The organism is Streptomyces sp. CA-210063 (genome assembly GCF_024612015.1).
Lineage (GTDB): Bacteria > Actinomycetota > Actinomycetes > Streptomycetales > Streptomycetaceae > Streptomyces.
The window spans coordinates 10,451,610-10,509,280 of the sequence record NZ_CP102512.1 but is presented as its reverse complement, the minus strand read 5'-3'; the positions used below and the strand labels follow the sequence as shown (position 1 = coordinate 10,509,280).

Below are 57,671 nucleotides of genomic sequence, written 5' to 3'. Positions count from 1 at the left end.
GGCGAGGCCCTGCACACGTGGGCGTTTTCCGACGACCCCGACGACCGCCGGGTCCTGCGCGAGGGGACCGCCCGCTCGGGCGCCGTCGTCCTCGGCCGCCACCTCTTCGACGTTGTCGACGGGCCGAAAGGCTGGGACGACACGTCCGGGTACGGCGCCGGCGAGGTCGGCAAGCCCGCGTTCGTCGTCGTGACGAGTTCGCCGCCAGAGTCGGTGCGGACAACCAACCTCGACTGGACGTTCGTCACCACCGGTCTGCCCGACGCCGTCACCGCCGCGCGCGAGCGAGCCGAGGCGGCGTCGTCGGACAGCGGCAAGGACCTCGACGTCATCCTCATGGGCGGCGGCGCCACGGTCGGCTCCGCGCTCGACGCCGGGCTGGTCGACGCGCTGACGCTGCACCTCGCGCCCATCGTGCTGGGCGCCGGGACACCACTGTTCACCGGAGCAGCGCCGCGCACGCTGGTGCAGCGGAGCGTGATCTCGACATCGACCGCGACGCACCTGACCTACGACGTCGTCCGGTGATCCGATGACCACTGTCAACGCCCATGGGATCGTCTTGGGCATCGAGTCGTTCGGTGACGACGACGCGCCACTCGTCCTGCTCGCGGGCGGGACGACGATGCTCTCCTGGCCCGACGCGCTGTGCGAGCGCCTCGCCGCCGGCGGGCGCCGTGTGGTGCGCTACGACCTGCGCGACAGCGGAGAGTCGACGACGACGGATCCGGAGGAGCCCGCCTACACCCTGCGCGGCCTCGCCGCCGACGCGGCGGCCCTTGCTGACGCGCTCGGCGGGGGGCCCGCGCACCTCGCGGGGATCGGCGTCGGCGGGATGGTCGCCCAGGTGGCCGTGCTCGACCATCCGGGCGCGTTCTCGGCGCTCACCCTGGTCGGCACCCGCGCGGTTGCCCCTGGCCCGCCCGACGATGACCTCCCCGACCATGACCAGGCGACGATGAGCCGGCTGTTCGCGCGTCCGATGCCCGATTGGACCGACCGCGAGGCGGTTGCGGAGTTCGCCGCCGCCGGCGCGGAGGTCCTCGGCGACGACCCCGTCGCCGCGCGCGCAATCGCTGCGCGCATCTGGGACCGCACGCCCGGCACCGCACCCCCGGTCCAGATGGCCAACCAGATGGGCATGGTGTTTTCCAGACTCGACTGCAAACCCCGCTGGCGCGAGCGCCTGCCCGAGATCGAGGTCCCCACGCTCGTCGTCCACGGCCGCCGCGACCGGTTCTTCCCCGTCGGCAACGGCGAGGCGATCGCGCGCGAGATCCCCGGGGCACGGCTGCTCGTCCTCAAGGAGGCCGCCACTGCGATCCCCGAGGCGGCGGTCGGCGAGGTCACCGAGGCGATGCTCACGCTCGGATAAGGACGGCGGGTGCCGCCCGGGTCTGGCCTCCACGCAACAGTGGACATCGGAGGCTCGATCCGGCAGCGCGCGACGAGCATTCATATCGCACAGGGAGGTCACGTGTCCGACCGCACGGTGCCCGGAACCTCTCCCATTCCAGCTGGGCGCATACGGTCGCTTCGGCGGCGGGGCCGGCCGGGCTGCACAGGACGGGGAAAGCGTCGTGGACGCGGTCGGCGGTGTCCGGCTGGAGCAGCGTGTAGGCGTAGAGGGTGGCGGCGTCGAACCCTCAAGGGCTTGGCCCCATGGGATCGGGCCGTCGGACAGAACCGGCTGGTCGACGCGCGCCGACAGCTCCGCCCGGTAGGCGGTGCCGTCGTCGAAGGCGTCGTGGACGGATGAGGCCGGCGAGCTCCTGGTCGACCATGCCGGGCAGCTCACCGCCGTGCGGCGGCGCGGACGCCATCACCCGCAGCCCCGGCGCCGGTGGCGGCCGGGAGCGGGCCCCGGCCGCCGATCGGCCCGCGCGATCGGCGTCATCATCACCAGCCGACCGGCAGCTGGTCGTGGATCGCCCACCGGCGGTTCAGCGAGGCTGCTGCGAGCCAGGTGATGTCTCGCCTTCCGGCCCGGCGGCCCCGGCTCCACTCACACGGCCGGGGACATGCGACAGCATCACCGCTGTCTGCCAGCGAAGGGAGGCGATCGCCTCGGCCAGCTGCTCGCGCAGGCACACACCCGTATCTGACCCGGCTGCCGCCACAGTCCAGCCCGGGCCGTCCGTCTGGCCCTGACCACGCGTCTCTGGATCTCTCAAGGGAGCCGGTCCGTAACGGCAATCACCACAGCAGCCGCAACAAGCACCGCTGAGTAGGTGACCATCACGGCCCGGCTCCACCCGCCGTCACGCCTGAGGCCGATGTTCATGTCGTCCCGCTCGGGCTGGGAGCCAGTAAGCCCGAGCGGCGGGGTGTACGGCGCAGCGTCGTCAACGTGAGGATTCACGCCCGGACCAACGCGTGATCAAGACTTTCGACACAGCACAACCGCCGTCATCACCCTTTCAGCCCCACGCGAGATCAGGGGCTGACTCGGAAGGGGATGACGCATTCCCTCCCGTCTGTTGCGATGCACCCAGCAGGGACAGCAGGCGAGCGGGGGTGAAAGCGTCCCAGCAATGCATGGGCGTCGGACGCGAACAGGCCCAGCCTCCCGGCGATCTCGCTCCGGGCCCCACAAGATGGTCATCGGCTGCCCAACCGCGGAAAGCCCGGCGGACAGCCGATTCCCTCTGCGCGGCCCTCTGGCCGGCCGCCTGACCCCCACAACCAGGGAGCACCCCCATGACAGTGATGACGGACGCGCTCGTACCAGCGTTGGAGGATGCCCGCGAGGCGCATGAGGCGGTCGTCGACCGGTTCAGGGCGGATGCGACGATCACGCCGCCCGGCCCCTACCGGCAGATGCTCGAGCGCCAGGTGGACGACGTCCAGGACAGCCTTCAGCGCATCGAGCACCACGTGCGCGAGCTGCGGCCCCGCAGCGGGCTTGTCGGGGACACGGTGGACATCGCTCGGGTCATCTCCCGCAGCGCCGTGCGCACCGCCATGCTGCCGCTGACCATCGGATCCACGCTCGTGAGTGAGATGCTGCACGGCCGGTGGCCGAACGACGAGCGGCGGCTGCTGAGGAATGCCAAGGACGAGTACACAGTCACCGCCCGAGCGCTGGCGGCCTGCCGGGCCGGCCAGAGCATCGCCGAAGAGGCCCATGACGAGGCCACCGCCGACCTGCTCGCCGCACTGCGCCGCCAGGACGAGGAACTACTCGAAAGACTGGAGGACAGCGTCGCCCAGAACGCGCGGGCCGTGGCGGCCGCGGCCAACGGCGTCGCCCAGGAGAACGGGAACGGCTGGACCGACACGGCCGCGCGCGCCGTGCGGACCGCGGCCGACCGGGTGCAGGACGTCGCCCAGAACAGCGGCCGGCGGGCCAGGGACGCGGCCGAGGGTGCCTTGCGGGAGATGCCCGACGCGACCCGCATGGCCGAAGACGTCCAGGGAGCGGTGACCCGGGAAGAGGAGTTGCCGATCACCCGCTTCAGCCAGCTCAGCGTCGACGACATCAAGCGGCAGCTGCGCTCACTGTCCCAGTCGGATCTGACGGTCATCGAGGGATACGAACGCACCCACGCCAACCGGCCCGGAGTCCTGGACTCCATCGAGCAGCTGCGCGGCAGCGAACCCTGGGACGGCTACGACATCATGAACTCCGACAAGATCATCGCCCAGCTGCAGAACGTCCCCTCCAGCGTCGCCCGCCAGGTCCTGGAGTACGAGCGGCGCCACAACCAGCGCCAGGAGATCATCTCCGCCGCCGAAACCCGCACCGCCCTGTGAACCGAACAGGCGGGCATCTGCCGCTGAACGAATGAAAGCAGGACAGCTCCGGGCGCTCCTCGCGCCCGGGTACGGAAATTCGTGAGCAGCCCTGGAGCTGACCTGACCGGCTCCAGGGCTGCGGCCGACCTAGGGCACTTTGACGCTCAGCACACCTTCGCTCAGCTTCGCCTCGACGCTCTCGGCGTTGAGCTCACCGGGCAGGACGGCGCGGTACTCGAACCGGCCGCTGCGCCGCGTGCCGCGGCGCAGCACGCCGGTGCGCTCGCGTTCCTTGAAATCACCGCTGATGACCAGTTCCCGGTCGGTCATCTCGATGGTGATGTCGTCGCGCTTGACGCCGGGAACGTCGACTTCGGTCTCGTAGGCGTCGTCGGTTTCGCAGATGTCGGCCAGCGGGGCGAGGGCAGTGCCCGCGGTGACTCCGCCGACGGTGGACTCCAGGAGGTTCCCCAGGCGGCCGAAGATGTCGTCGAACTCCGCGAGCGGGTCCGCGGTGAAGCTGGGGAACCACGCCGCTCGGGGAGTCTGCTCGGGTTGCGGCGTACAGGAAGAGTCATCACAGCTCCCACCCTTCTGATATACGAGTCATTTATCCCCGCGGCGGCATCCGCTGCCCCGATATGCATATGTCCGCAGCCTTGAGATGCGGCGGGCGCCGACGGCTGCGACCGTATGGGTGAAGGGGGATGGTCCGAACGGGCGAGGCCGGAGGCGAGCACCATGGTCATGGCGCATCCTTCGCTCCTGCGGGAACTGGTCGAACGGTGTGAGACGCTCAGGCGGCGCTTGGCGTCCGGAGGTAGCGCAGAGACCGCGCGCCAACTGAAGGACGCGACATACACGTTGTGCGTCGTCACGCGTACTCGCCAGCTGGATACGGCGCTGTATGTGGCCCGCCGGCAGCTGGCCGACGCCATGGCACGCCGACAGCCCCACCACTGATCACGCACGGGCGACGGCCGGGCCCCGGCCGCGCTCGCCACCGTCATCGACTCCCAGTCCGTCCGCGCGGCTGAGACCGTCGGGAAGGACTCGCGCGGGACGACGGCGCAAAAAACAACGGCCGCAAGCGGCATCTGATCGTCGACACCAAGGGCTGCCCCTGTTCATCATGGTCACCCCGGCCGACATGACCGACCGCGAAGCCTCGAAGCCTCGAAGGAAGTCCTGTTCCAATTGCGGCTGACGCACCCCGAAATGACGATCGTCTGGGCTGACTCCGCCACCGCCGGATAGCTCGTGACCCGGGCGAAGACTCCTCTCGACCGGACTCAAGACCATTAGCCGCCCGAAGGGCGCCACCAGGTTCGCCGTCCTGCCCCGTCGCTGGCTGGCAGAACGCTCCCTGGCCTGGATCATGCACGCCCGCCGTCACGCCCGGGACTACGAGAGGCTCATCCAGCCGTCGGAATCGCTGATCACTGGGCGGCGATCACGCTCATGACCAGGCGCACCACCCACCGAATCTCGCGCAGGAACGAAACAGCCCGCCTCCCGCGAGGCCCAACCGGACTGATCCTTCTCACGTTCACGGTCGGCGACGCCGCCCGGACCGACCCTCGGTCAACTCCCACGGCTACAGACCCACCCGGCCTGCCGACTTGGTAACGGTTCACACGGTGCGCATCCGAGTAACGGTTCACACGGTGCGCATCCGAGCCGGCCGCCCAGACGGAATTCCCTCGGCCCCGGCCCTCTGCGCTGAATGACCACCGTCAGCAGTGATAACCGTCAGGACACTCCGCGAGCAGCACGCCGAAGACCCAGAAGAAGAGCAGCGGCACGCTGGTCACCACCCCCATGATGACGAAACGCCCGCGAGCCCTACGCCGGCGTGCGACCAGCGCCACTAGGAACCCCGCAACCGGCGCTGCCACCGCACTGGTCACCGCAGTCAGCGCGAACATGAGGCCGAACTCGTCCCGCACCACCGGAAACCCCAGCCTGTGGGCGATCGGGGGAGTCACCAGGATGAGAGGCGCGGCCACCCACCACCATGACAACACCGTGATCGCCCGATCCACCGCCGAAGGCGTTCGCTCACCCGGCGGCACATCACTGAAACGTCGGTCCGGAGTGGCACTGACAGATGGCATGTCCAAATCATAGGCAACAGCCACGCTTATGCCTGCGGTCCTTCTCCCTGTTGCCCGCGACGAGTTGCACCGGCAGCGACGGGGCCAGGGAGGCGAGGTAGGGGAACGTCCAGGTGCTGACGGCCGGCCAGTCCGAGGCCGTCCCGCGGAAGACTGCCGGAGTCCCGTGGCGCAGGTGGGGCGCGGGAGCACCCGTGGCCTCCGGCAGTGGTCGGAAGTCGGAGGTCTCTGTCACTTCTTCCAGGGCCTTCGGGTCGTCCACACCCCGCGTGCCGCCGTCGGCGTCGCGGGCGCGCTCGTCGTCCGGGCCGGGGCCGGGGAACGCGCGAGCCGGTTCCGCGGGTGTTCGTCGCGAGCTCGCGCAATGCCTTCCCGTGGGGGCATGAAAGCTGCCGCAGAATACCGGGAAATCCTGGTGCGGCCGGAGAAGGTAACCGGGATCACACGCGATCCGCGCCCGGAGTGAATAAGGGATTTCGAACACAGACCAGAGATGAACACCCGGTGTGAACTTTCCATCGAAAACGCCGGAGTACTTGCCCGAACGGACGGTCGGTCTGGAGTATTTCGCTGCACGCAGATCCGGTTTACAGGAGAGCAGGGGGTGCCCGTGTCCAGCCCGCACAAAATGGCGCAGAGCCGTGTCACAGAGGAATCGGATTCCGTCGCAGGTTCCGTCGAGGTCCGCTTTCTGCGGCAGAGTGACGTCGAGGCGCTCATCAGGCTGGAACAGGCGAAGTGGGAGCAGGACCAGGCAGCCGGTCGCGCAGAGCTGGCCGCCCGCATCCAGGCGTATCCGCGCTTGAGCATAGGGGCGTTCGAGCCGGCGGGCGGAGCGGCACTGGCCTCGCTGTTCATGAAACCGATCACGACCGCGCAGTTGCGCTCAGCTGTCACCTGGGCCGACTGCGCCCGGGTGGAGACCCCTGCTGCGAAAGTCACCGGATCCCTTTTCGGAATCAGCCTGAGCAGTGTCGACGCGGATGCGGTGACCGCCATGTTCGAGTTCTTCTGGCCGCACGCTCTCAAGCACGGATGGCGGGACATCTATCTCGGATCCCCGATGCCCGGTCTGCGGACCTGGAAACGCGCCAACCCAGACACGCCGGCGGACGTGTATATGCGCGAAAGACGTCACAACCTCCCCCGGGACCCCCAGCTACGGTATTACCACGGCAAGGGATTCAAGGAAATCGTTTCCTGCCGGCCCGGATATTTTCCGCACGCCGCGTCACTCGATCACGGGGCCGTACTCCGCGGGCACATACCGTTGTCCGCCGGTGCCCCGCTCTGGCGCTTTGTGCCACTGTCATGGCTGAAGCAGATGCGGCGACTCCTTTTCCGGCTGGTGTGACCGGCATGAGCAGCGAACACACCGTCGTCATCGGAGCGGGCGTGGCCGGGCTGCTGACGGCAGCGGTGATGGGGGCCGCCGGCCGCCCGGTCGTCGTCCTCGAACAGGACCAGAACCGCGGGGGTCCCGTCCCACGCGGCGGTGTCCCTCAGGGCCGTCAGCCGCATGTGCTGCTGCATCGCGGGCTGTGCGTGATCGAAGAGCTGCTTCCCGGACTGCGCGCGCAGTTGGTCGCCGCCGGCGGGGTACCGCTGGACACGGGCGACCTGGCGTGGCTCGGCGAACACGGATGGGCGCCGTTCGGCACACCCGCGTACGAACTGGTCTCCGCCACCCGCCCGTTGGTCGAGCACCTGATCAGGCGGCGGGTGGCGGAGTTGCCCGGAGTGGAGCTGCGCGGCAATGCTCGGGTGCGCGGCCTGAGCCGTATCGACACCGCGCCTGGCGGCAGCTGGCTCGTCGACTGCTTCGACGCCCCGCCCGTCAGAGCCGGCCTCGTCGTCGACGCCTCCGGGCGCAGCTCCCGACTGCCCGACTGGCTGGCGCGGTGGGGAATCGAGGAGCCTGCGACCACCGTCGTCGACGCCGGATTCGGCTACGCGGGACGGGTCTACGCCGCGCCGCCCGACCACCTCGGCCGGGTGGCGGGCATCGTCATGCTGCCGGTTCCCGGCGCATCAACCGGCGGGGTGGCGCTGCCCGTCGAGGACGGGCGCTGGCTGGTGGCGGCGGTGGGCGCCGGAAACCACCGGCCGCCCCGCGACCCGGCCGGTTTCGACGCCTTCCTGACCCGGCTGCGGGACCCGGCGCTGGCCGACTTCACCCGCAGCGCACGCGCACTCGGCGACATCACGGTCCACCGCCGCACCCACAACGTGCGCCGCCACTACGACCGCCTGCCGCACTGGCCGGACGGACTCCTGGCCGTGGGAGACGCTCTGTGTGCCTTCAACCCGGTCTACGGCCAGGGCATCACCGTTGCCGCGACCCAGGCACTGCTCCTGCGGCAGACGCTCGCCGCGGGCGCCCGGCCGGGATGGGAGCGGAGACTGATGCACCGCCTGCACCGGGCCGCGGCTCTCCCCTGGGCCATCGCGACCGGCGAGGACCTGCGCCACACCGGCGACAAACCCGCCTCCGGCGTCGACGCACTGTTCGGCCGCTGGTCGGGGGAGGTGGACCGGCTCGCCGTACACGGCAACCTGCGCGCCCAGCGCGCTCTGGACCGGGTCTACCACCTCGTCGGCTCGCCGGCAGACCTGCTCCACCCGGCGCTGCTCGCCGCCGCCGTCCGGGGACGCCTCCTCGGCCTGCCCGCCCCGGTACCCCGACCGCCCCTCACCACCCCGCCGTGATGTCCCGGGGGCAAGTGGCTCGGGCCGGGTCTCGGAGGCTGCTTCGGCATCCGCGCCGACCGGATTCCTCGGCGAGCGCCTTGAGGCCGCGCAAGGTGGCCTCAAGGTCGGTTCGGAGCTCGGCGAGCCGGAAGGCATGGGGCTCAGGCGGGCTCCCGGTCAGTGCGGTTTCGCTCCTCAACTGTCGAAGTCGACCGTGAGCGTGTCGGAGACGGCGAAGGTCTGGCAGGTGAGGACGTAGCCCTCGGAGACCTCGGCGGGTTCGAGGGCGTAATTGCGGCGCATGTCGGCCCGGCCGTGGGTGACGAGGGCTCGGCAGGTGCCGCAGACGCCGCCCTTGCAGGCGAACGGCAGGTCGGGGCGGGCCTGTTGGGCGCCGTCGAGGATGCTGCGGTGGCTCGGGGCGGAGTACGTGGTGGCCCGGCCGTCGAGGACCACGGTGACCTCGCTCGTCGGGCCCGCGGAGGTGACGTCGTCGCGTTCGGCCGTGGGCGGCGCGGGTGGCTCCTCGTCCGCGTGGAACAGCTCCAGGTGGACGCGGTCGGCCGGTACGCCGAGGCCGGAGAGGATCGTGCGGGCGTCGCGGACCATGCCGTGCGGGCCGCACAGCCACCAGTGGTCGACACCGCTGACGTCGACGAGGGCGTCGAGCAGCGCGGTGAGCCGGTCGGTGTCGAGGCGGCCGGAGAGCAGTTCCGCTTCGCGCGGCTCGCGGGACAGGACGTGGGCGAGCTGGAAGCGGGCCGGGTACTGGTCTTTCAGGTCGGCGAGTTCGTCGGCGAACATCACGGTGTCGGTGCGGCGGTTGCCGTACAGGAGGGTGACGCATGCGGCGTCGTCCGCGCCGAGGAGGGACGCGGCGATGGACAGCATCGGTGTGATGCCGGATCCGGCGGCGACGAGCACATGGTGGCCGAGGGGACCGGCATCGGTGGGATCGGGGGTGAAGGCCCCGGCCGGGCCCATGACCTCCAGGGTGTCCCCGGGGCGTACGCCGTGGACGAGCCACGAGGAGAACAGCCCGCCCGGTACGACGCGGACGCCGATGCGGAGCGGTGTCCCGGCCGGTGAGCAGATGGAGTAGGAGCGGCGCTCGTCGCGGCCGTCGATCTCGCGGCGCAGGGTGAGGCACTGGCCGGGGAGGAAGACGAACTCCTCGGCCAGCCGGTCGGGGAGGTCGAAGGTGAGGGCGGCGGCGTCGGCGCACAGCGGCTCGACGGCGGCGACGCGCAGGGCGTGGAAGGCCGGACGGCGGCGGACCTGTACGGCGGCGGGAGGTGCGGAGTTGGTCATCAGAGGTCCTTGACGTGCTCGAACGGCTCCAGACAGGCGCGGCAGCGCCGCAGTGCCGTGCAGGCGGTGGCGGCGAAGCGGGAGATCTCCTCGGTGTCGGCCGAGGTGCAGCGCGGGCAGGGTACGGCGGTCGGGGCGAGGGTCAGAGTCAGCCGGACCCGCCCCGGTTCGGACTCCGGGGTCCGCCGGGGTCCGGGCGGTGCGATGCCGTACTCCGCGAGCTTGCGGCGGCCTTCGTCGGTGATCCGGTCCGTGCTCCACGGCGGGTCGAGCACCGTCACCACCCGGACGGCGGGAAAGCCCGCGGCGCGCAGCCGGGTGGCGACCTCGGCGCGCATCTCGGCCAGGGCGGGGCAGCCCGAATAGGTCGGGGTGAGTCGCGCGACGACAGTGCCGTCCTGTTCCACCTCGATGCCGCGGAGCACGCCGAGGTCGGAGAGCGTCAGCATCGGCAGTTCCGGGTCGGGGACCAAGGAGGCGATGTGCCGGGCGCGTTCCGTCTGTTCCGCGTGATGTTCGGAACGCTCCGTCGCGGTCACCATGCCGCGTCCGGGTGTGCGCGGGCGACGCTCTGCAGTTCGGCGAGGAGGGGTGCCAGGTGCTCGGTGTGGTCCGCGTTCCGGCCGGAGCCCGGGACGGAGGACGACGACATGAACATGGACGCGGGACCGAGCGGCATGACCTCGGCCGGGCCGAGTCCCGCTGCCACGAACACGTCGGCGAGCCACAGCCGGGTCCGGTCGGCGACAACGGCGGAGGCCGCGCCGAGGCGTTCCGCGGCCCGGTCGGTCAGCAGCTCGTTCAGCCACGGGGCGATGCCGTGCAGGGCGGATTCCAGGCGGGCGCGGGACTCGGCGGTCCCGTCGCCGAGCCGTACGGTCCACCCGGCGGCGTAGTGACGGTGATAGGCCAGCTCCTTGACGCTCTTCGCCGCGATGCCGGCCAGCACCGGGTCGGGTGCGGCGGTCAGTTCCTCGAACAGGGCGAGCCGCCAGGTGGACAGCACCAGCAACCGGGCGACGGTGAACGCGAAGTCTCCGCCCGGCAGTTCGGCGAGTCGTACGTTGCGGCAGTCGGCCGGATCACGGAAGTAGGCGTACGCGTCCTCGCCGCGCCCCGTGCCGTCGGCGCGGCCGGTCCTGGCGTACAGCAGACGCGCCTGGCCGAGCAGGTCCAGACCGATGTTGGCCAGCGCCAGTTCCTCCTCCAGCTCCGGGGCGCGGGTGCACCACTCGGCCAGCCGCTGGGCGGACACCAGGGCGTCGTCACCCAGCGCCAGGCAGCAGGCGGCCAGGTCACCGGCGTCGACGCCGTCCGGTACCGCCTGGTCCACGCCGTGCAGCGGGTCGGTGAAGCCGGTGCCGAATGCCCACCGCGTGTCGTCGTGATCGACGTACAGGTCCTCGTCGCTCATGCGCTGCTCCTGGATGTGAGGGATTAGATGTGAGGGACGTCGTCGGGGATGTCGTAGAAGGTGGGGTGCCGGTAGACCTTGTCGGCGCTCGGCGCGAAGAAGGGGTCCTTCTCACCGGGGGTGGACGCGGCGATGGTGTCCGAGCGCACGGCCCAGATACTGACGCCCTCGTTGCGCCGGGTGTACAGGTCCCGGGCGTGGGTGAGAGCCATGGCGTCGTCGGCCGCGCGCAGGGAGCCGACGTGGACGTGGTTGAGGCCGCGCTTGCCGCGGACGAACACCTCGTACAGCGGCCAGTCACCCCTGGTCGATCCGCTCATGCCACCGCTCCTTCACGCGCGCGTGCTGCCTGCTTGGCCGCGTGGGCGGCGGCCGCCTCGCGCACCCAGGCGCCTTCCTCGTGTGCGGCCCGGCGTCGCGCGATCCGTTGGGCGTTGCACGGCCCGTCACCGGAGATCACGCGCTTGAGCTCGTCCCAGTCGGGAGCGCCGAAGTCGTGGTGCCCGCGTTCCTCGTTCCAGCGCAGCTCGGGGTCGGGCAGGGTGACACCCAGCTTCTCGGCCTGCGGAACGGTCATGTCGACGAACCGCTGCCGCAGTTCGTCGTTGGTGTGCCGCTTGATCCTCCAGGCCATGGACTGGGCCGAGTTGGGCGAGTTGTCGTCCGGCGGGCCGAACATCATCAGCGACGGCCACCACCAGCGGTCCACCGCGTCCTGCACCATGGCCCGCTGTTCGACGGTGCCGCGCATCATGGTCAGCAGCAGTTCGTATCCCTGCCGCTGGTGGAAGGACTCCTCCTTGCAGACGCGCACCATGGCGCGTCCGTACGGGCCGTACGAACTCCTGCACAGGGGCACCTGGTTGCAGATCGCGGCGCCGTCCACGAACCAGCCGATCACCCCGACGTCGGCGAAGGTGCGGGTCGGGTAGTTGAAGATCGACGAGTACTTCTGCCGGCCCTCGATCAACCGCTCGGTCAGGTCCGAGCGGTCCGCGCCCAGGGTCTCGGCCGCCGAGTACAGATACAGCCCGTGCCCGGCCTCGTCCTGCACCTTGGCGAAGAGGATCGCCTTGCGGCGCAGCGACGGCGCACGCGTGATCCACTCGCCCTCCGGCTGCATACCGATGATCTCCGAGTGCGCGTGCTGGGCGATCTGCCGGACGAGCGTCTTGCGGTAGCCGTCCGGCATCCAGTCCCGGGGCTCGATCCGCTGGTCGCGGGCAATGGTGTCCTCGAAGGCGGACTCGGGGCTCCGGGGCTCCGGGGGTGCGGTGGCGGCGGGGGTGTTCATGGTGTGCGTGTCCCGTCGTATTCGGTGGGTGAATGGGTCAGGTGGGGGTGAGTGCGTCAGTGGCCGCGGAAGGCGGGGCTGCGGCGTTCGAGGAAGGCCGCGACGGCCTCGTGGTGGTCCTCGGTGGCACCGAGCCGCCGCTGGATCACGGCCTCGCGTTCCAGCGCCGCCGGCAGGGGCGTGGTGGCAGCGGACCGCAGCAGTGCCTTGGTCTCCCGGTGGGCGGCGGTGGGTCCGTCGGCCAGGGAACGGGCGAGGGCCAGCCCTTCGGCCGTGGCCGAGCCGTCCGGTACGACGCGGTGTACCAGGCCCCACTGTTCTGCGTCCCGCGCGGAGAACTGGTCGCCCAGGAGCATGAGTCCCGCGCTCCGTGAGGGGCCGAGCTGGCGGGTGAGGGCGCGGGCGACGCCGGAGTCGGAGGTCAGGCCGATGCCGGTGAAGGCGGTCGCGAAGCGAGCACTTTCACCGGCGACCCGCACGTCGGCGCAGAGGGCGATGCCGAGCCCAGCCCCGACGCAGGCTCCCTCGACGGCCACGACGAGCGGGACCGGCAGCGCGTGCAGCTCCTTGATCAGCGGGTTGTAGTCGTTGGGTATGTTCGCGAAGGCCGCGGCGGGCGCGGTCTTCAGCAGCCGGGCGTGCTCCTTGAGGTCCTGGCCGACGCAGAAGTGCCTGCCGCGGGCCGTGATCAGGGCCGCTCGCACGCCGCGCGCGGTGGCCGTGGTCAGGCGCCGTGCCGCCATGAGGAGGGCGCTGCGCAGGTGCGTGTCGAGGGTGTTGCCGCTCGCGGGTCCACGCAGCTCGATGACGGCCACGGCGTCGGTGACGTCGTATGCCACCCCGTACGGGGCGGAGTACCCGCCCGCCTGAGTCTCGGTGGCCGCCCCGTCGGTCACTGCCATGAGTGGAACCCCTGACCGGTCTTGCGGCCCAGCTCGCCGCGGGCGACCTTCTCCCGCAGCAGCCCGGGCGGGGCGAACCGCTCCCCGAGCGTCGCGTGCAGGTGTTCGGCGATGGCCAGCCGCACGTCGAGACCCACCAGGTCGGTCAGGCGCAGCGGCCCCATCGGGTGTCGGTAGCCCAGGCGCATGGCCGTGTCGATGGCCTCCGGGTCGGCGACCCCCTCCTCGACCATGCGGATCGCCTCCAGACCGAGGGCGAGGCCGAGGCGGCTGCTGGCGAACCCGGGCGAGTCCTGGACCACGACCTCCTGTTTGCCGAGGGCGTGCGTCCAGCCGACCGCCGCTGTGAGGGTCTGCCCTGTGGTGTCGGGAGCGAGGACCAGTTCGACCAGTGCGGAGACGGGGACGGGGTTGAAGAAGTGCATGCCCAGGAAGCGTCCGGGGTGCTTCAGGGCCGCCGCGAGTTCGGTGACCGGCAGGGAGCTGGTGTTGGTGGCGAGCACGCACCGCTCCCCCACGGCCTGTTCGGCGGCGCCGAGCAGCCGGGCCTTGAGCTTGGCGTCCTCGGGTACCGCCTCGACGACCAGATCGGCGTCGTGGGGCAGTTCGGCGATCGCGGTCACGGCGGTGACCCGGTCCGGGTCGCCGTCAGCCACCGGGTCGCTGAGTCCCCCGCGCTCGGCGGCGCGCCGCAGCCCGGTGGCGATCCGGTCCAGGGCGGCGGCCGCGGCCGCGCCGTTGTGCTCCACGACGACCACCGACGACCCGGCGGCCGCGAACGACTGGGCGATCCCGGCGCCCATCCGGCCGCCGCCGATCACCCCCACGACGGCGGGTGGTGCTGATGCCGAGGTCATGCCCGGCCTCCGTTCTTCTCGTTCTTCTCCAGGAAGCGCGTCGTGCGCTCCTCCTTGTCGCCGCCTTCGAACAGCACGGCCTGGGCGAGGTCGTCGGCCACCGGGTGGGCGCCCGGGGCATCCGTGACGAGCTTGGTGAGCTGCAGGGCGAGCGCGGAGAAGCGGGCCATGCGGTCGAGCAGGGCGTGCGCCTCGGCGGTCAGCCGGTCGGCCGGTACGACGTCCATGACCAGGCCGCAGGCGAGCGCGGCAGGCGCGTCGAGGTTCCGTCCGGCGAGCAGGACCTGCTTGGCCACCGACTCGCCGACCAGCTCTCCCAGCCGCCAGCACGCGCCGGCGGCGGCCAGGATGCCCAGGCCCGGTTCGGGGTTGCCGAAGACCGCGCCCGGTCCGGCGATCCGGATGTCGCAGGCGTATGCCAGCTCGGCGCCGCCGCCGAGCGCCCAGCCGTCCACGGCGGCCACGGTGGGCATGGGCAGCCTGCGCACGCGCTCGAACAGGCGGCTGTTGATGCCCTGAAGCGCCTCGTCGCGGCCGCGCCGCCGCAGTTCGGCGATGTCGGCACCGCCGGCGAAGACCCCGCCGTGGCCGGTGAGCAGCAGCAGTTTGGGGTCGCGCTCCAAGTCCTCGCACACGCGGTGCAGTTCGGCGATCATGCGGCCGCTGATGGCGTTGCGGGCCTCGGGCCGGTGCAGAGTGACGACGATCCGGTCCGCGTGCTCCTCGACCAGCAAGGTGTCGTACGACGTACTTGTGGGCGTGCTCATGGCCGCTCCACGAGCATCGCCACGCCCTGTCCGACGCCGACGCACAGGGTCGCCAGTCCCCGGCGGGCGTCCTCGCGTTCCATGCGGCCGAGCAGGGTGAGCAGGATGCGGGCGCCGGAGCAGCCCAGCGGGTGGCCGAGGGCGATGGCGCCGCCGTCGGCGTTGACGCGGTCCGCGTCGAGCTTCAGCCGGCGGACGACCGCCAACGCCTGAGCGGCGAAGGCCTCGTTCAGCTCGACCGCGTCCAGGTCACCGGCCGTCCATCCGGCCCGGTCCAGCGCCTTGACGGTGGCCGGAACAGGACCGAGCCCCATCAGGTGGGGCTCGACCCCGGCCGAGGCGGCGGTGACGACACGGGCCCGGGGAGTGAGCCCGTACCGCTCGACCGCCGCCCCGCTCGCCACCACCAGGGCCGCGGCCCCGTCGGACAGCGGCGAGGAATTGCCCGCGGTGACGATTCCGTCGGCGCGGAAGACGGTGCGCAGTCCGCCCAGCCTCTCCAACGAGGTGGACGGCCGGGGCCCCTCGTCCTGGGTGACCTCGCCGTCCTTCACCGGCACCGGGACGATCTCTTTCGCGAAGCGGCCCGCCTGCTGGGCGGCGAGCGCCCGCCGGTGGCTGCGCAGCGCGAAGGCGTCCGCGTCGAGGCGGGTGATGCCGTCCAGAGCGGCGACCTCCTCCGCCGTCTCGCCCATCGACAGGGTGGTCGTGGCGGGGAAGCGGGGGTTGGTGAAGCGCCAGCCGATGGAGGTGTCGTGCACCTGGCCGGGCCGGGCCCAGGGCGTGCCGGGCTTGGCCATCACCCAAGGGGCGCGGGTCATCGACTCCACTCCGCCCGCCACGACCAGGTCGGCCTCCCCCGCCCGTATCGCCTGGGCGGCCGAGGCGACGGCCGTCAGCCCGGAGGCGCAGAGCCGGTTGACGGTGTAGCCGGGCACGGTGTGCGGCAGTCCGGCCAGCAGTACCGCCATCCGGGCCACGTCCCGGTTGTCCTCGCCGGCCTGGTTGGCGGCGCCGAGGATCACCTCGTCCACGGCGTCGGCCGGGACCCCGGAGCGCCGTATCGCCTCCCCGACGACGAGGGCGGCCAGGTCGTCGGGGCGTACGGACGCCAGGGCGCCGCCGTAACGGCCCTGCGGGGTGCGGGCCCCGTCGATCAGATAGACCTCGTCAGGCATCGGTGTTCTCCTCGGCGAGCGCGGACGCGGGTGCGTGGCGGCGGGACTGGACGACCGAGAAGCGGCCGGTGACGAACGCCGGGTCGGTGAGGGCGGCGTTGGCGGCGGGGTTGGCCGCGGTGCCGTGGAAGTCGCTGAAGGCGGCGGACTGGTTGACGAAGACGCCGCCGGTCAGGTTCTCCGACAGGTGCACGCCCGCCTCCAACGCGGTCGCCCGTGCCGCCTCCAGTACGCCCTCGTGGGTCGCGTACACGGAGGCGGTCAGGGCGCCGTGCCGCCGCACGGTGTCGTGCAGAAGCCGCAGGCTGTGTGCGGTGGAGTCGGTGCCGATGACGAAGGAGACCGGCCCGAACCACTCACTGGTGTACGTCTTCTCGTCGGCCTCGGCGTCGAGCCGGGCCACCAGCGGGGTGCGGACCACCGCCTCCGGGGGGTCGGGGTGAGCCAGTTCGCGGGAGGGGTGGGCGGTGCGGTCCAGTGCCGCCGCCTCCGCCAGGCGCCCCAGCACCCCGGGGTTCACGATCGCGCCGAGGGTGGCGGCGGCGCGGGCCGGGTCGCCGAGCACCTTGTCCAGGGCGGCGCCCAGGTCGGTGGCGAACTCGTCGGCCGTACGCGGCCCTTGATCGGTCGGGAAGCCGTCGCGGGGGACGAGGATGTTCTGCGGAGTGGTGCACATCTGGCCGCTGTAGAGGGAGAGCGAGAACGCCAGGTTGCGCAGGAGCCCCGCGTAGTCGTCCGTGGAGTCGACGACGACGGTGTTGAGCCCGGACTTCTCCGTGTGCACGACGGCCTGGCGGGCGTTGGCCTCCAGCCAGTCGCCGAACTCGCTGGAGCCGGTGAAGTCCACGATGCGTACGTCGGGGTGGGTGGCCAGGGCGGGCGCGGTGCGCTCGCCGTCGCGCTCGGCGGCGAGCAGCACCACGTCCGGGTCGAATCCGGCCTCCGCCAGGACCTCGCGGGCGATGCGCACGGTGATCGCCAGCGGCAGTACGGCCCGCCGGTGCGGCTTGACCACCACCGGGTTGCCGGTGACCAGGCTCGCGAAGAGCCCCGGATAGCCGTTCCAGGTGGGGAAGGTGTTGCAGGCGATCAGCACCGCCACTCCGCGTCCGACAGGGGTGAAGGTCTTGTCCATGACGAGTGGGCCGCCCCTGCGTCGCGGCTTGCTCCAGCGGGCGGTGGCCGGATGGCGCCGCTGCTCCTGCCAGGCGTACGCGACCGCTTCGAGCCCGCGGTCCTGGGCGTGCGGGCTGCCTGCCTGGAAGGCCATACCGAAGGGCTGGCCGGTGGTGTGCTGGACGGCGTGCGCGATCTCGAAGCTCGCCGCGTTCAGCCGGGCCAGGATTTCGGCCGCGACGCCGGCCCGGGTGTCCGGGCTCGCGGCGCGCCACGCCACGGCGGCTGCCTTGGCCGTCGCGACCGCGACCTCGGGCACCAGGTGGGGGTAGCTGATGCCGAGGGGAAAGCCGTAGGGGGAGACCTCGGCGGCGGGGACGGTACCGGTCGTGGGGTGCCCTTCGAGGGGGAAGGGACGGCCGAGGCGGCCGCGGAAGGCGGCCTCGCCCAGCTCGGGTGCCCCGGCTCCGTACGCGGAGGTGCTGGGGGTTTCCGGGTACGGCGTCCAATAGCCGCGGTCGGCGGCACGCTCCACCGCCTGGTGGAGAAGATCCGTATGGCGTACGAAGAAGTCGGGGTGTGGGTCAGTGGACACGAGGGGCTCCTGGCCGAACGTTCGGTAGGTCGGTGGGTGCGGAGCACCCAGGCGGACGAAAGGAAGTTGAGGGGCCGGATCAGATGTCGGCGAGCAGGATCACCGGACGCTCCACGCAGTCGGCCACATAGCGCAGGAAGCCGCCGGCCACACCGCCGTCGCACACCCTGTGGTCGAAGCTGAGGGAGAGCTGCATGACCTTGCGCACTGCGAGCGCGCCGTCCACCACCCAGGGTTTGTCGACGATGCGGCCCGCGCCGAGCAGGGCGGCCTCCGGGTGGTTGATGATGGGCGTGGATCCGTCCACGCCGAACACGCCGTAGTTGTTGAGGGTGAAGGTCCCGCCGGTCAGACGGTCGGGCGGCAGGCTCCCGTTGCGGGCGAGATCGGTCAACCGGGTGAGTTCGGCGGCCAGTTGTACGGTCGTCATGTGCTGGGCGTCGCGGACGACGGGGACGACCAGGCCGCGTTCCGTCTGGGCGGCGAAGCCGAGGTGCACCTCGCTGAAGCGGACGATCTCGCGCCGCTCGGTGTCCACCGTGGAGTTCAGTTCCGGGTAGCGGCTGAGTCCGGCGACGCAGATGCGGGCCAGCAGGGCCAACAGCCCGATGCGGCGGCCGGGTTCGGCAGCCTCCAGTGCCTTCTTGGCCTGGAGCAGGCCGGTCGCGTCCACGTCGACCCAGGTGGTGGCGTCGGGGATCTCGGTGCGGCTGCGGGAGAGCTTGTTCGCGATGGCACCCCGTATTCCGCGCAGCGGGATGCGCTCGGGACCGTCGGGTGACCTTGGCGCCTCCGGCGCGGGCGCCTGCTGAGCCGTGGCGTCCGCCGTGACGCCGGGGCCGGTGGCCGCCTGCGGGGCCAGCGCGATGGCCTGCTCCACGTCCCGTCTCAGGACGACGCCGGCGGGACCGGACGGCGCCAGACCGGCGAGGTCGACACCGTGGTCCCGGGCCATCCTCCGAACGAGGGGGGAGATCACCCGGGGTGCGTGTGACGGTCCTGCCGGGGCAGGGGCCGGGGCCGGGGCCGGGTGCCCGTCGTGCGCCGGTGTTCCGGCGCCGATCTGGGCCTCGGCATCGGCAGCCGCGGCACCGGTGCTTGAGGTGCTCGCGCCCCCGGTCGCCTCGCCCGGGGCCACCGCGGCGGCGCGCCGACGGCGGCGGCGTGAAGTCGCCGGGCCGTGGCCGGTGCCGTAGCCGATCAGGACGTTGCCGGAACCGGCCTGTTCCTCCTCCCTATAACGCTCCGCGGCCGCGTCGACCGACACCGGCCCGCCCGGCGCCGTACCGGAGGTGCCATCGGCCGTACCGGCCCCCGGCGCCCCGGGGCGAGGTCCGCCACCGGACCCGACGGCGCCCCCGACACGCCCGGCCCCCTCGGAGGCTGCGACGCCGCCGGAGGCCGGCGCCCCCACCGTGATCAGCGGCTCCCCCACCGCCAGGGCCGTGCCCGCCTCCGCGTGCAGCCGCAGCACGGTGCCCGCGTACGGGACCGGTACCTCGACCGCGGCCTTGGCGGTCTCGACCTCGACCACGATCTGGTCGATCGTCACCGTGTCGCCGACCGCGACCTTCCACTCGATGATCTCTGCCTCGGCCAGTCCTTCGCCGAGGTCGGGCAACCGGAACAGCTGCTCCTGGAGCGTTGCGGTGGTCATGCGACCGCTCCCCTCAGGAGGTGCCGGGTGTCCGGCTCGTCGGCGAGTTGGAGGCGGTCGACGGCGTCGAGGATCCGGTCGACGCCGGGCAGGTGCGCGTGCTCCAGCTTCGGCGGCGGATACGGGATGTCGAAGCCTGCGACCCTCAGGACGGGTGCGGCCAGCGAGTGGAAGCAGCGTTCCTGCACGCGTGCGGCGATCTCCGCCCCGACACCCGCGAAGCCCTGGGCCTCCTGGACGACCAGACAGCGCCCGGTCCGGCGTACGGATGCCGTGACCGTCTCGTCGTCGAAGGGCACCAGGGTCCGCAGGTCGACGACCTCGAGTTCGATGCCCTCGGCCGCGGCGGCTTCCGCGGCGGCCAGGGCCACCGGAACCGACGGCCCGTACGCGACGACCGTGGCGTCACGGCCCTCTCGCCGGACCGCCGCCCGCCCGAACGGCAGAGCGGCGCGCCGCTCCAGGTCGGTGTCCTCCCGCGACCAGTACAGCTTCTTGGGCTCCAGGAAGACCACCGGGTCGGGGTCGGCCACGGCGTCGCGCAGCAGCCAGTACGCGTCCTCGGCCGTCGCCGGGGTGACGACCTTGAGTCCCGGCGTGTGCGCGTAGTACGCCTCGCTGGAGTCGCAGTGGTGCTCGACTCCGCCGATGCCGCCCGCGTACGGGATGCGGATCACCATCGGTAGCGTGAGCCGCCCCCGGGTGCGGTTGCGCAGCTTGGCGACGTGCGAGGCGATCTGCTCGAAGGCGGGGTACGCGAAGGCGTCGAACTGCATCTCCACCACGGGCCGGAAGCCGCCCATCGCCATGCCGACGGCCAGTCCGACGATTCCGGCCTCGGCCAGCGGGGTGTCGAAGCAGCGCTGCTCGCCGAAGTCGCGGGTCAGTCCGTCGGTGATCCGGAAGACGCCGCCGAGGGGGCCGACGTCCTCGCCGAAGACGAGTACGCGCTCGTCCTCGCGCAGCGCGTCGCGCAGAGCGGTGTTCAGCGCCTGCGCCATCGTGACCTTGGCCATGGCCGTCAGTCCTCCTGAGTCTGAAGCGTGGTGGGTTCGTCGGCTTCGGCGAGATCGGCCAGCTCGGCGGCCAACAGGGCGCGCTGTTCGCGCAGTTGCGGGGTCGGCTCGGCGTAGACGTGGTCGAACAGCTCCAGCGGGTCGGCGACGGTGTCCGCGTTCATGCCCGCGCGCAGGTCGGCTGCCCGGGTCTCCGCCTCCTCCCGCACCGCCGCGACGTCCTCGTCGGTGAGCGCGCCGCGCGCCCGCAGGTGTGCCTCCAGTCGGCTGAGCGGGTCGGCGGCGCTCCACCGCTCGACCTCCTCGTCGTCCCGGTAGCGGGTCGCGTCGTCGGCGTTCGTGTGCGCGTCCATCCGGTAGGTGTGCGCCTCGACCAGGAAGGGACCGTGCCCGGCGCGGGCGTGCTCGACGGCCGCGGTCAGCACCGCCAGCACGGCGACCAGGTCGTTGCCGTCGACCTGCTCGGAGCGCACCCCGTAGCCGACACCCTTGTACGCGAGGGCGGGCGCCGCGGTCTGCCGGGCCAACGGCACGGAGATCGCGTACTTGTTGTTCTGGACGAAGAAGACGACCGGCGCGCGGAAGACGGCCGCGAAGTTCAGCGCCTCGTGGAAGTCGCCCTCGCTGGTGGCGCCGTCCCCGACAAGGGCCATCGCCACACCGTCCCCGCCCTTGCGGCGCAGCGACTCCGCCATGCCTGTGGCGTGCAGCACCTGGGTGGCCAGCGGCGTGCACTGGGGTGCGACGCGGGTGGCGGCCGCGTCGTAGCCGCAGTGCCAGTCGCCGCGCAGCAGCGTCAGTACCTCGAGGGGGTCGATGCCGCGGGTGACCAGGGCCATGGAGTCCCGGTAGGTCGGGAAGAGCCAGTCGTCCGGGCGCAGGGCGAGTACGGCGCCGATCTGGCATGCCTCCTGACCTCGGCTGGACGGGTAGACAGCGAGCCGCCCCTGCTTGGTGAGCGCGGTCGCCTGGGTGTCGAACCGGCGTCCCAGGACCATCCGCCGGTAGGCGTCGCGCAGGGTCTCGACCGGGGGCTCGGTGTATCCGGCCGGCGGCCTGGCCACCGGGGTGCCGTCCTCGGCCACGAACCGCACCGGCGTGAGGGACGGCAGGAGGACCTGGACCGTCTGTCGGAGGCTCTTCACGGACATGGAGGGCACTCACTTTCTCTGGACACTTGACAGGAGAATGGTCGCCATAACGGAATATGTGTTCAACACTTCGGCTGAACCAGCGATGAACTGCCAATCTGAGCGCACCGGGAGGGCAATGTGTCCGAGGAAACCTCACCGCCGGGGTCGGTACCCGGACGAACTGCCGTTCCGCTCGACGACATCGACCGGCAGATCCTGGCCCGGCTGCTCAGGGACGGCCGGGTGTCGGTCCGGGCACTCGCGGAGGACGTGCACATCTCACGCGCCAACGCGTACACGCGCATCGGCAGGCTGGTGGCGGAGGAGGTCATCACGGGCTTCACCGCGCAGCTCAACCCGCAGCGGGCGGGCCTGGGCACGAGCGCGTACGTGACGTTGACCATCGAGCAGAACGCCTGGCGTGACATCTCGCGCGAGCTGCGCGACATGCCGTACGTCGAGCATGTCGTCCTCGTCACCGGCGACTTCGACGTCCTGGTGCTGGTCCGCGCACCGGACAACCTGGCGCTGCGCCGCCTCGTGCTGGAGAGCATCCAGGCGGTGCCAGGCGTGCGCGCGACCCGCACCTGGCTGGTCTTCGACGAGGTGCGGGGACGCGGCGCCGACTGGACCGCCTGACCGGCCGGCCGGAGCCCGGGGAAGCAGTTCGGCCCCGGCCTCCGGCTCGGCGACGCGGCTCGGGCACAGCCACGCGGCTCGGGCACGGCCGCCGGGCCCGCTCAGACGTCGAGCAGTTCGATGGAGGAGCCGGCGTCCGGCACCGTAACGCGAGCCGGCTCCGCCATCGGGGCCAGGGCAGGGATCGCAACCGGGACCGGGGCCTGCCCCGCAGCCGGAGCCGGGGCAGCCGTGACCGCATGCCGCCGGGACCGCACCACACGGAACCGCCCCGTGACGAAGTGGGCGCCCGTGGCGGGCAGGTCCGCGCCGGCCGAAGAGGGGTCGGCGGGGAAGTCGCCCGCGAGGTTCTGCACGAGATGCACCCCGGCGTCCAGGGCAGCCGTCTCAGCGACCGCCAGCACCAGCGGGTCGGTCGAGTGCACCGCGGCATACAGCGCGCCGCGGCGGCCCACGGTGCCACGGAACAGCGCCAGACTGTGCGAGGTCGAGTCGGTGCCCACCAGGAACGAGACCGGCCCCGGCCACTCCCGGGCGTAGATCCGCCCGTCCCGTGCCCCCAGCCGCACGAGCAGCGGGCTGCGCAGATCGGCGCCGGGACGGTCCGGATGGCTCAGGGGCCGGGACGGGTGCAGCACCGCGCCGTACCGCGCGGCCTGCGCCAGTCCCGCCCGCGCCTCCTCACTGGCGATCGCGCCCAGCAGCCGCGCCACCCGTGCCGGATGCCCGAGCAACCGGTCCACGGCCTCGCCGAGGTCGGCGCCGAAGTCCCTGAGGCTCTTGCGTCCCTCGTCGGTCGCGATGCCCGTCGTCGGCACCAGGATGTTCTGCGGCGTCGTGCGGACCGTGCCGCTGCACAGGCACAGGGAGTGGGCGAGGCCGCGCATCAGACCCCGGTAGTCCTCGGTGGAGTCGACGACCACGGTGTTCAGACCGGTGCGCTCGGCGAACACGGTGGCCTGGCGCGCGTGTTGCTCCAGCCAGTCGGCGAACCGCGCCGAGCCGGTGAAGTCGACGATGCGCACCGCCGGGTCGGTGGCCAGCCTCTGATGCAGTCGCAGTCGCTCCCCCGGCTCCGCCACGGCCAGGGACACGATGTCCGGGGTGTGACCGGCCTCCGCCAGCACCTGCCGCGCGACACGCACGGTGATCGCCAGCGGCAGCACGGAGCGCGGATGCGGGGCCACGATCACGGGATTTCCGGTCACCAGGCTGGCGAACAGGCCCGGACAGCCGTTCCAGAGCGGATAGTCGGGGCAGCCGATGAGCAGCGACACCCCGCGCGGCACCAGGGTGCACGTGCCCCGCATCGCCGACGACAGCCCCCTCGGTGAGGCGCTCTCCCAGCGCAGGTCCGCAGGGACGCGCGCCGACTCGGCAAAGGCATGGGCCACGGCCTCCAGCGCGCGGTCCTGAGCGCGCGGCCCGGCGGCCCGGAACGCCGCCTCCGGAGGCTGGCCGGTGGTGTGCTGCACGGCGAGGGCCAGCTCATGGCTGCGGGTGTTCAGCCGGCGCAGTATCTCCACGGCCAGCCCGGCGCGTTGGTACAGCCCGGCGGCACGCCATCCGGCCGTCGCCCGCCCGGCCGCCGCCACCAGCGCCGCGGGGTCGCAGCGCGGGTAGCCGATGCCCATGCCTTGCGTGCCCATGCCTTGCGTGCCTATGCCGTACGGGGAGGACTCGGTGGCCACCCGGCCGAGTTCTCCGGGTTGGTCGAGGTCGAAGGGCCGTCCCAGCAGGGAACCGAAGACCTTGCCCGCCGTTCGGGTCGATCGCATGCCCGCGTCGGCGGCATCCTGTCCGGTCGCCTCGGTGAAGGGCCGGCGGCATTCACCGGCCGCGAGGGCCCGTACGACTTCCTGGAGCAGCTCGCGATGCCGCTCATAGGGACTGGGGCGCATGGCCTTCAGCCTCTCCAGCTCGCCGCGAGCGCGAGCAGGGCGTCGTTCTCCTCCGGCAGTCCGATCGTCACCCGCACGCCTTCGCCGAGGAACGGGCGGACCACGACTTTCCCGTCGAGGCAGTGCACGGCGAGGTCCGCGCTGTCGTCCGCCAGCGGCAGCCACACGAAGTTGGCCTGGGAGTCCGGGACTTCGAAGCCGAGCGCGCGCAACCGCAGGGTGACGCGCTCCCGTTCGGTGACCGTGAGCGCCGCACGTCGGGCGACTTCCGCGCGTTCCCCGAGGGCGACGACGGCCGCCTCCTGGGCAAGGGCGCTGACGCTGAACGGCACCTGGGTCTTGCGCACATGGGCGGCGATCTCCCGCGGCGCCACGCAGTAGCCGACGCGCAGTCCCGCCAGGCCGTACGCCTTGGAGAAGGTCCGCAGCACCACCACGTTCGGCCGGTCGCCGAGCAGGCCGAGGGCGTCGGGGACCAGCACCGGATCGGCGTACTCCCGGTATGCCTCGTCGACGACGATCAGCACATTCCCCGGAACGCGGTCCGTGAAATCGCGCAACGCCCGCTCGCCGACCGCGGTGGAGGTGGGGTTGTTGGGGTTGCAGACGAAGACCAGCCGGGTCCGGTCGGTGATCGCCGCGGCCATGGCGTCGAGGTCCAGCGTGTGGTCACGCAGCGGGACCTTCACCGCCGTACCGCCGGCCACCGCCGTGAGGATCGGGTACGCCTCGAAGGACCGCCAGCCGAAGACGACCTCGTCGCCGGGGCCGACCACCGAGTGCAGCAGTTGTCCGCAGACCTCGGAGGAGCCCGCGCCCACCGCGATCCGCTCGGGCTCGACACCGTGGTGCCGGGCTATGACCTGGACGAGCGAGGTGGCGCTCATGTCGGGGTACCGCGACACGCCACCGGCCAGCTCCGTGAGCGTTTCGGCAACCCCGGGCAGCAGCCCGTAAGGGGATTCGTTGCTGGCCAGCACGACCGCACCGGGCAGCTTGCGGCCCGGGACGTAGGCGGGCAACTGCGCCAAGGACGAACGGACACGCACCATGCTCGACTCGCTTCTGAAGCGGTGGGGCCCGGGGCCGTTCCTCCGGGCACTTGACAGGCAAAGCGTGAAGAATCGACGACAAGGGCTCAACCGTTTGGGAAATTCGGCGACGGATCGCCGCAATCCGGCCTTCCACACGGCAAGCCGTCTCTTGCCCCCTCGCTTCGGGCCCCCGCCACGAGACGGACTGCACGGACACCACCGGACACCGGGCAACGCCCACGGATCACAGATCGGCCACATGGCCCTTTCCAGTGCCCCGGCCGTGGGAACGGGCCGCGAAGACTGCTCCCCGCCCACTCCGCGAGGTGCCCGCGCCCCGCCCGCTCCGATCGAGGGAGACCATGTCCAGGAGCCGACTCGCCCACGGGTCGTTGACGTCACTGGCGGCGGCTCTCGCCCTGCTGGCGGCCGGCTGCTCGGGAACCGCCGACGGCGCCGGTGGCTGCCGCGAGAACGGCGGCTGGTCGGCGAAGGACCGGGCCGAGTGGCTACGCCCCACCGTGTCGTTCCCCGAGGCCGCGGCCGAGGTGAACGCGGCGGACAAGGACCCCGCCGTCCTGATCCGCCCGCGCGACAGGGACGACGGCGGACCACTGTGCGAACCGGTCACCGTGCACGTCGAGTTCTGGGAGCTCACCGCCAGGACAGCGGGGACGGAGATGACGTCCGTGCTGAGCTACCGGCTGGCCACCGACGGGACCGAGGAGCGGGCCATCGGCTTCCCTCCCGGCCTTTCCGCCGGGAAACGCGGCGCCTGCATCGGCGTCCTCATGGCGGCGTACTCGGGTGCGCGCCTGGCCGAGACCGAGCTGCCCGAGGACGTCGGCCGCTCGGCCTCCACCGGGACCGCGGACGTGGAGTTCAGAACCGACCGGATCGGCGCGTACAGACTGCTACCGCCGTCGGATCCGGAACGGTGCGACGCGGACGGAGGGCCCACCACCTCCCCACCCGCCACGCCGATGCCATGGGGCAGCGACCATCCGTGACCGACACCTACGTCGAGACCGCAGCCCCCGCCACGTCCGGCAATCCTCGATCACTGCGTCCCGGGTGATCCAATCTCGACCAGGCCGTCGGTGAACAGCAGCACTATGTCTCCCGGGCGCCGGCGGGCAGGTAGTGGGTGCGGCCGTCGGCGTTGACCGCCTGCCACCGGGACAGGGCGCAAGCGCGATGGCGCGGAGTCAGCCCGTCCGCCCGGCGCCCCTGCGGGAGATCCTCGGCTCCGGCTCCGGCTCCGGCTCCGGCTCCGTGACGGCACCGGCGGCGGGGTTCGCGGACGCGCGCGGCGTACGGTGGCCGTCCGGGCCGTAGCCGAATCGGATCAGCACGTGCGGATGGCACCGCTTGTGGCGCGGAAGGGCCATCGCAGCCCGCAGATCGGGCCATTCCATGGCCTGGTGCAGGAGTGACGTGCGCAGCCCGTGGGCGGTCGCCGTGAGGAGGACGTACTGCCAGGGCCTGGCCGGCCCGTAGCCAGTTCTCCCGCCGGTCGTGGGGCGTCCAGAGCAGGGCCGGCTGGACGTGGCGTCGAACCACGGGGCGGGCCGGCGGACGGCGGGGATGGGGCCGGTGAAGTCTCGCATCGGTATCCGCCTGCCCGCGTCCGGCGGGCCGAGCGCCGTGATGGGAATCCCGTAGGGGGCATCTGTTCCTGGTGCGGTGAACCAGGTGAGGGCCGGAGAAGGTCAACCGCCTTGGGCGTCCCGTGGGTTACGCCCTGCACCCCGAGGGCCGGCCGGTCCTGCTCGCCGACGCCGCCTCCGCCATCCGTGACCGCGCCGCCTTCGCCACCAAGCACCTGTGGGTGACGGCGTACGACCCGGACGAGCGCTACCCGGCCGGCGACTTCGTCGACCAGTCCTGTGACCTGACCTGACCTGGCCACACCTGACCTGTTCTACGGCCCCCTTGCCCCATGAAGCTGCTCATCGACGGGGAGTGGGGGGAGGCGGCCACGAGCGCCGTCTTCGCCACCCACGACCCGGCCACCGGCGAGAAGATCACCGATGTGGCCCGGGGCACCGCCGAGGACGTGAACCGGGCCCTCGCCGCCGCCCGCCGCGCCTTCGACGAGGGACCGTGGGCCAAGACGGCCGGGCGGCAGCGCTCCCGGACGCGCCGACACTTTTAGGTTCCTTCGATCATTTCACTTTCCTACTTACTTCGCGAGTGATTACCCGTCACCACAGAGGGAATTCTTCGACCAGAAACTACGTCAACAGAATGGAGGCCACCCCACCCGATTACGATGTCCATCGAGTCGCATGCGGCCCTCCCCGCCCGGCCTTCCTTTTCGCCATTGCGACCGCGACAGTACTGTTCTCGCACGGAAATCCGAATCGGACGAACTCATGCCAGTGCGCGCCTGCGCCACCAGCACACACTCGTCGTATCGGACCAGGTCAGCGCCGTTCACAAAGAGTGCCCCGGCCACGCCCAGATCTGACGTTGTTGCGCGGCGTCCGCCCGTTTTCTCAATTGACGACGACTTCCTGGTACTCGACATCCTGGTACTCGACATCCTCCAAGGAATCACCCATGCCGAAATCACACAATGCCGCGTCACAAAGCTCCTCCCCGTGCGAGAAAATCGCCATCATCGGAATAGGGTGTCGGCTGCCCGGCGGAGCGTCCGACTACCGGGCCTTCTGGCGAAATCTCTTACACGGCAAGGACTGCATCGTCCCGACACCGTCCGACCGGTGGGACGTCACCACACTCGCCAGCCGGGACAAGGCCAAGCCCGGCCGGCTGGTCGGCGGGCGCGGCGGATACATCGACGGTTTCGACGAATTCGACCCGGCCTTCTTCGGCATCAGCCCGCGTGAAGCCGCGCACATGGACCCGCAGCAGCGCAAACTCCTGGAGGTGGCCTGGGAGGCGCTGGAGGACGGCGGGCAGAGACCCGTGGAGCTGGCGGGCCAGGACGTCGGGGTCTTCGTCGGCGCGTTCACCCTCGACTACAAGATCCTCCAGTTCGCCGATCTCGGTTTCGAGACGCTCACCACCCACACCGCCACCGGCACGATGATGACGATGGTGTCGAACCGCATCTCGTACTGCTTCGACTTCCGCGGCCCCAGCGTCTCCCTCGACACCGCGTGCAGTTCCTCCCTGGTGGCCGTGCACCTGGCGTGCCAGAGCCTGAGCCGCGGTGAGAGCAGGCTGGCGCTGGCCGGCGGGGTGCTGCTGCACAGTGCCCCCCAGTACACCATCGCCGAGACCAAGGGCGGCTTCCTCTCGCCCGACGGCCGGTCTCGCACCTTCGATGCCTCGGCCAACGGCTACGTCCGCGCGGAGGGCGTCGGCGTGGTCGTTCTCAAGCGCCTGGACGACGCCCTGCGCGACGGCGACCCCGTGCACGCCGTGATCATCGGCAGCGGCGTCAACCAGGACGGTCGTACCGACGGCATCACCGTCCCCAGCGCCGAGGCGCAGGTCGCCCTCATCAAGCGGGTCTGCGCCGAAGCCGGCATCACCCCTGGCAGTCTCCAGTACGTCGAGGCCCACGGCACCTCCACCCCGGTGGGCGACCCCATCGAAGCGGGTGCGCTCGGCCGCGCGCTGTCCATCGGTCGCACACCCGGCGCCCAGTGCTACGTGGGGTCGGTCAAGACCAACATCGGCCACTGCGAATCCGCCGCCGGCATCGCCGGGCTGATCAAGACCGCGCTGTGCCTGGAACACCGCACCGTCCCGCCGCACATCAACCTCGACGAGCTCAACCCGGCGATCGACCTGGCGTCGCTGCCGTACGAGATCCCTGCCCGCGCCACCGCCTGGCCCGATCACGACGGCCCGGCGCGCGCAGGCGTCAACTCCTTCGGCTTCGGCGGCACGAACGCGCATGTGCTGCTCGAAGCCGCACCGGCACGGGAGTCACCTGTCCTGCCGAGGCAACGCCCTGCGCGCTCCGGCCCTACGATCCTGCCGCTCACCGCACGTGACCCCGGTCTCCTCACCGAGGTCGCCGGGAACATCCGGGACGAGCTCGCGGGGGCACACGGTCCGGCTCCGGCCCTGCCCGACCTGGCCTACACCCTGGCCCGCCGCCGTCAGCACCTCGCGTCGCGGCTGTCGGTCGTCTACGACTCGCCCGACTCCCTCAAGGAAGCCCTCGACGCCCATCTGCGGGGCGAAACCCACCCCCATGTCCTCCTGGACCATCAACGGCAGGAGACGGACCGGCGACTGGTCTGGGTCTTCACCGGTATGGGCCCGCAGTGGTGGGGCATGGGACGGCAGCTGTTCGAGTCCGAGCCGGTCTACCGCGAGGCGGTCGAGGAGTGCGACCTCGCGATCCGCGAGTTCACCGACTGGTCGCTGGTGGAGGAGCTTTCCACCGGCGAGGCCGCCTCCCGGATGAGCGAGACCTGGCTGGCCCAGCCCGCCAACTTCGCCGTGCAGGTGGGCCTCGCGGCACTGTGGCGCAGCCACGGCGTACAGCCGGACGCCATCGTCGGGCACAGCACCGGGGAGATCGCGGCCTTCTACGAGGCCGGCGTCTACACCCTGCGGGAGGCAGCCGCGATCGCGGTCCACCGCAGCCGTCTCCAGCAGAAGCTGGTGGGTACCGGCACCATGCTGGCGGTGAGCCTGACGGAGACAGAGGCCCTGCGGCGGGTACGGCCGTACGCCGACCGTGTGTCGGTGGCCGCCGTGAACAGTCCCGCCGCGCTCACCCTCGCCGGAGACGAGCAGGCCCTCGGAGAGATCGCCGACGAACTCCGGGACGAGGGCGTCTTCGCCAAGTTCCTCACCGTACGGGTGCCGTACCACAGCGCCCGCATGGACGTCATCAAGGAGGAACTGCTCTCGTCGCTCGCCGGGCTCAAGCCCCGGCCGACCCTGGTCCCACTGTGCCCGACGGCAGGCGACGAGGCGGGCCGGTATGCCGAAGGCTCGAAGCTGGACGCCGCGTACTGGTGGCGCAACGTCCGCGACAGCGTCCGGTTCGACGACGCGGTCGGCCGTCTCGCCGAGGACGGCCACAGCGTCTTCCTGGAAATCGGACCGCATCCGGTCCTCGCTCACTCGATCAGCGAATGCCTCGCCGCCCGGGCGCGGGAGGGGCGGGCCCTGCCCTCGATCCGACGCCAGGAGGACGAGCGCGAGCGTTTCACCCTCTCCCTGGCGGCCCTGCACAATCTCGGTACCGCCATCGACTGGAGCGTTCTCCATCCCACCGGCCGGCCTGTGCCCCTCCCCCGCTATCCCTGGAAACGGGACCGGTACTGGACGGAGCCCGCACCGGTCGAGCGGGTCCGCCTCGGCCGGCTGGACCACCCGTTGCTGGGCCGCCGTCTGGACACCGTCGAACCGACCTGGGAAGCCAAGCTCGACGTCGAATCCCTGCCCTACTTGGGCGACCACCGCATTCAGGGCAGCGCTGTCTTCCCGGCAGCCGGCTATGTGGAAATGGCCACACAGGCCGTTCGGTCCCTGACCGGCGGTGACGCCACCCTCGCGGACATCGAGTTGCGCAAGGCACTGTTCCTGCCCACCGGGCCCGGCGCCGACGACGGGACAACGACCGTACAGACGTCCTTCAGCGCCGAGGACGCCTCGTTCACCATCGCCACCGTCCCCCGGGGCGACACCGGGGAACGGGCCGTGCACGCCCGCGGTGCCGTGCATGCCGCCCAACGCGGAAACCGCGGAGGCACCTCCCGGCTCGACGTCGACTCCCTCCGTACCGACAGCGTCCGTCACCTGGACGGAGCGGCGTGTTACGCGGCACTCGCCGCCCTCGGGTACCACTACGGGCCGGCGTTCCAAGCCATCGAGGAGGTGTGGATCGGTCCCGGCGAGGCACTCGCCCGCATTCGGCCGCCCGCGCCGATCGGCGACGACGCCGGCCGCCACCACATGCATCCCGTACTGCTCGACGCCTGCTTCCAAGCGCTGCTGACGCCGCAGCTCCTGCGGACGCAGGCCCCCGGGACCGTCGACTGCACCGGTGTGCGGCTGCCCCTCTCGATCGACGAGGTACGCCTCGACACGGTCGGGGATCAGCCGCTGTGGGCACACGCCGTGCTCACCGCGGGCGCGGACGGTGACCTGGTCGGTGACATCGCCGTCCACGCGGACGACGGCAGTCCGCTCGGACGCGTCCGTGGCTTCCGCGCCGCCGATGTCGAGGCGGCATCCACCTCGGTGAGCCTGAACACCGTTGATTCCTGGCTGGCCGACATCACCTGGGTCGAGACTCCGCACGAGCCGGATCCCGCGGACGCATCCGGCTCCTCGGCCGAGGGCTGGCTCGTCTTCGCCGACGGTCAGGGCGTCGCCGACGAGCTGGCGGCACGGGTCACCGCCCTCGGCGGCCGTTGTCATCTGGTGCGGCCCGGCGCGGCCTACCGTCTGGATCCCGGGCGGCACGAGTCGGCGATCACCCCCGGCTCGGCCGCCGACCTGGAGCGCCTCTTCGCCGAGTTGCGCACGGACGGCCCGGCATCCTACGACCACGTCGTCCACCTCTGGAGCCTCGACCTCCCGCCGATCGACGCGACCGACACGGCGGCCGACCTCCGTGACCACGCCGACCTCGCCGGCTACTCGCTGATCGCGCTCGCCCGCACGCTGCCTGTCCACCAGCCGGACAGCAGACTGCACATCGTCACCCGTGGCGCTCAGGCCGTCGTCCCCGGAGATCCGGCGGAGCCGCTCACCGCGACGGCCTGGGGCATCGGCCGCGTCCTGGGGCAGCAGGAACTCCCCGACCACCGCGGCACGCTCATCGACCTCGATCCCGTTTCCGGTGACGACACCGCGGCCCGGGCCGCGGACGCCCGCGCCATCCTGCGGGAGGTGACCGAGGCCGACGGGGAGCAGGAGATCGCGCTGCGCGACGGCCGACGCCTCTCCAGCCGTCTCGCACCGGCCACCGGCCTGTCCCGCCCGCTGCCGCTGCGGCTCCGGGCCGACGGCGCGTACCTGGTGACCGGTGCGTTCGGCGCGCTCGGCCGGCTCCTGTGCCGCCGGCTCGTCGCCCGCGGCGCCCGGCGCCTGATCCTCGTCGGCCGCACCGTACTGCCCGACCGCGAGCAGTGGCACGGCGTCCCCCCGGACTCCGCCACCGCCGACCGTATCCGCTTCCTCAAGGAACTGGAGGCACTCGGCGCGCAGCCGGTCCTCGCCCCGCTCGACATCGGCGACGAGGCCGCCCTCACCACATGGCTCGCCGACTACCGGCGACGCCAGTCACCGCCCATCCGCGGCGTGTTCCACCTCGCCGGCCAGGTCCGCGACACCCTCCTGCCGGAGATGGACCGGGCCACCTTCGACGCCGTGTACACCCCGAAGGTCCTCGGCGCGTACCTCCTCCACCGTCATCTGGCGGACGAGCCGCTCGACCACTTCGTCCTCTTCTCGTCGATCGCCTCGTTGCTGACCACCGCGGGCCAGGCCAACTACGCCGCGGGCAACGCCTTCCTCGACGCGCTCGCCCACCACCGTCGCGCCCTCGGCCTGCCCGCCCTCAGCATCGACTGGGGCCCTTGGGCCACAGGCATGATCGAGGAACTCGGACTGATCGAGCACTACCGCGCCCGGCGAGGCATGAGTTCGCTCTCGCCCGAAGCGGGCATGGCCGTCCTCGAACGCGTCATCGGCCAGGACCGTGCCCAACTGCTCGTCGCGACCGTCGTCGACTGGCCCGTCTTCCTGGCCTGGTACCAGACACCACCGCTGCTGGTCACCGACCTGGCGGCGGTCGGAAGGGCGGACTGCCCGGCCGCCGGGGACGACGGCGCCCTGGAGTCCTTCGAAGCCGCCTTCCGCGCCGCCGACCCGGACACCCGCCGGGCCCTGCTGACCGACCGCTTCACCCACGTGGCCGCCGGTGTGCTGCGGATGCGACCCGAACAAGTCGACCTCACCGCCGGCCTGGGCGCTCTCGGCCTCGACTCCCTCCTGGCGATGGAGCTGCGCTCACGGGTCCAGGCCGACCTGGGCGTCACTCTGCCGGTCGTAGCCCTGCTCGGCAGCGGCGCACCCGGCGGCGACCTGATCAGTCTCCTGTACGACGACCTCGCCGAGCGGGCCTCGGCGGACGCGGACGAGGCCGTGGGCACCAGTGCCGTCGAGCTCTTCCACGACGAGCGGCAGCATCCCCTGACCCAGAACCAGAAGGCGCTGTGGTTCCTCAAGCAGCTCAATCCCGACGGTTTCGCCTACAACATCGGCGGGGCGGTCGAGGTGCGGACGGAACTCGACCCCGAGCTGATGTTCGCGGCGTTCCGCACGCTGATCGAGCGCCATCCCAGCCTCCGCGCCAACTTCACCCACGTCCAGGGTCAACCCGTACAGAAGGTCGCTCCCGCCGAAGACGCCGCCTTGCGGCAGGACGTCGCACTCTTCGACGTCCAGGGATGGCAGTGGGACGACATCCATTCCCTGATCGTCGACCAGTACCGCAAGCCCTACGACCTCGAACACGACCCACTCGTCCGCCTGCGCCTGTTCAAACGCGGCCCGGACCACTGGGTGCTGATGAAGGCCGTCCACCACATCATCTCCGACGCCATCTCCACCTTCACCTTCATCGAGGAACTCCTCGCGGTCCACGAGTCCCTGCGACAGGGCCGGACACCGGAACTGCCGCCCGTCACCACCCGCTACATCGACTTCCTCAACTGGCAGAACCAGTTCCTCGCCGGCCCTGACGCCCGGCGGATGCTCGACTACTGGAAGACACACCTGCCGGTCGACGTCCCCGCCCTCGGCCTGCCGACCGACAAGCCGCGTCCGGCCGTCCAGACCCACAACGGAGCCTCGGAGTTCTTCGTCCTCGACGCCGACCTCAGCGCCCGCGTCCACGCCCTGGCCCGGGAACACGACGTCACCGTCTTCATGGTGCTCATCAGCGCCTACTACCTGATGCTCCACCACTACTCCGGACAGGACGACATCATCGTCGGCAGTCCGGTCACAGGCCGTACCCAGGAGGACTTCGCCAAGGTCTACGGCTACTTCGTCAACCCGCTGCCGCTCCACCTCGACCTGGCCGGCTCGCCGACCGTCGCGCAGCTCCTCACCCGTGTCCGCGATGTCGTCCTCGGCGGGCTGGACCACCAGGAGTATCCGTTCGTGCTCCTGGTCGAGGAACTGGGCCTCAGGCACGACCCGAGCCGGTCCGCCGTCTTCCAGGCGATGTTCATCCTGCTCACCCACAAGGTAGCCACCGAGAAGTACGGCTACCGTCTCGACTACATCGAACTGCCGGAGGAGGAAGGCCAGTTCGATGTCACGCTGTCCGTGTACGAGGACGAAGCCGACCAGCGCTTCCACTGCGTCTTCAAGTACAACACCGACCTGTTCCTCGCCGAGACGATGCGGCGGATGTCCTCCCACTACGTCAACCTGCTCGACGCGTTGACCCGCGCCGACCCCGCGCTGCCCGCGGGCCGACTGGAGATGCTCGGGGCCCGGGAGCGCGAACGCCTCACCACCGACTGGAGCGGAGCGGCACAGCGGACCACCGGGTCCGGCGTGCCGGTGCACCGGCTCATCAGCCGTGTCGCCGCCGAACGGCCAGGTGCCGTCGCCGTCTCCGCTCCCACGGAGGACGGTGCGGCCCACCGCCTGACCTACGGCGAGCTGGACCTGCACAGCCGCGCCCGCGCCCGGCGGCTGCGCGAACTCGGCGTCGGTGAGGGAACGGTGGTGGCCGTCTGCCTGGACAAGTCACCCGAGCTGATCGTCACCCTGCTGGCAGTGCTCAGGGCCGGCGCCGCGTACCTGCCGCTGGACCCCCGCGACCCGGGAGACAGGCTGGCCACCATGGTCACGCACACCGCTGCCGCACTGACCGTGGTCGACGCGACCGCATCCGAACGGTTCGCACACCTCCCGTCCCGGGTGGTCACCCTCGACGACCTCGCCGCCGGTCCTTCACCCGACGTGCCCGGACCGGACGACGGCCCGGACGACAGCATGGACGACGGCATGGACGACCCCGACGTCGACATGGACGGTGCCGCCTACGTCATCCACACCTCCGGCTCCACCGGCCGCCCCAAGGCCGTGCTGGTGAGCCACCGCAACCTCGCCTCGGCCTACGAAGGCTGGCGCACGGAGTACCGCCTCGACCAGGATGTCGCCGTCCACCTGCAGATGGCCAGTCCGTCCTTCGACGTCTTCACCGGGGACCTGGTGCGTGCCCTGTGCTCCGGCGGCACCCTGGTGCTCGTCGGACGCGAGCTGCTGTTCAACACCGCCCGGCTGTACGCCGTCATGCGTCAGGAGCGCGTCGACTGCGGCGAATTCGTACCCTCGGTCGTCCGGGGTCTGCTGGCCCACTGCGAGCACGACGGCAGCCGTCTGGACTTCATGCGTCTGCTGGTCGTCGGTTCCGACACCTGGAAGGTCGAGGAGTACGAACGGCTGCGGGCCCTGTGCGCCCCGGACACCCGTCTGGTCAACTCCTACGGCCTGACCGAGGCGACCATCGACAGCACCTACTTCGAGGGACCCACTCGCGGCCTGGAACCAAGCCGCACGGTGCCGATCGGACGGCCGTTCCCCGGCACCCAGCTCTACATCGTCGACGAACACGGCGAACCCGTGCCGCCCGGCGTCACGGGCGAGCTGTGGATCGGCGGCGGGGGCGTCGCCATCGGATACCTCGGGGACCCCGAGCAGACCGAGCACCGCTTCATCACCCGCACCCTCGGCCGTGGGCCCGGTGCGCGGCCCGTCCGCCTCTACCGCACCGGCGATCTCGCACGCTGGGACAGCGACGGGTGCGTACACCTGCTCGGCCGCGCCGACTCGCAGGCGAAGGTGAACGGCCACCGCGTGGAGCTGAGTGAGATCGAATCCCATCTCGCGCGCTGGCCGGCACTGGCCCAGGCGGTCGTCAGCGTCCGGCCCGACGAGCGCGGCGAGAGCACCCTGTGCGCGTACGGTGTGGCAGCCCCCGGTGCGGAACTGGACTGGCGACAGCTCCGTCGCCACCTCGCCGAGCACCTGCCGACCCAGCTGATCCCCTCCTCCTTCACCGAACTGCCCGAGCTGTCCCTCACCCCCAGCGGAAAAGTCGATGTCGCGGCGCTGCCCGCGCCCCGCCGGACCGTCGACGACACACTCCACGAACCACCCGTCACCCTCTACGAGACACGGATGGCCCACCACTGGAAGGCAGTTCTCGGACCGACGGAGGTCGGGCTCCAGCACGACTTCTTCGAGGCCGGCGGCAGCTCCGTCAAACTGATCGAGCTGATCCACGCATTGCAGAACGAGTTCAACGTCACCATCCCGGTCAGTCATCTGTTCAAGGTGACCACGCTGCACGGCATGGCCAGGACGGTGGAACACATCATCACCGGCCGGCTCCCCGGCGCGCAGCCCTGGCTGCGGTTCAACGGCGGCACCGGGCCGGTCGTCTTCTGCTTCCCGCCCGCCGGCGGCCACGGGCTGGTCTACCGGCTCTTCGCGGACCAGCTGCCGGAGTACGAGCTCGTGGCATTCAACTACCTCCCCGGCGACGACAAGACGGCCCGCTACGCCGACCTGATCGCCTCCCTCCAGCCGGAGGGCCCCTGTGAGCTGCTCGGCTACTCGCTCGGCGGCAACCTGGCCTTCGAAGTCGCCCAGGAGCTGGAACACCGCGGACGCGAGGTCCGCAACGTCGTCATCCTCGACTCCTACCGCACCCCCGCCGCCTTCACCCCCAGCGACGAGCACCTGCGGAGCTTCGAACGCGAGCTGCGCGAACACCTGCGCAAGCACACCGGTTCACAGGACCTGGCCGAGGAAACCCTCGAGCAGGCCAGGGACTACATCGGCTTCTGCGGCCGCACACCCAACCTCGGCACCGTACGCGCCGCCGTCACCGTGATCTCCGACGAACGCAAGACCGCGCTCTACGCCGCCGGGGAGGAGGGTTCCTGGCACGGCAGTTCCAGCGGCTCCACCGCGGTACTGCGCGGCTCCGGCTCCCACGCCGACATGCTCGATCCGGGACACCTCGAGCACAATGCCGGTCTCACCCGCGCGGTCCTCACCCGGACCCTCGACGACGGAGGTGAGACACATGGCGAGTGACACCCCGCAGGGAAGCCGGCGAAAGACGATGATCATCATCGGCGCGGGGCTCGGTGGCCTGTCCACCGGCTGCTACGCCCAGATGAACGGCTACCGGACCCGGATCTTCGAGATGCACGAGCTGCCGGGCGGCTGCTGCACCGCCTGGGACAAGGGCGACTTCACCTTCGACTGGTGTGTCAGCTGGTTGCTCGGCTCCGGGCCCGGTGACGAGATGCACCAGATCTGGCTGGAGCTCGGCGCGTTGCAGGGCAAGCAGATGCGTAACTTCGACGTCTTCAACGTCGTCCGTGCCCGCGACGGCCGAGCCGTGTACTTCTATTCCGATCCGGACCGCCTGGAGCGGCATCTCCTCGCTCTCTCGCCGGCCGACGCGAAACCGATCAGAGAATTCTGCGCCGGTCTGCGGAAGTTCAAGGCGTGCATGGCGGCCTACCCCTTCCTCAAGCCGGCGGGGCTGATGGGACGCATCGAGCGCTGGCGCATGCTGGCCGCGTTCCTGCCGTACGTCAACGTCATCCGGAAGTCGATGACGACCCTGATGACGGACTATGCCGCGAGGTTCTCCGACCCGCTGCTGCGCGAAGCCTTCAACCACATCCTCTACGAGTACCATCCCGCCTTCCCCGTGCTGCCCTTCTACTTCCAGCTGGCGTCGCACGCCAACGGGACAGCCGGTGTGCCCGAAGGCGGCTCGCTCGGCCTGGCGAGGTCGGTCGAGGAACGCTATGTGCGGCTCGGCGGGCAGGTCACGTACAACGCCAAGGTCGAGGAGGTACTGGTCGAGAACGACCGTAGCGTCGGCGTGCGGCTGAGCGACGGGCGGGAGTTCCGGGCCGACATCGTGGTCTCCGCCTGTGACGGCCACACCACGATGATGAAGCTCCTGAGAGGCCAGTACCTCAACAGGACCTACGAACGCCTCTACACGGAGACCATCGACGAACCGGGGATGCTCTACCCCGGCTATGTCAGCGTCTTCCTGGGACTGGACCGGCCGTTCCCGCAGGGCGATCCGTGTACGACGTACCTGCTCGGTGAGGAGGAGGCGGCCCCCTTCGTCGGCATGGGCAGACCCAGCATGAACGTGCAGTTCCGCAGCGCCCACTACCCGGAACTCTCACCACGTGGGACCAGCGTCGTCTTCGTCACGTACTTCTCCGACACCGGCGCCTGGCGAGAGCTGACCCGGGGACCGGAACAGCGCAGTCGTACCCGCAAGGGGCAGGAGCTGCACACCCTGGCGGTACGTCGCGGTCCGGCGTACTACGCCGCCAAGCGCCAGGTCCAGCGAGCCGTCACGGAGTTCCTCGACCGGCGCTTCCCCGGGCTGGCCGAGGCGGTCGTGGTGCGCGACATCGGCACCCCGCTCACCCAGATCCGCTACACCGCCAACCACAACGGATCGATCGCCGGATGGCTGCCGTTCGTGGACGGCGCGGAGACGGTGGAGAAAGAGGTGAACAAGCACGGTCCAGTGGTGCCGGGACTGAAGAACTTCTACCTCTCCGGAGTCTGGGCCACGATCGGCGGTCTCATCAGGGCGGCTGCCGCGGGCCGGCACGTCATGCAGTTCATCTGCCGGGACGACGGGGTGGAGTTCACCGCGGACATCGACCGGACCCAGCCGCCGCCCACCCAGATCGTCATCCCGGTCACAGCCAAGGAGTGCGAATGAGGATCGAGAAGTGGATCGTACGCGAGCACGTTCCGGGGGTTCCCGACGTCGACCGGATCTACCAGAAGGTGGTGGAGGAGGTGGACGTCTCGCTCGCGGAGGACGAGATGCTCTTCGAGACCCTCTACGTGTCGCTCGACCCGTACCTGCAGGGACTCGCCCTTGAAACGCCCATCGGCGAGCACATGGTCGCGCACAGCATCCTGCGCGTGGTTTCGGCCGGTGAGCGGGCGGCCTTCGCGGTCGGCGATCTGGTCCAGGGATACGGCGGCTGGCGCAGTCATGTGATCGGCACCGGCGCGGGATGGCGCTGGGAACATGGCGAGTTCCCCGTCCCCTTCCCTGCCTTCCGGCGACTGGACCCGCGGCGCTACGACGAGGCACTGCCCCTGTCGACGGCGCTCGGCGTCATGGGACCGCCGGGACTGACCGCGTGGGGCACGCTGACCAAGTTCTTCACCGTCAGGCCGGGTGACACGTTCGTGATCAGCGGCGCCTCCGGCGCCGTGGGATCACTCGCCGGTCAGCTGGCCAAGCGGTACGGCGCGCGGGTGATCGGCACGACCAGCTCACCGGAGAAGGCGCGGCACCTGACCGCGCTGGGTTTCGACGACGTCGTCCACTACCGGCACGGCGACGACCCCGACAAGGTGCGCGAGGCACTGCGGACAGCCGCACCGCAGGGCATCGACAAGTACTTCGACAATCTGGGCGGGGCCATCACCGACGCGGTGTTCTCCCTGCTGAACGTCGGCAGCCAGGTGGCCGTCTGCTGGCAGTGGGCGACGCAGATCGCCGGCGACCATGTCGGGCCACGGCTGCTGCCCTACATCATGTTCCCCCGTACGACCGTCCGCGGGATTTTCGCGGAGGAGTGGTACGACGACCGGACGCTCGACGCGATGCACGACGAACTGGGCGGGATGGTCCGCCGCGGTGAAATCGCCCACCACGAGACCGTCCGGCACGGTTTCGACTCCATCCCCGAGGCGTACCGCAGCCTGTACACGGACTCGGCGGCCAACCGCGGCAAGCTTCTGGTGCGCCTGTGACCCTTCGGCCTCTTCCGGAAAGGCAGACCATGACGGAGTCGGCACTGCGGGAACCGCTCGCCTATCCCTTCGAGCAGCCCGACGGCCTCGCTCTCCACCCCCTCTATGCCGACCTGCGACAGCGTCCACCCGTGCGGGTGCGGATGCCGTACGGCGAGGACGCCTGGCTGGTCACCCGGTACACCGACGCCAAGTCGGTGCTGGGCGACTCCCGGTTCAGCATGGCCGCGGCGGCCGGCCGGGACCGGCCGCGTGTCAGACCGGTGGCGGTGAGCGGCGGCGGCCTGCTCTCCACCGACGGGCCCGACCACGCCCGCCTGCGCGGCACGGTCGCGAAGGCGTTCACGGCACGCCGGGTCGAGCGGCTGCGCGAGCGTGTGCGGGAGATCGCCGAGGGACTCTCCCGCGACATGACGGAGTCGGGCGCTCCGGCGGACCTGGGCGAGCGGTTCGCGTACCCGCTGGCGATCACCGTGATCGGCGAACTGCTCGGCATCAGCCAGGAGGGCCACGTCCGTGTCCGGGACTGGCTGGACGTCATGATGTCCCACACGGTCACGGCCGACGAATTCCACAAGTGGAACAACACGTTCGCCGCGTACACGGCCGAGCTGGTGGAGCTGCGCCGCCGGGAACCCGGCGAAGACCTGTTCAGCGCCCTCGTGCGGGCGCATGACCAGGAGGGGCGCATCACCATGCGGGAGCTGATGGCCCTCGCCCCCGTCCTCATCAGCGCGGGATTCGTGACGACCTACCACCAGATCTCCAACTCCTGCTATCTGCTGCTTGCGCGGCCCGACCGCTTCTCCTCTCTGCTCGGCCGGCCCGAAACACTTCCCCGCGCGGTCGAGGAACTACTGCGCTACGTGCCGCTGCCCAACGGCTTCGCCTTCCCCCGCTACGCCACCGAGGACATCGAGCTGGGCGGCGCCCTCGTCCGCGCGGGCGACCCCGTCCTGGTCGACACGGCGGCCGCCAACCGCGACCCCGCTGTCTTCCACGACGCCGACGAGCTGGTGCTCGACAGGACCGTCAACCCGCACCTCAGCTTCGGGCACGGCCCGCACTACTGCATCGGTGCTCATCTGGCTCGTGTGGAGCTCCAAGTGGCCTTGGAAGTCCTCCTGGAAGACAAGCCCGGTCTCCGTCTGGCCGTCCCCGTGAAGGAACTGCGCTGGAAGACCGGGACGATGGTGAACGGCCTGCACGAACTGCCGGTTACCTGGTGAGGCGAACGGCCGAATCAACGACACCGTCGTGCAGCACGCGAAGCAGGCGGGTTTCCGGTTCGTGGACCGTCCGCCCTGCGCTTCGCCGGGCGTAGCGACTGCTCCTTCTTCCTCGATACTCCGCGGCACGCAGCACGTCCTCTGGCGCCGCATCGGCACCCACGGCATCCTCACCGGGCCTTGAATCGAGTGGCCATCTGAGCGCGGTAGGCGGCAGCGGTCAGGAGGTGGCGACAGGGCCGTAAGTGCGGGGAGATCACGCTGAAGGCGTCCCAGGGCCCCAGCCAGTCAGCCAAGTTGACAACGCCCAGCCCCCGGCCGGAACGGCCGGGGGGAGCCGCCCGCCTCGCCTGTGCAGGACGGGCGGCTCGGGCGGGCTCAGTAGAGCTTGTTGACAGCCGTCACCGTGGTCGCCTTGAAGTCCGCGACCTGAGCATGCTCGAAGGTACCCATCTGCGCCCACCGGACGTAGGTCACGGTCCTGCCGTCCCGGCCCACCGAGAACAGGCTGACGTCGGAGGAGCCCCAGTCGGAGACGGTGTGCAGGCCGTGGACGGTCGCGCCTTCCTCGACGTCGATTGTGCCGTAGTTCTTCTCTGTCGCCGTGAGGTCGGGAGTCTCCTCCATGAGCCGCTCGGCACAGTCGGCGATCTTCTGACGCAGCAGGGCGGCGAACGCCTTGGCCCGCTGCTCACTGCGCTCCACCACGGTGACCTGGAATGCGTTGGTGTCGTACTCCGTCCAGTACTCACGGTGGCTGGAGATGGAGGGCAGCGCCTCCCCGACGCAGACCGGCGGGTGCTCGGGCTGCCCGGCGACGACCGGACCGGCGTACCAGGGCGACGTCGGGTGCGGCGGCAGCTCACCCGGTTCCAGGAACCGGGGAGAGCCCGCAGCCATCGCCGGGGCGGCAGCCAGGGTGAGTACGGTCCCGGTGGCCAGCGCGGCCAGCGCTAACCGGGTACCACGGATACGGACGTTCATGATTCCCCCATGCGTTGCGTGTCGAGGCGACCGGATGCGGAAGGAGGCACGCGCTCGTGCGGCCCGCCATGGCCCTTCCGGTCATGACATCTCGTAAGACTCATCAAGGTGCTCTTCCGTTGCTCTGTACGCTTGCTGCAGATATGCAATGAATGTCACCGGACGGTAACGAGCACCCCGTTCTCCCGTGCCCCGATCGGGATTGGGCCCGGGGCGGGCTCTACCAGGCTGACACCACCTACCTCCTGGCCGACGAGGAGCAGTTGCCCAGACATCGCGGGCGGCTGGTGTTCGGCGGGGCCGTACAAGGGGCGGCCGGTGCGGCGCGTGGTGCGCAGCCGGGCCGTGAGGACGCGGCGGCGATGACGGCGGTCGCGGCACAGCGGCACGCGCTGGGATGTCCCGCTCCCCCGGCTCCATCGGGAGGAAGGGTACGGCCGGGTCGGCGGCCGGCTTCCGATCGTTGAGGGGCATCCCGTAGGGGTTGCCGTACGAAGTCGTCCGAGCGGTGCCGCCGGACGAGCCGATCGCGTCGGGTCGTAGTGGCAGGCGCCGAGCTGCGTGAGACCCGTCAACATCAGCGGGAAGAGAAAGGTTTGATGTTGCCGGTTGGAGTTCGGCGGCCAGGGTCTGGCGGACAGCGAGGTTCAGGACGGTAGCGCGTCCGGCGTACTGCAGTTGGCCGGCATCGTCGAGGCGGCCGAGCAGGGCTGTGGTGGGGGCGGCCAGGTCCGCGGAGGACCGCTCCCCCGCCGCGGATCGTGCACGGCGACATCCGAGTCGACGACGCCATCGACAGCGGAAACGGCGGTGGCAGCGTTCCGTACTCTGGGCGGCATGCGCATGCGCCCCACTTTGAGCTGGACCCCTGCCGAGGACCTGCCGCCGGGCACCACGGATCTCGAGCCCGTCGCCGGTGCGCTGAGCTCCGGCGGTGTGCTGGTGCTCAGTGGGGCGGGCATCTCCACGGAGTCGGGCATCCCCGACTACCGGGGCGAGGGCGGGAGTCTGAGTCGGCACACCCCGATGACCTACCAGGACTTCACCGCAAGCGGCCAGGCCCGGCGCCGGTACTGGGCGCGCAGCCACCTCGGCTGGCGCACCTTCGGCCGCGCCCGCCCCAACGCCGGGCACCGGGCCGTGGCCGCGTTCGGACGGCAGGGCCTCCTCTCAGGTGTGATCACCCAGAACGTCGACGGCCTGCACCAGGCCGCCGGCAGCGCGGGCGTCGTGGAACTCCACGGAAGCCTGGAGCGGGTCGTCTGCCTTTTGTGCGGCGCGTTCAGCCCGCGCCGTGAACTCGCCCGGCGGCTGGAGGAGGCCAACGCGGGCTTCGAGCCGGCGGCCGCGGGAATCAACCCGGACGGCGACGCCGACCTCACCGACGATCAGGTCGGGGACTTCCGCGTGGTGCCCTGCACGGTCTGCGGCGGCATCCTCAAACCGGACGTGGTGTTCTTCGGCGAGGCCGTTTCGCCGCCGCGGGTCGAGCACTGCCGCTCGCTGGTCCGTGAGGCGGCTTCGCTGCTGGTCCTGGGCTCCTCACTGACGGTGATGTCCGGGCTTCGGTTCGTCCGCCAGGCAGCCGAGGCCGGGAAGCCGGTGCTGATCGTCAACCTGGACGCGACCCGGGGCGACCGGCACGCCGTCACCCGGGTCGCGCTCCCGCTGGGAACGGCCCTCACCACCTTGGCCGGCCGGCTGGGCATTCCCGTCGACGACGAGGTGACGGCCAGGGCGAGGTAGAGCCCGGTCGAGTGTCGGATCACCGCAGTCGCTGCGCGGTACGCCGGCCGGCCCAGCGGACCGGCTCCCGCTCCTTGTCTTCATTCCCGCTCGCGGTCGGCCAGGAGCCCAGAGCACAGGGACGACTTCCCGCTCGGATTCCTCTGGCTACCCCCTGTGCTTGCCGGCCCTGTACGGGGTCGGGGCTAGTTCTTGCTGCCGTCCACGATGACCGGCGTGCCGCCCGAGTCCGTACCGCACGGCACCGCGTACACCGGGTTGGCCTTCGCGGCCTCCTTGTAGGCCTCCAAGCACTGGTTGTAAAGGACCTTGTCGCTCAGCGACTTCTCGATGATCTTGTTGGCGTTGGCGATGCCCTCCGCCTCGATCCGCTTGCGCTCCGCCTCCGCCTCCGCCGTACGCTGCCCTTCCTCGGACCGCGCGGTGGCCTGCTCCTGCTGGATCGTCTTGTCGATCTGATCCTGCAGCTTGTCCGACGGCTTCACGTTGCGCAGATTGACGGCAGTGACGTCGATGCCGCGCGGCGCCAGGCGCTCCTTGATGAGGTCCTCGATCTCCCCGCCGATCTGCTCGCGGGCGGAGGCATAGCCCTCCTCGCTGGTGTGCTTCGCGAAGACATTGCGGACGATCTCCCGGCTGTCCGGCAGCACCAGCCGCTCCTGGACGGCCTCCTCACTGCCCGCCAGCCGGTACAGCGAGACCGCCTTCGCCGGCACCACCGCCCACTTGATGGTGACGTCCGCGTACAGCACCCCGCCCTGCGAGGAACGGACCTCGACCACATCCTTGTCGTAGAGGTTGAGGTCCACCGGCCGCGTGGAGAAGGACGTGACCTCGGTGAACGGCGACTTGAACTGGATGCCGGACGTCAACGGCGCGCCGACCCTGCCGAAGGTCACCGGCACACCGACCTCATAGGCGCTCACCACATGGACGCAGGCGAACACACCGGCCAGCGCGCCCCCCACCGCACTCAGCACCGCCCCGAGCTTCCAGCCCCCGCCGTCACGGCCACGACCGACCAGAAAGACCACGACCGCCGCTATGAGCAGCAAGATGGACAGCACGAACACAGGTATCCCCCTCCAGAAACGGATCCGCGCCGCCTCGGGGGCGACGCGCAGCGCATCCTAACGAGGCCCGCTCCTCAAAGAACGATGCCCCCCTCGCGACCGAAGACGAGAAGGGGGCATGATCACAGAAGTCAGCGGTGCAGCATCAACTCACGCAGCAGACGCCCGATGTTCACGAGCGCTGAACAGGCAGAGAACACCATGCTCAATCGCACGACGAGCCCGTGACGCGGCTCTGCCTCAGGGGTACGGTTGTTGGACACGAGACACCTCTCCATAGGTGATCGTCGGTGCCCGTCGGGTCGAGTGAACGCTGTCCAGGCAACCTCGGCCCGGCGGGCTCTTCTCTTCATTGCAGCAAGGGGAAGAGCCTCGGTACCAGGGGGTGACCAGGCCAGGTTTCTACACGTTCAGGACCTAGGGGGGGTGCCATTTCACCCTTTGGCAACCAAATGCCCTGTAAAGGGTTGAGCCTACGGCCATAACGCGACAGCCAACGGCCGCGTCTGGCCAGCCAGGCCACGAACTCGTGTGTGCCGCAGCCGGAATCGGTCCGGATCAGTGTCTGACGCCCGCGCCGGGATTTCTCTGGCAGCTGGCCAGGGCGAGTTGGGCCGTGGTGATGCGGTCGACGGCGGTGTTGCTGCCCGCGTTGCCGGGCCGCAGCAGAGCAGCGACCGGCTCTCCGCTGCTGCCTCGGCCGTGGTCGACGAAGGCCATCAGCGGGTGATGCCCGAACGTCTTCTTCCAGGTCGCGGCGGAGCCCTAATTCTAGGGCGCGGGTAGGAAGTGCTCTAGGTTGGCTGACGTGAGTGCGCGGGGGCGGGGTTACAGATATGTCGGACCGGTCGAGCTGAAGACTGCGGTCCGGTCTGGTGGCGGCGGGTGTCGGATCGGCTCGGCGGCTGACTTCGGCAGCTGGATCGCTGGGCGATCGGCGGCGGAGCTGGCCGAGCCGTTCACCTTCGTGGTCGGTATGGACGGTGTGCTTCGGCTGGCGCCGCGGCGAAGTGAGCACGTGGCCTGTGCCGACGGAGACATGGTTCTGAGTGCAGGTGAGATCAGCTTCGCACGCGAGGCAGGCCGGTGGGCTGTGGGCGAGGTCAGCAACCAGTCCACCGGATATTGCCCGGACATCAGCTCCTGGTCGGCAGTCGCTCGTGCTCTGGACGATGTTGAGCTTGGGCGGCCCTCCGGCTTCAGCCACGAGGTGGTATTCCGGCGGTGCCCTGGCTGCCAGGAGCACAACATCGTGCGCGAGGGCGACTTCGTCTGTGTCTTCTGCGGCAGTGATCTGCCTGCTACGTGGAACGTGGATCCCGCTGAGTGAGGGCCAGGGGGCACGGCCACCCGTTGATGGCTGCGATGAGGACGGTTGTCGTGCAGGTAGAGGCAGTCGCAGAGCCCTGACAGGTGGGAATGGCGACGGCACCAGAAGGTCATGGTCCCGTGGGCTCTCTCCAGGCCCCCTTAAGAGCGGTCCCGCCCTGCTGAGGCGACCGAGGTGAAAGTGACCTTGAAAATGTGGGGCCAGAGCTTGCCGGTGATCAGGAACTGGTTGGTGCCTGGGACGGCGGCGATGCCGTTGAGTACTTGGGCACTACGACGTTCGGACGGCGCGAGCAAGCCGGTGGCGTCGATGCGAGCGGTGACGGCACCGGTGGCCGGATCGATGCGCACGATCGTGTCCGTCGGGTGGACGTTGGCGTAGACAGAGCCGTCGGGTGCGCATTCCAGCTCGTTGAGCTGAGTCACAGGACGGCCGTCGTGGCGCACGTCGACACCACCCGTCGCCTTCAAGGTGTCTGGGTCGCGGAAGGTGAGCCGGTCGGTGCCGTCGCTCATCACCAGCCGTTCCCGCCCGGCAACGCGTTGATGGCACAGGCCCCATCCCTCTCCCTGGTAGGTGGCCCTGCGGCGTTCCGTGAGGGTGGTGGGATCACGCTGAATGGCGATGCCGTTGCGCCAGGTGAGTTGCCAGAGGCCGGCACGGGACACAGTGATGCCCTCGCCGAACAGAGGCGCCGGCAGTCCGGCGTACGCGGTGGCCGGCTCCCCCGGTTGTCCGGCGCGCACGGAGGACCGGCCCACCAGGCCGGTGCTTTCGTAGAGGGTGCCGCCATGGAACTCCAGCCCCTGGGTGAACGCTTGCGGATCGTGGGGAAGGACATCCTGCACTTCGACGCGCAGCAGTACGGAGTCCGCCGGACGGCTGTCAGCCTGTGCGTGGCCATGACCGACGGGCAGAGCCGCAGTACGCGCCGCGTTGTCAGCGGGGCTGCCGGGGGAGCACGCCCCGATGGTGGCGCCGGAAACCAGCACGCCCAGCATCGAGCGCGCCATCCACCGCGCCAATCGGTATAATTTATAGGCTTTTCTCATTCTATGGAGAGCCCAGTTGTTCGGATTCACGCCTGGGAGTGGGCAGAGCGCCCAGACGAGTAACGTAACCGGGCTGTTTCGATGACGGTTCTGCGTCGCTTTCACCCAATCGCCCGGGCGATATTGGCTGATGAGGGACGATGCAAGGGAAAGGCTGCAGCTGTCGGCCTTCGCTCAAACCTGCCCGTCGAAGCGAACGGGTGACGGGGCTATTTGCCCCTTGAGTGGGTCACCTTGCTGGTGCCCCTTGAGTGCAATTCTCATGCCTGCGTCGCACCCATCTTCATCCCGACCATAGAACTGCGGTCAATGACAGGTTCAAAGGAGAATTCCACATGAGGAAAGTCGGGTTGAGGCGGCGAATCGCCACACTGGCCACGGTGCTGGGGCTGGCCGGCGCCCTGCCGTTCACCGTCGGCGCTACGCCCGCAGCCTCCCAGCCCCGTCGGAGGGAAGCATCGACGTCGAGAAAAGCCACACCGGAACCTTCTCGCGGGGTGGGCAGGGCACCTACACCATCACCCTGAACGTCGTCGAGAACCAGCCGTCCCTCAGCGTGTACGACGAGCTTCCCACGGGTCTCACCGTCGCAGATCTCACGCAGGATTCGGATGTCTTCGACTGCGAGGTCACGGAAACAACGATCAACTACTTCGGGACTGCCGTGCCCGAGGGGAACTACACCTTCCAACTCTTGGTCGATGTCGCCACGGACGCCCCCTGTACGGTCACCAACACCGTGGAGAGCGTCGGCAGTGGCCTCGCCGACAGCGACAGTGATCCGACGACCATCACGGGCGGCGACTGCGACGGAGATGGGGACGGCGGCGGCGGGTCAATTCTGCCGGTCAACCTCAGCGGCATCCTCCCGTTCTTCAACAACATCACCACCAACAACAACATCAACAGCCCCGGCGCCAGCAACACCAGCAGCCAGGGTTTCGAGCTGAACTCCTGAGCTGCCAGGGCCTCGTCTCTACGGACCAAGGCCCCGCGCCGACAACTTGGGTTCTAGGAGTCGTCGCAACACCCCAGCTCAAGGGGTGCGATGGACTTCGAGATCCGGGGAAACCGGGGTAAGTCTCAGGGCCCGCTGGAGTCGGGGATGATCAGGGAAGGGTCTGTTTGAGAGGAAGGGGCGGCGTGATGGCGATCAGAGGGCTGCATCCGGAGAGGGCGGGTCGGCTTGAGGCGCTTGTCGAGGAGTGTCGGCCGCTGTTGGCGGATGAGGGTGGGATGGCCGCAGTGCAGCGCCTGCTGAGTGAGCGCCGAGTCGAGGTACTGGATGCGGTAGTCGTCACGCGCGAATTGCTTGGGGCCGGCCCCGAGGCACTTGGTGAGGCGAAGACGATCGTGTTGACGAGTCCGGGCAGGGGGCGGGAGCTGAGGGTGCACGATCAGTTCATGGCTGATCTGGAGCATGAGGGCGGTCTCGACGAGCAATGAGGCAGCCGGCCGACTGGATCGGTCCGCCGCCCATCAAGGCGGCGGATCCTGAGACGACGGCATCAGCAGCTCAGTGAGAAAGGAACCACGTCCGGCCCGGTGCGAGGCCGCCCACGGCGTCGGGGAACGCGCAGGCGGGCCATGACGTCGGTAATGGCGGGAGCGTCGCCGGCCTGGCCGGCGGTGAGAACAATCCACCAGGGGCCGCGCAGCGGGCATCGGCGGGGAGATGGATCCTTGTGGTCAGTCCGCCGTAGGAGCGGCCGATGGCGACGGACCAGGGAAGGAACCCAGTGGCCGACTACTCACTGACCCTCGACGACTCGGAGATCGCGCGATACCGGCTCATGGCCGACATCGCCGAGCGACGTGAACACGAGTTGTGGACGGCTGCCGGGGTGGCGCCCGGGGCGCGGATCGCGGACGTGGGGTGCGGACCGGGCGCGCTCTCGGTGCGGTTGGCGGACATCGTCGGCCCCGACGGGGTCGTATGGGCGGTGGACCGCGACGCTGACGCGCTGGCCGTCGCCTCGGCGCTCGCCGAGCGCTCCGGCGTGCCCGTGCACACCGACACCGGCACCGCCGACGCCACCGGGCTGGCCGAGGCCACGTTCGACGTGGTGATGCTCCGGCACGTCCTCGCCCACAACGGCGGCCGGGAGCAGGCGATCGTGGACCACCTCGCCGCACTGGCCAGGCCCGACGGCGGTGCTGTGTACCTCGTCGACATCGACGCGAGCGGCTTCCGGCTGCGGGGTGCCCCCGCCGCGTACGACGAGTTGGACGCGCGCTACCGCGAACTGCACCGGCGCCGCGGCAACGACCTCACCGTAGGCACCCGGCTCGACGAACTCCTCACCGCGGCCGGTCTCGAAGTCATCGCCTACGAGGGCCACATCGACGTCATGACACCTCCACCCGGTATGCGCGGCCCCGCCTGGGCCGCCCGCGACGCCCTGCTCGCCGAGGGCCTCATCACCCCGGACGACATCGCCCGCTGGGACGAGGCATTCAAACAGGCCGAACAGAACAGGAGCGGCCTCCGCTTCTTCGGCAACACCTACGTCGCCATCGGCCGCCGTGCCTGACACCGGGTCCCTGAGCCCCCCACGCGGTCGACGACATGCGCAGTCCTCGCCGGCCGCCGGGTGATCACTGGAAGGAGCAGCCCGGATTCGGGGCGTCCTCGGAGAACGGAGAACCGTGGGGCAGGACGTAGAGAACGACCAGGACGAGCGGGGTGTCGCCCAGGTTGCGGCCGATGTGGACGTAGTCGGGTCCGGCCGGTTCCTGGATGGTGTCGCCGGTGCGGTAGACGCCGTCGGTCTCGCACGTGGAGTCGTAGTGGCTGAGCGTGCCCTGCTTGACGAAGCCGTACAGCGGCCCGTCGTGGTAGTGCCAGCCGGTGGCCTGGCCGGGCGGGATCGTGACCTCCCGCAGGATGTAGTCGGTGCCGTTCGCGGTGGTCTGACTGATCACGCGGCCCGTGACCCCCGCTCCAGCGGGCGTGGCATGGGCGGTGCCGCCCACCACGAGGACGGCGGCGGTGACCGCGCCGACTATGGCGGTACGGATCGTGCGGCGCGTGCGGGGCCTCCTGCAAGGCGGGGACGAGAGCGGTTACCGCCGTGAACCTAGGGTGCCGCAGGCGCTGTTGGGACGGCATCACCTAGATCCACACGCCTCCCGGCGAAAGTCGACGCGTTTCTCATGGTTCCAGCCGCGCCGCCCTCAGAGCTGCGCCGCAGGCTGACCCCGCCCAGGCAACCAGCTATGGCGCGGCTGGGCTTCGGCGAGTGTCGGCGACTTGTGGATGGTGACGGCGTTTGGTCCAACTCGTCGCCACCAGGCGGTAGTTGCCGTTGTGGTACGAGATCCACGCGCCGCGCCCTCAGGGGTCAGTAGGCGACGGGCCATCCGCTGCTCCAGTTCAGAAGGTTGATGCCGAGCTTCGGAGTGCCGTTGTCCTGGCCGTCGTAGTAGTGGTAGACGATCAGGTCGCCGTCCGCGTCGTTCATGATCGACTGTCCGCCGGGGCCGATGTACCGGCCGTGCGACTCCAGCACGGGCGTACCGCCGTTGTTCATCAGGGCGACGCCGTTCTTGTCGTGGTACGGGCCGGTGACGCTGGTTGCGCGGCCGACCTTGACCTTGTACGTGGAGCTGGTGCCGGCGCAGCAGGTGTCGTACGAGGCGAACAGGTAGTAGTAGCCGTTCCGTTTGACGATGTACGGGGCCTCGACGGCCTTGGTGCCGGTGGGGCGGGAGGCGAGCGAGTAGCGGGTGGTGTTGGACGAGAGCTGCTTCCCGGTCGACGGGTTGATCTGGATCATTTTGATCCCGGTCCACCAACTGCCGAAGGACAGCCACCACTTGCCGTCGTCGTTCACGAAGAGGTTCGGGTCGATGGCGTTGTAGTCGTTCGACGCACTCGACGTGTGGACGATGCCCTGGTCGGTCCAGCTGCCCGGCCGGCCGGTCGTCGATGTCGCCAGCCCGATGGCGGAGTTCTGCGAGCCGAAGGACGAGACGGAGTAGTACATCAGGTACTTGCCACCGTGGTACGAGATGTCGGGTGCCCAGGCCTCCGGCACGGAGGAGTAGGTGCGCCACCAGCTCGGCCTGCTGGAGAAGGCGTCCGCGCCGCCGCTGAAGGCGATGCGGTTGGTGGAGGTGCGGTTGCCGATGCCGCCGCCGGTGGCGTACAGCAGGTACTGGCCCGACGAGGTGCGGATCATCGTCGGGTCGTGGACGACGACCGAGCCGGTTACGGTGCCCGGGTTCGGATACGCGGACGCCGAGCTCGGGACGAGAGCGAGGAGAATCGCCGCGGGGACGGCGAAGAGAGCGGTTCTGCGGGTGGTTCCATCAAGGGCTCTGCGGGTGGTTCCATCGGTGGCTCTGCGGGTGGTCCTGCGAGCGGCTTTGCGGGAGGTGCGGCTCACGCGGATCCTCCTTGCGTGGGGGGACGGCCCCGTCCGGACCTTCTCGGCACGCTCGGAGCGTTCAGCATGCTCGGACAGGTTCAGCGCGTTCGGTATTGTGAACGCGGGTCACGACTTCGAACGGGACCGTAGAATCGAACCCCTTGCGCGTCAACGGTTCGCGCAGCAACTCCTCTCACGACGGCCGTCGAATCGCGTTCGACAGCTCAGCTGTCGCACAGGTCAGCTGCCGCACAGGTCACTGGACACCACGGCCGAGTCGGCCGGGGGGGGCGACCGCGCCAGACGGTCCGCATACCGATGTGCCGGGGCACCACCCTGGAAGGCCTCACTCCCCCGCCAGCCCCGTATGCGCCACCCCCCGCACAATCTGCCGCTGGAACAGCGTGAAGACGATCAGGAGCGGCAGGCCCGCGATGACGACCGACGCCATCATCTGCTCGTAGCGGAGGCCGTAGGACGTCTGGACGTTGACCAGGCCCACCGGGAGCGTCATGCCGCCCGGGTCCGTGGTCACCAGGAACGGCCAGAGGAAGTTGTTCCAGGTCGAGATGAACGTGAAGATGCCGACCGCCGCCAGGACCGGACGGGACAGAGGCATCACGATCGTCCAGAAGACGCGCCAGCGGCCCGCGCCGTCGACGAAGGCCGCCTCCTCCAGTTCGCGGGGGACGCCGTCGAAGAACTTGACCAGGATGAACACCATGGCGGGGACGGCGACTTGGGGCAGGATCACACCCCAGTACGTGTCGACCAGGCCCAGCTGCACCATCTCCGCGAACAGCGGGGCCATCAAGACCTGGGGCGGGACCATGATTCCCGCCAGGACGACGGCGTACAGCGCCTTGCGGCCACGGAACTCCGTGCGCGAGAAGCCGTAGGCCGCCATCGCGCACAGCAGAACCGTCAGGATCGTCGTCATCACCGAGATGTACGCCGTGTTGAACATCCAGCGGCCGATGTCGCCCGCCTCCCACACCTTCCGGTACGCGTCGAAGGTGAAGTGGGAGCCGAGCCAGCGCAGGGGCGTCCGTGTCGCCTCGCCTTCCGGTTTGAAGGACGTCGCCAGGGCCCACGCCAGGGGAAGGACCCACACCACCGACAGGAGTACGGCCGCGGCCAGCATGACCCAGCGGCCCGGGGTCCAACGGGCCTTGCGGCCCTCGTCCGTTGACAGTGACGCGCTCATGCCGACTCCCCACTCCGCCGCGACAACCTCAGCTGCACCAGCGACACGATGACGATCAGGGCGAAGAAGAGGTACGAGACCGCCGAGGCGTAGCCGATGCGGTAGCCGGTGAAGCCGGACTGGTAGACGTACTGGAGGATCGGGCGGGTCGAGTCGTCGGGTCCGCCGCCGGTCATGATGTACACCTGGTCGAAGATCTTGAGGGAGGCCAGGATCTGGAGGACCAGGACGACTCCTGTGGTGCGCTTCAGCATGGGGAGGGTGACATGCCGCAGCCGTTGCCACGCCCCCGCGCCGTCCAACTCGGCCGCCTCGTACAGGTGTTGAGGGATCGACTGCAACGCGGCCAGGTAGAGAAGGAAGTTGAAGCCGACCGTCCACCAGACGGTGGCCGCCACGATGGACAGCATCGCGTACCGCTCGTCCGTCAGCCAGCCGATCCCCGGGTGGAGGCCGAACGAGGCGAGCAGCTGGTCCGCGAAGCCGAAGTCGGAGGGGAAGATCACCCAGAGGAAGAGCAGGCCGATCACGCCCGACGGCAGGAGGAAGGGCGCGAACCAGGAGAGCCGCCACAGCCATTGGACGAACCGAAGATGGTGCGAGAGCAGGGCGAAGACCAGGCCCGTCACCACCAACGGGACCGTGGACAGCATCGTGAACCAGATCGTGTTCCCCAGCGAGGACCAGACGTTGGGGTCCTGGAAGGCTTCGCTGTAGTTGTCGACGCCGATGAACTCCCCTCCCTCGCCGGTGATGTTGTCGCTGCGCAGGCTCATCCCGATGCCGGACACCAGCGGCCAGAGAAGGAAGAGCGCATAGGTGAGGAAGAAGGGGGCGATGAACATCAGGCCGTGCTCGGTCCACTTGCGGCGGACGATGACGGGTTTCGCCGTCGCCTGCTCCCCTGGGACCGGGACGACGGTCGCTGTCGTCGTCGTGGTCACGCGGCACCGCCTTCGCTTTCGCCTTCGCCTTCGCCTTCGCCTTCGCCGACAAGTCGCTCACGGCCGAGGGCTTCACCTACGGGCCCGCTGCCGAGCGGATCGGGCATGTCGAGCAGTTTGCGCAGCCGCTTCTTCGCCTCGCGCAGGGCGCCTGACGGCGTGCGCGATCCGGTGAGTACGCCCGAGAAGACGGCGCCCAGCTGGATCCACATCGGCGAGGCCGAGCCCACGAACCAGGCGGGCTGGTCCAGCGCCACGTCGTCGATGACGGACCGGTACGCGGACTGCGGCTCCAGTGCCAGATAGTCCGGTCGGGTCAGCGTCGGCAGATACGCGGGAACGTGACCGCCCCTGGCCCAGTCCACCGAGTGCTGGAGCATCCAGGCGACGAAGGTGTGGGCCGCCTCGTTCGCCCCGGCCGAGCGGCCGTCGTGGTGCGGGAGTACGAAGGAGTGGCAGTCGGCCTGGGCGGTGGGGCGCCCGAACAGCGCGGGTACGCGGGTCATGGAGAACGGCAGCTCGGCGGTGGTGAAGGTCGACACCTCCCACTCGCCGTTGAGATGGAAGGCGGTCTTGCCGGCGTTGAACACCCCGATGGAGCCGGGGTAGTCGACACGGCGCACCATCAACCCGTCCGCCGTGAGCCTGGCCATGAACTCGAGGACCTCCAAGGCCTTGGCGTCGTCGAGCGTGAGGCGTCTACCGTCCGCGGACAGGACCGTGCCGCCCAGCTGCGAATAGAAGGTGGCGAACAGCCGCCAGGGCGTGACGCAGTCCGGTCCGGTCGTCTCGGCGCTCAGCCCGGGGACGCCCGTGGCCTTCTTCGCCGCGCGCAGGGCGTCCATGAACTCCCTTGCACTACCGATGGGTTGCAGTTGCCCGTCGGCGCCGAGCAGCCCGGCCCTCTCGCAGACGTCGGTGTTGTAGTAGAGCACCATGGGGTGGGTGTCGAGCGGGATCGCGTACTGCTGCCCGTCGACCGCGCCGCGCTTGAAGATGTCCTCGGGGAACTGGTCGGCTCCCACGCCCAGGTCACGCAGCAGGTCCAGGTCGAAGGGGTCGAGGAGCCGTCCGGGACCGAAGCCCGCGAGCCGCGCCAGATGGAGTATCGCGACCTCGGGCGCCCGCCCGCCGGCCCCCGCCATGCCCAGCTTCGTGTAGTACGGGGTGCCCCACTGCAGTTGGGTCGCCTCCAGGTCGATCTCCGGGTGCTCCTCGGCGAACGCGTCGACCAGCGCGGTCATATTGGCCCCGTCGCCCCCACCGAAGAGGTGCCAGTAACGCAGCCGTGTCTTCCCCTCGGCCCCGAAGGACGGTGCGGCGCACCCCGCCGCACCCAGCACCAGCCCTCCGGTGCCGACGAGTAACTTCCTTCTGCTCAAGCGTCGTGCATCGATCACGGCCCACCCCTCAGTCGTCCGAAATATCGAACTGTGCTCGCGAATTCGGACGGACGGTAGATTCGAAGCGCTTCCGAGTCAACGGTTCACACAGGCATCCACACAGCGGGCCCAGTGGCGGCCGCCCGCCGAGGTGGCCGAGACTCGCACCCCACCTCACGCGGGCGAGTCGTGCACGGCACGGCCACGATCGAGTGACGCGCCCGTCCGATCCCGGACCGCCGTCACTGCGCCGGACGGGCTATGTTTTGCCCAGGTTCGCTCCCGGTAGAAGACTGGCTTTGTCGGAAGTTTCGGATGCGCGCGTGGCTTCTGGGAGGCGTCATGTTCGTACGCACGGTTTACGCGACCGGCGATCCCGCCAACATCGACAGGGCCATCGAGGGGCTCAGCACTGAGGGCCGGGAACTGCTCGAGCAGCAGCCAGGATTCCGCGGCTTCGGGATCTTCGTGGACCGGGAGCTCGGAAAACTGCTGGCGGTGAGCTGGTGGGAGTCCGAGGAGGCCCGGAGGAACAGCGACGAGGCATTGCGTGAGCGGCGAGCGGCGCTCCTGGAGCCGTTCGCGGCGACCACAACGACTGACAATTTCGAAGCGGTGGTCTTCCACCCGATCCGGCAACCGGAGGCGGAAGCCGGGCTGCGGGTCACCCGGGTGGAGTTCGACCCCTCGGACGCGGATCTGTTCACCGATACGTTCCGGGCTTCGGTGGTCCCGAGGCTCGAGGCGCTCCCCGGACTGGCCAGAGCATCCCTCCTGATCGACCGGGACCGGGGACGCGGGCTGGTCGGCGCCCTGTTCACCGACCGCGAATCCCTTGCCGCGTCCCGCGCCGGCCAGGCGGCAGCCAGGCATGAGGGTGCTGCCAAGGCCCATGTCACCGTGACCGGGCTGGAAGAGTTCGAGGTCGTTTTCGCCGACGTGCGCGCCGACTGAGACGACGGCGGTTCCGAGCCGGGAAGGCGGTATCGGCCAAGCACAGCGCCGTGAGCGGTGCACACCATCCCTGCCATACTGTTCCGACCAACGCCATGATCGCGACGTACTCCGTCCATGGCCGCGTATGTCTGCCTGACCGTCCTGCTCGCCCGAGAACTGGCCCGAGAACTGGACGTGGGGAAGCCAGAAACGGCCGTGGGACTGCGGCGGTTAGGGAGGCCCGAAGCCTCCTCGCTGGGGTGGAGTCGGGTGGCTCGGCCTCTTCCGGGCCGTATGGGCCGTACCCTTCATGGTGTCTATGGCGTCACATAGCGGGCGCCGAACCACTGGAGGCAACACCTCGTGCTGATTGCTCAGCGTCCGTCCCTGACCGAAGAGGTCGTCGACGAGTTCCGCTCCCGGTTCGTGATCGAGCCGCTGGAGCCGGGCTTCGGTTACACCCTCGGCAACTCCCTTCGCCGTACCCTCCTCTCCTCGATCCCGGGTGCGGCGGTCACGTCCATCCGCGTCGACGGTGTCCTGCACGAGTTCACCACCGTGCCGGGCGTCAAGGAGGACGTCACCGACCTGATCCTCAACATCAAGCAGCTGGTCGTCTCCTCGGAGCACGACGAGCCGGTCGTGATGTACCTGCGCAAGCAGGGCCCGGGTCTGGTCACCGCCGCCGACATCGCGCCCCCGGCCGGTGTCGAGGTGCACAACCCCGACCTCGTCCTCGCCACGCTCAACGGCAAGGGCAAGCTGGAGATGGAGCTGACGGTCGAGCGTGGCCGCGGTTACGTCTCCGCCGTGCAGAACAAGCAGGTGGGCCAGGAGATCGGCCGTATCCCGGTCGACTCCATCTACAGCCCCGTGCTGAAGGTCACGTACAAGGTCGAGGCGACCCGTGTCGAGCAGCGCACCGACTTCGACAAGCTGATCGTCGACGTCGAGACCAAGCAGGCCATGCGTCCGCGTGACGCCATGGCTTCGGCCGGCAAGACCCTGGTCGAGCTGTTCGGTCTGGCCCGCGAGCTCAACATCGACGCCGAGGGCATCGACATGGGCCCGTCCCCCACGGACGCCGCCCTCGCCGCCGACCTGGTACTGCCGATCGAGGAGCTCGACCTCACCGTCCGGTCGTACAACTGCCTCAAGCGTGAGGGCGTCCACTCCGTGGGTGAGCTCGTGGCTCGTTCCGAGGCCGACCTGCTCGACATTCGTAACTTCGGTGCGAAGTCGATCGACGA

Annotated in this window: 46 protein-coding genes and 4 pseudogenes (2 of these 50 cut by a window edge); 22 read left to right on the top strand and 28 right to left on the bottom strand. The window is 70.1% G+C overall.

The features are described from left to right. The 3 genes from JIX56_RS45790 to JIX56_RS45780 all read left to right on the top strand — a co-directional run. On the top strand, positions 1-528 hold the 3' portion of the coding sequence (locus tag JIX56_RS45790; RefSeq protein WP_257550145.1) for a dihydrofolate reductase family protein. The gene continues 90 nt to the left of window position 1, outside the view; 528 of the gene's 618 nt are visible here — the last part of the coding sequence; its start codon lies off the left edge, out of view; it ends in the stop codon at positions 526-528. Between the two features lie 4 nt (positions 529-532). Further along, positions 533-1,375: an alpha/beta fold hydrolase gene (locus JIX56_RS45785; RefSeq protein WP_257550144.1), complete on the top strand. Its 843-nt coding sequence runs from the start codon at positions 533-535 to the stop codon at positions 1,373-1,375. A 1,325-nt stretch (positions 1,376-2,700) separates the two neighbouring features. Next, positions 2,701-3,756: a hypothetical protein gene (locus JIX56_RS45780; RefSeq protein ID WP_257550142.1), complete on the top strand. Its 1,056-nt coding sequence runs from the start codon at positions 2,701-2,703 to the stop codon at positions 3,754-3,756. 129 nt (positions 3,757-3,885) lie between these two features. Here the strand turns inward: JIX56_RS45780 and JIX56_RS45775 are convergent, their stop codons facing one another. Next, positions 3,886-4,143, bottom strand: coding sequence for an Hsp20/alpha crystallin family protein (locus tag JIX56_RS45775; RefSeq protein ID WP_257551504.1), 258 nt, complete (start codon positions 4,141-4,143; stop codon positions 3,886-3,888). 288 nt (positions 4,144-4,431) lie between these two features. On the opposite strand from JIX56_RS45775, the gene JIX56_RS45770 reads away from it, so the two are divergent. Together JIX56_RS45770 and JIX56_RS45765 are read left to right on the top strand one after the other, a co-directional pair. Then, a complete protein-coding gene (locus JIX56_RS45770; RefSeq protein ID WP_306819922.1) occupies positions 4,432-4,701 on the top strand; it encodes a DUF5133 domain-containing protein in 270 nt (89 codons plus the stop codon). A gap of 15 nt (positions 4,702-4,716) precedes the next feature. Then, positions 4,717-5,367 (top strand): annotated as a pseudogene (locus tag JIX56_RS45765) (transposase); the annotation flags it as partial. A gap of 107 nt (positions 5,368-5,474) precedes the next feature. On the opposite strand, the gene JIX56_RS45760 reads toward JIX56_RS45765, so the two are convergent. Then, positions 5,475-5,855, bottom strand: coding sequence for a hypothetical protein (locus JIX56_RS45760; RefSeq protein WP_257550140.1), 381 nt, complete (start codon positions 5,853-5,855; stop codon positions 5,475-5,477). A gap of 610 nt (positions 5,856-6,465) precedes the next feature. Between JIX56_RS45760 and JIX56_RS45755 the strand changes: the two genes are divergently transcribed. Further along, positions 6,466-7,209, top strand: coding sequence for a hypothetical protein (locus tag JIX56_RS45755; RefSeq protein ID WP_257550138.1), 744 nt, complete (start codon positions 6,466-6,468; stop codon positions 7,207-7,209). 5 nt (positions 7,210-7,214) lie between these two features. Next, complete coding sequence (locus JIX56_RS45750; protein ID WP_257550136.1) at positions 7,215-8,564, top strand: NAD(P)/FAD-dependent oxidoreductase; 1,350 nt, start codon at positions 7,215-7,217, stop codon at positions 8,562-8,564. Positions 8,565-8,741: 177 nt separating this feature from the next. Here the strand turns inward: JIX56_RS45750 and paaE are convergent, their stop codons facing one another. The 13 genes from paaE to pdhA form a co-directional block, all read right to left on the bottom strand. Further along, on the bottom strand, positions 8,742-9,857 hold the full coding sequence (paaE, locus tag JIX56_RS45745; RefSeq protein WP_257550134.1) for a 1,2-phenylacetyl-CoA epoxidase subunit PaaE: 1,116 nt from the start codon (positions 9,855-9,857) through the stop codon (positions 8,742-8,744). Continuing rightward, a complete protein-coding gene (gene paaD / locus JIX56_RS45740; RefSeq protein WP_257550132.1) occupies positions 9,857-10,399 on the bottom strand; it encodes a 1,2-phenylacetyl-CoA epoxidase subunit PaaD in 543 nt (180 codons plus the stop codon). Before paaD ends, paaE begins: the two co-directional genes overlap by 1 nt. Beyond that, positions 10,393-11,271 (bottom strand): 1,2-phenylacetyl-CoA epoxidase subunit PaaC, encoded by an 879-nt coding sequence (gene paaC / locus JIX56_RS45735; protein WP_257550130.1) that lies wholly within the window; start codon positions 11,269-11,271, stop codon positions 10,393-10,395. Before paaC ends, paaD begins: the two co-directional genes overlap by 7 nt. A gap of 23 nt (positions 11,272-11,294) precedes the next feature. Further along, positions 11,295-11,591: a 1,2-phenylacetyl-CoA epoxidase subunit PaaB gene (paaB, locus tag JIX56_RS45730; RefSeq protein WP_257550128.1), complete on the bottom strand. Its 297-nt coding sequence runs from the start codon at positions 11,589-11,591 to the stop codon at positions 11,295-11,297. Then, positions 11,588-12,565, bottom strand: coding sequence for a 1,2-phenylacetyl-CoA epoxidase subunit PaaA (gene paaA / locus JIX56_RS45725; RefSeq protein WP_257550126.1), 978 nt, complete (start codon positions 12,563-12,565; stop codon positions 11,588-11,590). Before paaA ends, paaB begins: the two co-directional genes overlap by 4 nt. A gap of 56 nt (positions 12,566-12,621) precedes the next feature. After that, positions 12,622-13,467 (bottom strand): enoyl-CoA hydratase/isomerase family protein, encoded by an 846-nt coding sequence (locus JIX56_RS45720; RefSeq protein WP_257550124.1) that lies wholly within the window; start codon positions 13,465-13,467, stop codon positions 12,622-12,624. Then, on the bottom strand, positions 13,458-14,324 hold the full coding sequence (locus tag JIX56_RS45715; RefSeq protein WP_257550122.1) for a 3-hydroxyacyl-CoA dehydrogenase family protein: 867 nt from the start codon (positions 14,322-14,324) through the stop codon (positions 13,458-13,460). Before JIX56_RS45715 ends, JIX56_RS45720 begins: the two co-directional genes overlap by 10 nt. Beyond that, positions 14,321-15,091: an enoyl-CoA hydratase/isomerase family protein gene (locus JIX56_RS45710; RefSeq protein ID WP_257550120.1), complete on the bottom strand. Its 771-nt coding sequence runs from the start codon at positions 15,089-15,091 to the stop codon at positions 14,321-14,323. The genes JIX56_RS45715 and JIX56_RS45710 overlap by 4 nt, the downstream gene beginning before the upstream one ends. Next, entirely contained in the window at positions 15,088-16,269 is a 1,182-nt protein-coding gene (locus JIX56_RS45705; RefSeq protein WP_257550118.1) for a thiolase family protein, read from the bottom strand. The genes JIX56_RS45710 and JIX56_RS45705 overlap by 4 nt, the downstream gene beginning before the upstream one ends. Next, positions 16,262-17,980 (bottom strand): phenylacetic acid degradation protein PaaN, encoded by a 1,719-nt coding sequence (gene paaN / locus JIX56_RS45700; protein ID WP_257550116.1) that lies wholly within the window; start codon positions 17,978-17,980, stop codon positions 16,262-16,264. Before paaN ends, JIX56_RS45705 begins: the two co-directional genes overlap by 8 nt. A gap of 79 nt (positions 17,981-18,059) precedes the next feature. Further along, positions 18,060-19,637 (bottom strand): dihydrolipoamide acetyltransferase family protein, encoded by a 1,578-nt coding sequence (locus JIX56_RS45695; protein ID WP_257550114.1) that lies wholly within the window; start codon positions 19,635-19,637, stop codon positions 18,060-18,062. Next, positions 19,634-20,653 carry an alpha-ketoacid dehydrogenase subunit beta gene (locus JIX56_RS45690; protein ID WP_257550112.1) on the bottom strand — a complete coding sequence of 340 codons (1,020 nt, stop codon included), beginning with the start codon at positions 20,651-20,653 and terminating at the stop codon, positions 19,634-19,636. The genes JIX56_RS45695 and JIX56_RS45690 overlap by 4 nt, the downstream gene beginning before the upstream one ends. Positions 20,654-20,658: 5 nt before the next feature. Further along, on the bottom strand, positions 20,659-21,804 hold the full coding sequence (pdhA, locus tag JIX56_RS45685; protein ID WP_257550110.1) for a pyruvate dehydrogenase (acetyl-transferring) E1 component subunit alpha: 1,146 nt from the start codon (positions 21,802-21,804) through the stop codon (positions 20,659-20,661). 120 nt (positions 21,805-21,924) lie between these two features. Here pdhA and JIX56_RS45680 point away from each other — a divergent pair, with 120 nt between their 5' ends. Further along, positions 21,925-22,425: an Lrp/AsnC family transcriptional regulator gene (locus tag JIX56_RS45680; RefSeq protein ID WP_257550108.1), complete on the top strand. Its 501-nt coding sequence runs from the start codon at positions 21,925-21,927 to the stop codon at positions 22,423-22,425. Positions 22,426-22,526: 101 nt separating this feature from the next. Here the strand turns inward: JIX56_RS45680 and JIX56_RS45675 are convergent, their stop codons facing one another. Next, positions 22,527-24,326: an aldehyde dehydrogenase family protein gene (locus JIX56_RS45675; protein ID WP_257550106.1), complete on the bottom strand. Its 1,800-nt coding sequence runs from the start codon at positions 24,324-24,326 to the stop codon at positions 22,527-22,529. Between the two features lie 5 nt (positions 24,327-24,331). Continuing rightward, on the bottom strand, positions 24,332-25,378 hold the full coding sequence (gene hisC, locus JIX56_RS45670) for a histidinol-phosphate transaminase (protein WP_257550104.1): 1,047 nt from the start codon (positions 25,376-25,378) through the stop codon (positions 24,332-24,334). 344 nt (positions 25,379-25,722) lie between these two features. Here hisC and JIX56_RS45665 point away from each other — a divergent pair, with 344 nt between their 5' ends. Continuing rightward, complete coding sequence (locus JIX56_RS45665; protein ID WP_257550102.1) at positions 25,723-26,370, top strand: hypothetical protein; 648 nt, start codon at positions 25,723-25,725, stop codon at positions 26,368-26,370. Between the two features lie 198 nt (positions 26,371-26,568). On the opposite strand, the gene JIX56_RS45660 is transcribed toward JIX56_RS45665, so the two are convergent. Further along, positions 26,569-26,970 carry a hypothetical protein gene (locus JIX56_RS45660; protein WP_257550100.1) on the bottom strand — a complete coding sequence of 134 codons (402 nt, stop codon included), beginning with the start codon at positions 26,968-26,970 and terminating at the stop codon, positions 26,569-26,571. Positions 26,971-27,074: 104 nt separating this feature from the next. Here JIX56_RS45660 and JIX56_RS45655 point away from each other — a divergent pair. The 6 genes and pseudogenes from JIX56_RS45655 to JIX56_RS45630 form a co-directional block, all read left to right on the top strand. Next, positions 27,075-27,263: pseudogene (locus JIX56_RS45655) on the top strand (copper amine oxidase); the annotation flags it as partial. A gap of 39 nt (positions 27,264-27,302) precedes the next feature. Next, positions 27,303-27,518 carry an aldehyde dehydrogenase family protein gene (locus tag JIX56_RS45650; RefSeq protein WP_257550098.1) on the top strand — a complete coding sequence of 72 codons (216 nt, stop codon included), beginning with the start codon at positions 27,303-27,305 and terminating at the stop codon, positions 27,516-27,518. A gap of 407 nt (positions 27,519-27,925) precedes the next feature. Then, positions 27,926-37,435: a non-ribosomal peptide synthetase/type I polyketide synthase gene (locus JIX56_RS45645; RefSeq protein WP_257550097.1), complete on the top strand. Its 9,510-nt coding sequence runs from the start codon at positions 27,926-27,928 to the stop codon at positions 37,433-37,435. Further along, positions 37,425-39,113 carry a phytoene desaturase family protein gene (locus JIX56_RS45640; RefSeq protein WP_257550096.1) on the top strand — a complete coding sequence of 563 codons (1,689 nt, stop codon included), beginning with the start codon at positions 37,425-37,427 and terminating at the stop codon, positions 39,111-39,113. Before JIX56_RS45645 ends, JIX56_RS45640 begins: the two co-directional genes overlap by 11 nt. Continuing rightward, on the top strand, positions 39,110-40,165 hold the full coding sequence (locus JIX56_RS45635) for an MDR family NADP-dependent oxidoreductase (protein WP_257550095.1): 1,056 nt from the start codon (positions 39,110-39,112) through the stop codon (positions 40,163-40,165). The genes JIX56_RS45640 and JIX56_RS45635 overlap by 4 nt, the downstream gene beginning before the upstream one ends. A 29-nt stretch (positions 40,166-40,194) precedes the next feature. Further along, entirely contained in the window at positions 40,195-41,394 is a 1,200-nt protein-coding gene (locus JIX56_RS45630) for a cytochrome P450 (protein WP_257550094.1), read from the top strand. Positions 41,395-41,772: 378 nt separating this feature from the next. Here JIX56_RS45630 and JIX56_RS45625 read toward each other — a convergent pair whose 3' ends face one another. Beyond that, on the bottom strand, positions 41,773-42,378 hold the full coding sequence (locus JIX56_RS45625) for a hypothetical protein (RefSeq protein ID WP_257550085.1): 606 nt from the start codon (positions 42,376-42,378) through the stop codon (positions 41,773-41,775). A gap of 837 nt (positions 42,379-43,215) precedes the next feature. On the opposite strand from JIX56_RS45625, the gene JIX56_RS45620 reads away from it, so the two are divergent. Further along, positions 43,216-44,124, top strand: a complete 909-nt coding sequence (locus tag JIX56_RS45620) for an NAD-dependent protein deacetylase (protein WP_257550083.1) — start codon at positions 43,216-43,218, stop codon at positions 44,122-44,124. 185 nt (positions 44,125-44,309) lie between these two features. Here the strand turns inward: JIX56_RS45620 and JIX56_RS45615 are convergent, their stop codons facing one another. After that, positions 44,310-45,191: a prohibitin family protein gene (locus JIX56_RS45615; RefSeq protein ID WP_257550081.1), complete on the bottom strand. Its 882-nt coding sequence runs from the start codon at positions 45,189-45,191 to the stop codon at positions 44,310-44,312. A gap of 493 nt (positions 45,192-45,684) precedes the next feature. Beyond that, a pseudogene (locus JIX56_RS45610) lies at positions 45,685-45,959 on the bottom strand (transposase); the annotation flags it as partial. Positions 45,960-46,005: 46 nt separating this feature from the next. On the opposite strand from JIX56_RS45610, the gene JIX56_RS45605 reads away from it, so the two are divergent. Beyond that, positions 46,006-46,527: a hypothetical protein gene (locus JIX56_RS45605; protein WP_257551500.1), complete on the top strand. Its 522-nt coding sequence runs from the start codon at positions 46,006-46,008 to the stop codon at positions 46,525-46,527. Positions 46,528-46,667: 140 nt separating this feature from the next. On the opposite strand, the gene JIX56_RS45600 is transcribed toward JIX56_RS45605, so the two are convergent. Further along, the gene (locus JIX56_RS45600; protein ID WP_257550079.1) at positions 46,668-47,609 is read right to left on the bottom strand and encodes a glutaminyl-peptide cyclotransferase; all 942 of its coding nucleotides are present in this window, start codon (positions 47,607-47,609) and stop codon (positions 46,668-46,670) included. A 526-nt stretch (positions 47,610-48,135) separates the two neighbouring features. Between JIX56_RS45600 and JIX56_RS45595 the strand changes: the two genes are divergently transcribed. Next, complete coding sequence (locus tag JIX56_RS45595; protein WP_257550078.1) at positions 48,136-48,537, top strand: hypothetical protein; 402 nt, start codon at positions 48,136-48,138, stop codon at positions 48,535-48,537. Positions 48,538-48,722: 185 nt separating this feature from the next. Continuing rightward, the gene (locus JIX56_RS45590) at positions 48,723-49,025 is read left to right on the top strand and encodes a hypothetical protein (protein ID WP_257550076.1); all 303 of its coding nucleotides are present in this window, start codon (positions 48,723-48,725) and stop codon (positions 49,023-49,025) included. Between the two features lie 83 nt (positions 49,026-49,108). Here JIX56_RS45590 and JIX56_RS45585 read toward each other — a convergent pair. Then, positions 49,109-49,308, bottom strand: a pseudogene (locus tag JIX56_RS45585) (IS5/IS1182 family transposase); the annotation flags it as partial. Between JIX56_RS45585 and JIX56_RS45580 the strand changes: the two are divergent. Further along, positions 49,292-50,113: a methyltransferase domain-containing protein gene (locus JIX56_RS45580; protein ID WP_257550074.1), complete on the top strand. Its 822-nt coding sequence runs from the start codon at positions 49,292-49,294 to the stop codon at positions 50,111-50,113. The pseudogene JIX56_RS45585 and the gene JIX56_RS45580 overlap by 17 nt on opposite strands. 64 nt (positions 50,114-50,177) lie before the next feature. Here the strand turns inward: JIX56_RS45580 and JIX56_RS45575 are convergent, their stop codons facing one another. From JIX56_RS45575 to JIX56_RS45555, 5 genes are all read right to left on the bottom strand, one after another. Beyond that, positions 50,178-50,600, bottom strand: coding sequence for a cupin domain-containing protein (locus JIX56_RS45575; protein ID WP_257551498.1), 423 nt, complete (start codon positions 50,598-50,600; stop codon positions 50,178-50,180). Positions 50,601-50,923: 323 nt separating this feature from the next. After that, on the bottom strand, positions 50,924-51,850 hold the full coding sequence (locus JIX56_RS45570) for an arabinan endo-1,5-alpha-L-arabinosidase (protein ID WP_257551496.1): 927 nt from the start codon (positions 51,848-51,850) through the stop codon (positions 50,924-50,926). A gap of 448 nt (positions 51,851-52,298) precedes the next feature. Beyond that, positions 52,299-53,159, bottom strand: coding sequence for a carbohydrate ABC transporter permease (locus JIX56_RS45565; protein ID WP_257550073.1), 861 nt, complete (start codon positions 53,157-53,159; stop codon positions 52,299-52,301). After that, positions 53,156-54,103: a carbohydrate ABC transporter permease gene (locus JIX56_RS45560; RefSeq protein ID WP_257550071.1), complete on the bottom strand. Its 948-nt coding sequence runs from the start codon at positions 54,101-54,103 to the stop codon at positions 53,156-53,158. Before JIX56_RS45560 ends, JIX56_RS45565 begins: the two co-directional genes overlap by 4 nt. Further along, on the bottom strand, positions 54,100-55,500 hold the full coding sequence (locus JIX56_RS45555; RefSeq protein WP_443032089.1) for an extracellular solute-binding protein: 1,401 nt from the start codon (positions 55,498-55,500) through the stop codon (positions 54,100-54,102). The genes JIX56_RS45560 and JIX56_RS45555 overlap by 4 nt, the downstream gene beginning before the upstream one ends. Positions 55,501-55,827: 327 nt before the next feature. Here JIX56_RS45555 and JIX56_RS45550 point away from each other — a divergent pair, with 327 nt between their 5' ends. After that, the gene (locus tag JIX56_RS45550; RefSeq protein ID WP_257550067.1) at positions 55,828-56,439 is read left to right on the top strand and encodes an antibiotic biosynthesis monooxygenase family protein; all 612 of its coding nucleotides are present in this window, start codon (positions 55,828-55,830) and stop codon (positions 56,437-56,439) included. Between the two features lie 345 nt (positions 56,440-56,784). Then, a protein-coding gene (locus JIX56_RS45545; RefSeq protein ID WP_257550066.1) for a DNA-directed RNA polymerase subunit alpha crosses the window boundary here: on the top strand, positions 56,785-57,671 show its 5' portion. Its footprint extends 142 nt past the window's final position; the window shows 887 of its 1,029 coding nt (coding positions 1-887); the start codon lies at positions 56,785-56,787; the stop codon falls past the right edge of the window.

Coding starts and splice junctions, on each gene's coding strand:
- paaA (WP_257550126.1), bottom strand. CDS start 12,565: ATGAACACCCCCGCCGCCACCGCACCCCCGGAGCCCCGGAGCCCCGAG.
- JIX56_RS45675 (WP_257550106.1), bottom strand. CDS start 24,326: ATGCGCCCCAGTCCCTATGAGCGGCATCGCGAGCTGCTCCAGGAAGTC.
- JIX56_RS45780 (WP_257550142.1), top strand. CDS start 2,701: ATGACAGTGATGACGGACGCGCTCGTACCAGCGTTGGAGGATGCCCGC.
- JIX56_RS45760 (WP_257550140.1), bottom strand. CDS start 5,855: ATGCCATCTGTCAGTGCCACTCCGGACCGACGTTTCAGTGATGTGCCG.
- JIX56_RS45690 (WP_257550112.1), bottom strand. CDS start 20,653: ATGGCCAAGGTCACGATGGCGCAGGCGCTGAACACCGCTCTGCGCGAC.
- JIX56_RS45750 (WP_257550136.1), top strand. CDS start 7,215: ATGAGCAGCGAACACACCGTCGTCATCGGAGCGGGCGTGGCCGGGCTG.
- hisC (WP_257550104.1), bottom strand. CDS start 25,378: ATGGTGCGTGTCCGTTCGTCCTTGGCGCAGTTGCCCGCCTACGTCCCG.
- JIX56_RS45695 (WP_257550114.1), bottom strand. CDS start 19,637: ATGACCACCGCAACGCTCCAGGAGCAGCTGTTCCGGTTGCCCGACCTC.
- JIX56_RS45565 (WP_257550073.1), bottom strand. CDS start 53,159: ATGAGCGCGTCACTGTCAACGGACGAGGGCCGCAAGGCCCGTTGGACC.
- JIX56_RS45770 (WP_306819922.1), top strand. CDS start 4,432: ATGGGTGAAGGGGGATGGTCCGAACGGGCGAGGCCGGAGGCGAGCACC.
- pdhA (WP_257550110.1), bottom strand. CDS start 21,804: ATGTCCGTGAAGAGCCTCCGACAGACGGTCCAGGTCCTCCTGCCGTCC.
- JIX56_RS45785 (WP_257550144.1), top strand. CDS start 533: ATGACCACTGTCAACGCCCATGGGATCGTCTTGGGCATCGAGTCGTTC.
- paaD (WP_257550132.1), bottom strand. CDS start 10,399: ATGGTGACCGCGACGGAGCGTTCCGAACATCACGCGGAACAGACGGAA.
- JIX56_RS45705 (WP_257550118.1), bottom strand. CDS start 16,269: ATGCCTGACGAGGTCTATCTGATCGACGGGGCCCGCACCCCGCAGGGC.
- JIX56_RS45715 (WP_257550122.1), bottom strand. CDS start 14,324: ATGACCTCGGCATCAGCACCACCCGCCGTCGTGGGGGTGATCGGCGGC.
- JIX56_RS45660 (WP_257550100.1), bottom strand. CDS start 26,970: ATGCGAGACTTCACCGGCCCCATCCCCGCCGTCCGCCGGCCCGCCCCG.
- JIX56_RS45720 (WP_257550124.1), bottom strand. CDS start 13,467: ATGGCAGTGACCGACGGGGCGGCCACCGAGACTCAGGCGGGCGGGTAC.
- JIX56_RS45640 (WP_257550096.1), top strand. CDS start 37,425: ATGGCGAGTGACACCCCGCAGGGAAGCCGGCGAAAGACGATGATCATC.
- paaB (WP_257550128.1), bottom strand. CDS start 11,591: ATGAGCGGATCGACCAGGGGTGACTGGCCGCTGTACGAGGTGTTCGTC.
- JIX56_RS45580 (WP_257550074.1), top strand. CDS start 49,292: ATGGCGACGGACCAGGGAAGGAACCCAGTGGCCGACTACTCACTGACC.
- JIX56_RS45635 (WP_257550095.1), top strand. CDS start 39,110: ATGAGGATCGAGAAGTGGATCGTACGCGAGCACGTTCCGGGGGTTCCC.
- JIX56_RS45630 (WP_257550094.1), top strand. CDS start 40,195: ATGACGGAGTCGGCACTGCGGGAACCGCTCGCCTATCCCTTCGAGCAG.
- paaC (WP_257550130.1), bottom strand. CDS start 11,271: ATGAGCGACGAGGACCTGTACGTCGATCACGACGACACGCGGTGGGCA.
- JIX56_RS45550 (WP_257550067.1), top strand. CDS start 55,828: ATGTTCGTACGCACGGTTTACGCGACCGGCGATCCCGCCAACATCGAC.
- JIX56_RS45645 (WP_257550097.1), top strand. CDS start 27,926: ATGCCGAAATCACACAATGCCGCGTCACAAAGCTCCTCCCCGTGCGAG.
- JIX56_RS45665 (WP_257550102.1), top strand. CDS start 25,723: ATGTCCAGGAGCCGACTCGCCCACGGGTCGTTGACGTCACTGGCGGCG.
- JIX56_RS45625 (WP_257550085.1), bottom strand. CDS start 42,378: ATGAACGTCCGTATCCGTGGTACCCGGTTAGCGCTGGCCGCGCTGGCC.
- JIX56_RS45710 (WP_257550120.1), bottom strand. CDS start 15,091: ATGAGCACGCCCACAAGTACGTCGTACGACACCTTGCTGGTCGAGGAG.
- paaE (WP_257550134.1), bottom strand. CDS start 9,857: ATGACCAACTCCGCACCTCCCGCCGCCGTACAGGTCCGCCGCCGTCCG.
- JIX56_RS45650 (WP_257550098.1), top strand. CDS start 27,303: ATGAAGCTGCTCATCGACGGGGAGTGGGGGGAGGCGGCCACGAGCGCC.
- JIX56_RS45620 (WP_257550083.1), top strand. CDS start 43,216: ATGCGCATGCGCCCCACTTTGAGCTGGACCCCTGCCGAGGACCTGCCG.